Below are 56,364 nucleotides of genomic sequence, written 5' to 3'. Positions count from 1 at the left end.
GCCGCGATGGTTAGCGTGTTCGGCGGCGCGGGCTGAATGAGCCGCACGGCGAGGTAGAGCGCGGCGACCGCCACGACGAGAATCGGGCCGAACGTCAGCGCGAGGTCGCGCCAGGACACCGCGACGAAACGCGCGACGATTCTCGGTTGCGGCCTGCGTCGCGGGCGTTCCTTTTGGGGTTTGCCGTCTGATTGGATCATCTTGGTGCTGACTGTCGACTTCGTGCCCGAGAGCTTACCCGAACGCGCGACGCGAACGCCCCCGCGACCCGGCTGTCGTCGCGGCGGCGGCATGCGTGTGACAAGCGTGTGTCGCGTGCGGGCGCCTCGCGTCGTTAAATGCTTTGCGCTAATGGCCGCGCTGGGCTAAATTGACGTTCGCCGCCGCACGGCAAGGACTTCCGCCCGAAAACCCGTTATTTGGGTCAGGCGGGCGCGCGCCGCAGCATCGGGCGCCTGCAGCGCCGTGCGTCAGGACAACACATAGACGAGCCGACGGGCCATTCGCCCGAACAACGGCCGAGTTCGTTTCTTCGCCAGCCTCTCGCAGCATTGCATGACAGCATCCGCGGCACGTCGCCGCCGGTTCGCCGGTCCATCTGGACCGCCGGCCGCGCGGCCACGGGCATGCGCGGTGCCGTACGCCTTAGGCCGGTCCACGCTGTCCGGCTTGAAGTGCAAACGAGCGAAGCAGCAACTGTGCGAAGTCAACAAGCGAAACAAAAGGAGAAACCATGAAAGTTGTCGATATGTTGAAGGCGCTGGGCGTCGTGGTGTGCGTGGCGGTCGCGTCGAGCGCCTATGCCCAATCCAGCGATGCGGCGGCCACCACCGGCACCGAATCCGCCGCGCCGACCAAGGCGCAGAAGGCCGCGACCAAGAAGACGGATCGCAAACTCGGCTACGACGTGCGCCGCGCGTTGTCGAAGGCGCAGGGCTTCGATGTGTCGAACGTGTTCGTCCGCGCACGCGGCGGCGCGGTCACGCTGACCGGCACCGTGCCGGAAGGCGCGCAGATCTCTCAGGCCGAAGAAGTGGCGAAGGGCGTGACGGGCGTGCAGTCGGTCTCGAACAAGCTCACGCTGAGCCCGCAGAACGGCGGCAAATAAGCGGCGAGCCTCAGCCGTTCAGGGCGAGGCGCGCGAACGGGCTCCGGCTTCGGCCGGAGCCCGTTTTTGTTTTGGGCGACGGAAACGTCACGGACCGGCTCCGCTTGTTCGCGTGGCCGTGGGGTGCGCATCGGGACCCAGCGCATCGCGCGGGCGTGGGCCGCGACCGCGACTCTGCGGCTTGCGCACGATTGCGGGAGCAGTCCGCCGTCGTTACGCGCGAACCGGCAATCTTCAACGGGCCACTGCGGGCATCGCGGACGCCGCAACCGGCGCCGATGCCGTCACCGTACTGGCGGCAGCCTGCGCTTCCTGCTTGGTGACCGCCGCGGCCTCCGGCGTCTGGATCGCGGTCGCGGCTGCGGCGGGCGCCTGCACGACGATCGGCGTCGGCGTCAGCTCCGGCGAACTGACGATCAGCGAGGGCGCGAGCGGCTTGCTGTCGACTTCATCGGACGCAATGGGCGAACTGCGCGGCACCGTCGTCAGATAGTGGCCCATCAAGCCGAAGAAGCGGTCATAGAACTTGCCCGCCGGCACGGTTTCGCTGGAAATCTTGACCATTGCGTCGCTGTTCGAGCGGATCGGCAGCGAAAGCGAGCCGAGCACGCTCAAGCCGACGCTCGCGGACGTGTCGCTCTTCTTGAGCGCGTAGCCGTCCTGCACGGCGTTCACATAGGCAATGCTCTGATTTGTCGCGTTTTCGCCGGGCGTGCAGACGACATGGAACGACACGACGACGTGCGTCTCGGCGGACGGTTGGAAGTTCTTCGTGGCGTCGACGCTGTCGGCCTGCGCCATCGTCGTGAGAAAGCCTTGCGAGAGCAACGCGCGGCGCGCGGCCTCGCAGGTTTCCTTTACGGTGGCGTCGAAGTTATGCGCGTAGGGGCTCGCGCCGGTGTTGAACAACTCCTGCTGATAGCTGGGCGTGGTGGCGGTGCGGCCACCGCAAGCAGCGAGCGCGAGAAAACCGAGTGAAACGAAAGCGAGGCGCAACGACGACGGGATAGGCATGGCAGGCGGCAGAAACGAAACGTGTGACAAGCAGACACACATTTTAGTGCGGTCTGAGCCTCCGATGAAAAAACGGAATCCAAAAACGTCGAAAAATCCGAGGCTTACAGTGAGATGACCGTCGTAAGGCGCTTGTCCCGGCGCTTACGAAGTGCGGACACGAACGCGAAAAAGCCCGGCGCGGGGCCGGGCTTGCATCGGTCAATAGGTCAATGCGGCTTACGGACGATTGAAGTCGACCGCGTTGACGTCGCCAGCCGGGCGATTCGCGCGGCCGGACGCCGACGCGCCGTCCGCCGACCCGCCGAACGACGTCGCTGCGACGCCTTGCGCCGCCTGGATGCGGGCTTCCGCCGCCTGGATGGCGGCCGGGTAGGTCGTGCGGTCGCTGGAGGGGTTGTAGCCCGCGCGCTGCAGTTCGACCAGTTGCGCCTTCACTTCCGCGCGGGTCAGGGCGCCGTTTTCGCCTGCGTGCGCGAAAGCAGGAGCAGCCAGCGCGGACGCGATGACGATGGCGGGAACGATTGACTTGAACATGATGAACCTCCGTATCTCGTTGAGCGGGACCCCGCAGGAGCTCGGGGCTCGCACTGCGTTGTCGTTGAGAAGCAGTGTACGTCCGTCGCTCCTAGGTATAAACCCTAATTAAGCCAAGTCTGAATTGACGAAACGGCATTAATCCGCTCAATCGGTAGTGGATGAGCGATTGGCGGCCGCCGACGCGATGAAGGACTCGGCGGAGCCGGCCAAGCTGCGCTGGCTTACATCCGAGTACGCTGCGAGAGCCACCGAATGCGGCGCGGCGGCATGCCGGGCACTCACGACCCGGACAAGCAAGCGCGCTTCGCGTTCGCGCAGATTGCCATCTCGCGTGCAGACCCTCGGAGTGAAATCGCCGCGATCGACAAGCGACTATTCCCTCGGATGTTCGAAAAAGAAGCGCAGCATCTCGGCGCTGGCATCGGGTCCGCTCGGGTCGGTGTAGGTGCCGCGCGCGCTGCCGCCGGACCACGCGTGCGGCGCCCCGTGAAGCGTCCATAGCTCCGCGGGGACGCCATCGGGCGATACGAACTGCTGCACCGAATGCTCGCGAGTTCCCGGCGCGCCGGATACGCGGCGCTCCGGCCCGCTTGTGCGAAAGCCTTCGACGACTCTGCGCGCGTTGACGTGGTTCACGGTGGCGTCCGCATCGCCGTGAAAGACGATCAGCGGACAACGCACGGCGCTCGACGACGCGCTTTTACCTTCGCCGCCGCGCATGAGCGCGAGTGCCGACGGCAGATCGTGCGCGCGTCCGGCGGGCAGTCCCGAGTGAACGCCGGCCGCCGCGTACAGGTCGGGATAGCGTTGCGCCATGACCGCCGCCATCGCGCCGCCCGCCGATAGTCCGGCGACGTAGACGCGCTTCACGTCCACGTTGTGAGTGGCGATGATCTCGCGCGTGATGCCGGCTATGAGCGCCGGCTCGCCGGCGTCGCGCTGCTGATCCGACGGCTTGAACCAGTTCCAGCACTTGGATGCGTTCGCGGTCTGCGGCTGAATCGGGTATGCAACGATGCACGGCTGCCGTTCCGCGAGCGTGTTCATTTGCGTGCCGGCCGCGAAGTCGTCGGCGTTCTGGGTGCAGCCGTGCAGCATCACGACAAGCGGCAAGGGCTCGTCGCCATAAGCGCTCGGCACATACAGCTTGTACTCGCGCTGGCCGGCGGCATTGGCGTAGCGGCGCGTGCTGAAGTGCCCGCGATCTTCCACGTCCTGCTGCGGATCGGCGCGCGTGGGTGTCTTGAAGAGTTCGGCGAGGCGCGAGGGCCGCGATTCGTGCGCGGCGGGGTTGGCGTGTGCAGTGTCCCCGCGCATCGCGCGCTTGACGATGTCGGTGGCAGCGTCGCTGTTGCCATTCTGAAAGCGCTGAAAAGCCTCTTTCATCGAGTCGAGAAAACCTTCGTTCAGTTTCATGTCTTATCCGGTTTCGGATGCGCGGCGGTCGAGCCGCAATCAGCGGATCCGGTCTGCAAGCGCGGCCTTGACGGCGGGCGTTGCGTGGAGGGCGCCTCGAACCAGAATCGATTCGATGGTGGCGAGAGCAAGTTCGGGTGTAACGTCGGCGGCGATGCTCGCGAGGCCGAGCACCTGGATCTTCAGCCGCTCATTGGCTGCGCGCACCGCTTCCAGGTCCTGTCTGGAGAAATGTTGGAGCCCGAGCACGAGCGCGCGCCGGGTCGCCGTTTCCCTGACGACGGACGCGTGCACCGCGAGCTGATTGCGGATCGCCGTGCGGATCAGGTCCGTGCGGTTCGAGTAAAAGCCTTCTTCCACGAGCAGGTCGATCTGGCCGAGGTCGACGGGGCCGAGGTTGATCGTGATTTTTTCGGTGTCGCCGCCTTTGGAGCGGGCGAGGTCGGTGGGTTGCGTTGGCATGTGGTCTTATTCCTTTTCCATCCTCTTGCCATCTATTTGGATGGTGAGAGGCCGGTTTCAAGGGGTGGACCATCTTTTTTGTCGTGTGGACTCGCTGCACCCCCGGTGCGCACCACGGGCGCGCGGTCGCCGTGCGCCAACGAAGAGGAAGCACCATCAACCAACCGTGGATCGCTAATAGTCCAACGCTCGGAGTCACTTCAGATCAAAGCGATCCGAGCTTTCAAGCTCGGCGACGGTCCTGAGCGACTGTCGCGTGGCCGCGCGGGCAGGCCCGCATTGGGGCAGGCGCTTCTTTCCAGATGGAGTCACTGCGCGGTTGCGGAGCACGGCTGTAAAACAAGTCACGCGACCGCGAAAAAAGCCGAACGGCCGTTTAGCGTCTGGCCTTCGTCAGCTCGGCCACGCATCGTGCAAGACGCTCGTTGCTGGCGGCAATGGCGTATTCCTCGGCGCGCTCTAGCGCGCGTGCGCGCATGTCATGCCTCAACGCTTCGTCGGTAATCACGCGGCGCATGGCCTCGGCGAGTTCCTCGTCCGCTCCGACCGTGAACAGAATGCCGAAGCTGCCCTCGCCGAGAATTTCGCGCGGGCCGGTCGGGCAATCGCTCGCAATCACCGGCTTGCCCAGCGCGAGCGCCTCCAGCAGGACCATCGGCATACCTTCGTAGCGCGAACTCAGCACCTGAAAACGCGCGCCGGCGACCAGCGCATGCGGGTTGTTGCGATAGCCCGCGAAGTGCACGCGCGCAGCGATGCCGAGTTCTTCCCCGAGGGCTTCCAGTTCGCCGCGAAACGCGCCATCGCCGACAATCACGAGGTGTTCCGCCACGTCGCCGGCACTCACGAGCCGCGCGTAAGCCCGCAGCAATGTTCGATGGTCCTTCTGAATCTCATCGAGCCGCGCCACGGATACGATGTACGGGGCATCGCAAATTGGCGCTTCGGTCACCAGCGCGTCACGCCGAATGCGTTCGATGTCGATGGCGTTCGGCAGCACGAACAGTCGCTGCAAGCCGTCGCCGAACATGCGGCGCGCTTCATCGGCCATATGCTGATTGAGCGCGGCGACGCCGTCGTAACGTGCGAACTGCGCCGCGAGCCGGCGCTTCTTGCGCGGTCGCGCGCCAAGCCGGGCATCGAAGCTGAAGTGATTGACCCCGAGCCACGCCGTGCCGAACTGGCCGGCGAGGCGGCGCAGTGACATATCGAAATCTACGATCAGCGCGTGCCGGCGTGCGAGCGCTTCGACGCGTCGCTTCACATAGGGCCGGACGGCGAGCGTGTTGAAGACATCGCGCCCGACGCGCCCGAGCTTGCTCAGCTTTTGTGCGTAACGGCGGGTCTGGAAGTAATTGAGCCAATGCTTGTCAGCGAGGATCTCGATGCTGATATCCGGCGGCACGAGCGCCCGAAAGCGACTTTCGAACGCGGGCGAGGAATGCATCACCGAGAGGGTGACGCGGAAGCGTTCGCGATCGAAGACGCGCAGCCACTGAATGAGTGACGATTCGATCCCGCCGTCGTTGAAGTCGACGATATGGAAAAGCACCGACACGCGTTCGTTCGCCGGGGGCGTTGCGTAGGTTTCGGAGTCGGCTCGGCTTGCGATTGGGCTTGTGGAATGAGTGGCAGTCGGCACTGTGATGCTACCGCAGTCGTCGGGAGGGCAAAGACGGGAGCGAGCGTGCCGCGCAAACGCATGTCCACCTCCAGGCTCTTTCATCAGGCGGATGGGCTCTTCTATCGATATCGCGTGCTCAGAGTCGGGCGTTGATATCTCGCCGGCTTGATCCACATCAATGAGTGCGTTACCAACCAGGCCATGCCGACTCAGGGCACGTCAACAGCTTGGAGATTTATCTAGTTGTGCATATCATGAGAGCGCGGGCTAGCCGCTCAGAAGCCAGAGGGGACAATGTGGATAAACGCCCGTTGAAATGGCTGCTCGCCGCCTTTCTGCTGGGAGCTTCCGCAACAGTGGGAATTTCGCTTAGCTACGGCGAGAACGAACCAATCGCGCCACGCTCGCTAGGCGAGCGCGAGACACGCCACAGCGAACATCACTTCATCCCCAAGCTCTACGATGCGCGAGGAAATCTTGTCGGCGAGGTCGTCATCGGCCGCACATTCAACGACACTGGCGCGGTCGTTGTCGATGTCAACGGGGCATTGATCTACGTGAAGTTCAGTCGCGTGTCTCAAGGGATCGGCTTCCCGCGCTCGGCGACCCGGATGGTTTGGAATGACGATTCCTCGGGCCCCGTCTTCGATGGGCCCAATTGCACGGGCACCGCGTACGTTTTCGCCAACTCGGTTCTGCGGCCCGCCGCGCTCGTCAGGGAAGGCGCCAAGGCGACTCTTTTCGTCGGAGCGGAAGGGCGCGCCGAAGACCATACCATCCGGTCCAGCTTTATCGACGGACAGTGCGTCGGCCGCGATCCGTATGTTTTTGCGGTGTGGCGAGTGGAGACTACCCTCGACTTGACCGGTAAATATCCGGAACCATTGCGCGTCGGCTTCTAGTGAAAAACGTGAAGCGTTTCTTACGCAGTGAGGTGGCTACGTGACCCGTTCGACTCTACGCGTCTTCATAGGGGCGCTGCTTCTTGTTCTAGTTGCCCTGGACGCACCTGCGGACGATGGACGCCGCGGCGAGGGCCACCACCACGCTCAGCAAAGCGGCCGGGCGCGCCTCTACGATGCACGAGGTGACGTTGTCGGCGACGTGGTCTACATCTCAGGCTCCGATTACGCGGCCGGGGTCGTCCTCAACGTGAAGGGCGTGTTCGTATTCGCGGGCTTCTCTAGCAATGAAACGTCCCCAACGGGTGGACGCGCCGTTTCGAACGAGTGGATCTGGCAGTATCCACGCCTTGCCTACTCGGGCAAGAACTGCAGCGGAACGCCGTACGTTTTCTATGAACAGGGTGCCTTTCGCCCGAGCGCGATCGAGCGTAGAGGAACAACGGCAACGTTATATATTGCTCGGGACACGACTTCCGAAGCCGTGCCGGTCGGCTCCTATGAGAGCGGGGATGCCCCCCCGCGCTGTTTCGATGGCACGCCGCGGAGGTACGACGGGGCATGGCCCGTCGAGAGCACGATCGACTTGACTCAGCTTTATCCCGAACCACTGCGGATAGGCCGGTGACCGTGATGCCTGTGCCAGCGACGAGGTGAGTATGTTCAATTCTCGCAGTGCGATCGTCATCGCGATGTTTGCCGCGAGCGCCTCAGTGGCGCTTGCCGAGGGTCCGGGCTACGGAGGAAGGCACGACCATACCGCCAGGTTGTACGACGCACGAGGCAGGCTCGTGGGAACAGTCGTCGATGCTCCGATGCAATCCAGTTCTTCGGACTTCGTATCCGATGGCGGGGTCATCATGGATGTCAAGGGCGCGCCTGTTTTCGTCGGCTTCAGCCGCCTTCAGAAGGCGGACGGCGCTCGATCTGCAAACGCGTGGATCTGGAGCGCGAACCGGCCGGCTTATTCCGGCCCACGCTGCACAGGTACGCCATACATAGCCTTTACACTTGGCCCCTTGCGACCGGCGGCCATCGAACGCAAGGGCGGCAAGGCGGTGCTGTATGTCGCGAAGGATCAACCGGAGCAGTACGAGAACGTCGGCTCGCAAGCCCACCCGGATGGCTGCGAAGATTTCTTCGCCGGCCCCGCCCGCCCTGTGTGGCTCATTTGGGACTCTATCAACCTGTCCGACGAGTACCCCGAGCCGCTGACCATTGGGCCCTGAACGCTCCTTTTGCGCTGAACTGCGGATCAGCGCGCCTGCCGAGCCGGACGCCATTCGGTTCCATCGCCTCGCGCAGCGTCCGCCAATTAATTCGGACAACGAATTACCTATCGTTGACGGCGCGCGTAAGGACGCTTCATACGCCGCAGATGGCGAAAAAGTGTTCGTCGTTCATTGCCGGCGCCAGCTCGCGGCAATCCCGATTGATAACCACCGAACATCAATCGTTCAGAAGATTGCACTTATCGTTTTGATGACGACAGTCCATCATCCACGAAAGACAAAAGCGGAAAGACCGCAAAATCCAGGACTTCAGGAGACACATCGATGCATCCCTCACCTTCAGCCCTCTCTCCGGGACATTCAAAGGCTGCGGCGGTTTTCCGCGTCACGGCCGGCAATTTCCTGGAGCAGTTCGACTTCTTTCTGTTCGGCTTCTACGCGACCCAAATCGCCGGCGTGTTCTTTCCGGCATCGAGTGAATTCGCTTCGCTGATGATGACGTTCGCCGTCTTCGGCGCCGGCTTTCTGATGCGTCCGCTGGGCGCGATCGTGCTTGGCGCTTACATCGACGATGTCGGCCGACGCAAGGGCCTGATCGTCACACTTTCCATCATGGCAAGCGGCACCATCCTGATCGCATTCGTGCCGGGCTATGCGACGATCGGTCTCCTGGCACCCGCGCTCGTGCTCGTCGGACGTTTGCTGCAGGGGTTCTCCGCAGGCGCTGAACTGGGTGGCGTGTCGGTCTATCTCGCCGAGATGGCCACGCCTGGCCGCAAGGGCTTCTTCACGAGCTGGCAGTCGGCAAGCCAGCAGGTTGCGATCGTCGTTGCCGCGGCGCTTGGCTTCATGCTCAACCAGTCGCTCGACACCGCGGCCATCGCGAGTTGGGGTTGGCGCGTGCCGTTCTTCGTCGGGTGCATGATCGTGCCGTTCATCTTCATGCTGCGTCGCAATCTGGAAGAAACGCGGGAGTTCAAGGCACGCCAGCATCGCCCGAGCATGAAGGAAGTGTTTCGCACGCTGGCCCAGAACTGGGCCGTCGTGATCGCGGGCATGATGCTGGTGGCAATGACGACCTCGAGCTTCTATCTCATCACGGTCTATGCGCCGACTTTCGGCAAGACGGTCCTGCACCTGAGCACCGCGGATAGTCTGCTCGTGACCTTGTGCGTAGCCGTGTCGAACTTCGTGTGGCTGCCGATCGGCGGGGCGCTGTCGGACAAGATCGGCCGCAGGCCGCTGCTCGTCGGCATGACGGTTCTCGCTATCGCAACGGCATACCCGGCACTGTCGATACTCGCTCACGCCCCGAGCTTCATCAACATGCTGCTCGTGCTGCTTTGGCTCTCGTTCATGTACGGCATGTATAACGGCGCGATGGTCGTCGCGCTGACCGAGGTGATGCCGGTCGAAGTGCGCGTGGCGGGTTTCTCGCTCGCATACAGCCTTGCCACGGCGGTGTTCGGCGGCTTCACGCCCGCCATCTCGACGGCGCTCATTCATATGACCGGCGACAAGGCGGCACCCGGATACTGGATGAGCTTCGCCGCCGGCTGCGCGCTTCTCGCGACGTTCGCGCTCTATCGCCGGCGCGCAGCAACGCTGACTCCGGCGCACTGATGCGACGCTCGTTGCCACAAGCGCCTATCGAACCCTACACGACCTCATCATGAAGAATGTGCTTTCGAAACTCTACGCGGCGGCGCTCATCGCCACCTCGGCCGTGGCGTCCAGCGTACAGGCCGCCGACCTGCACGTCATGAGTTCGGGGGGCTTCACCGCAGCATACAAGGTGCTCGGTCCCAGGTTCGCGTCCGAGACGGGCAACACGCTCGACACCGCGCTGGGTCCGTCGATGGGCAAATCGCCCGAAGCCATTCCCAACCGCCTCGAACGGGGCGAGCCGGCCGACGCCGTCATCATGGTCGGTTATGCGCTCGACGAGCTGATCAGGCAAGGCAAGGTCGTGCCTGAGTCGCGCGTGGAACTGGCGGACTCGCGCATCGGCATGGTCGTGCGCGACGGCGCGGCGAAGCCCGACATCAGCACGGCGGAGGGCCTGCGGCAGACGCTGCTGCATGCCAAGTCGATTGCCTACTCCGACAGCGCGAGCGGTGTCTATATCGAGCGCGAGCTGTTCACGAAGCTCGGCATCGAGGATCAGGTCAAGCCCAAGGCGAAGATGATTCCGCGCATCCCGGTGGCCTCGGTCGTCGCGAACGGCGATTACGAGATCGGCTTTCAGCAGGTGAGCGAGTTGCTGCCGGTCAAGGGCGCGACGTTCGTCGGAAAGATTCCGGAGTCTTTGCAGTCGGTCACGCGTTTTGCCGCCGGCATTCCGGTGAGCGCGCAGCATCCGAAGGAAGCGAAGGCGCTTCTCGATTATCTGGCATCGCCCGGCGTGCAGGCCGATGTGAAATCGACCGGGCTCGATAGCGTCGCCGCGCATTGATACGGGCTTCGCCGTCAACTTCCCGAGGTACTGCTCGCGTGGTCCTTTGCGCGGTCGGCGTCGCCCGGCGCCGGCGCGCGCAGCAGTTGCGCAAGACGCGCGCGATCGCAGGCGCCATCCCACATCGAAACGAAGATCACCGCGCACGCGTTGCTGATCACGCTCGTGAGCGCCCGCGCTTCGGACATGAAGCGGTCTATACCCACCAGTAGCGCCACTCCCGCGAAAGGGAGATCCGGAATCACGGTCAGCGTCGCAACCAGCGCAACCAGTCCGCTCCCCGCCACGCCCGCCGCTCCTTTGGACGTCAGCAGCATGACCGCGAGCATCATCGCGATCTGCGACGCCGAGAGCGACACGTCGCATGCCTGCGCGATGAACATCGACGCAAGCGTCAGATAGATGGCGGTGCCGTCGAGATTGAACGAATAGCCTGCGGGCAACACGAGTCCGACGACGCCCTTGTCGCAGCCGAGCATCTCCAGCTTCGTGATGAGGCGCGGCAACACCGGTTCCGTCGATGAAGTCGCCAGGACGATGAGCAATTCCTCGCGCAGATAACGCAAGAGCCGCCACAGCGAGAAGCCGTGCAGGCGCGCAAGCGGAGCGAGGACGAGCGCGACGAACAGCACGCATGCCACGTAGAACGACACCATCAACATGCCGAGCGAGCCGACCGAGTGAATCCCGAAGCGGCCCACCGTGAAAGCCATCGCGCCGAATGCGCCGAGCGGCGCGAGCCGCATGATCATCGCGAGGATGCGAAACAGCGCCTGGGCGATGCCATCGATGAGCGCGAGCACAGGCCGGCCCGCACCCGGATGCAGATTCAGCGCGAAGCCGAATAGCAGCGAAAGCAGCAGCACCGGCAGCACCTCGCCCTTGTCGAACGCGCCAAGCATGGTTTCGGGAATGACGTTCAGCGCGAAGGCGACGAAGCCATCCGGATGCGCCTGCTTCACATACTGCGCGAGGATCGTCGTATCGAGACTTCGGGCGTCGATATGCATGCCCGCGCCGGGCCGCATCAGAAAGGCCGTGACGAGTCCCAGCGCGAGCGCCACGGCAGTCAGAAAATAAAAGAGTCCCAGCGCCCGGAAGATCACGCGACCGATGGCCTTTCCGCTCGCGACAGACGTGATCCCGGAGACGATCGTGCAGAAGACGATCGGCGAAATCATCATCCTGACGAGCCCGACGAAGCCGTCGCTGACAGGCTTGAGAAGCGAGCCGGCTTGCGGCCAGAAGTGCCCGAGCGCCACGCCGAGCACCATGCCCAGCACGACCTGCACATAGAGCAGACGGAGCGTTCTTGCCACCCTCACGACGCGGGCTTCCTGCTCGGGCGCGCTTTTCGGGCTGCGTCGTCGGTTGATGCGCCGCTGCTCCTGGCATCGCCTCTCATATCCAGAATCGTTTGATGAAACTCCTGCGCGGCCGGCGTGAGCGTACGTCCGCGGCGCCTCACGATGCCTACGCGTCGCTTCACGACAGGGTCCACCAGCGGCACACTGGTGAGGATGTGATGATTGCGTCCAGGCATGGCCATCGACGGTACGGCGGCCACGCCGAGGCCCGCTTCCACCAGACCCAGCATGGTCGTGACATGACGCGTTTCGCATATGCTGGGCGCGCGCGGCGACACGGCCGGAAGAGCCTGATCGAGCAACAGACGATTGCCCGACGTCTTGTCCACGGAAACATAGTCGTGCTCGTAGAGCTCGTTCCAGGTCACGTGCTTCTTGCGCGCGAGCGGGTGGTCACGACGGCACGCCGCGACGAACTGCTCCTCCAGCAGCACGTTGAAGTCGACCTCGGACTCCTGGCTTCCCATGAAGCTGACGCCGAAATCAGCCTCGCCGCTGATGACGGCGGAGAGCACCTCGTTCGCGCTCGCGTCCAGCAATTTGACCCTGATGCGCGGGAAACGGCGATGGAAGCTCGCAACAGCGCTCGGGAGAAAGTAGTAGGCCACGGATGGCACGCAGGCAATGGTGACATGACCCAATCGGCTCGATGAGACATCGCGGATGCCGAGCAGGGCGACGTCGAGATCGTCCAGCAACTGCTCGGCGCTCGGCGCAAATGCCCGGCCGACAGTCGTGAGCGTCACGCTGCGCGTGGTGCGTTCGAAAAGACGTACGCCGAGCGCTTCCTCGAGCTTGTCGATCCGCCGGCTCAGGGCTGGCTGGGAAATGTTCACCGCCTCGGCTGCTTTTCGAAAGCTGCCCAGTTCCACCACAGCTCTGAATGCCTGCAAGTCGTTGAGGTCGAAGTTGACGCCCACGGGCCATTCTCCGCGTTCTTAGGTGCCGATATTGTGCATGACGCAGACGGCGCGTCTATTTTGTATGGATAGGGCCGTGTTCCTGATCGGAAGGGGCGAGGGTGGCCCGGCCGTCCGCGCCGACACATCGGGGCATGTCGTTCGAAGCACCGATTCGCCGGCCGGAGCGCGGCGGACTCCTTCCTGCTCATCCTTTGCCGAGCGGCGGTCGAGTAGGGAATCCAGCCATATTGCTCAATTGCGCGAGTTCATTCGCCGCTTCGCGCAGCAGCACCGAATACTGATGAATTTTTTCGGCCGTCAGCCGCACGCGCGGACCCGCCAGGCTGATGACGCCGACGCAACGCGAGCCGCTCACGACAGGCGCCGCGACCGCCGACATCTTCGGCGCGAAGACTTCGTCGATCATCGCGTAACCGCGCACCCGCGCAGCGTGCAGAAACCCGAGCAGCGCCTTTAGCGTGGTCGGCGCATGAGGGCCGAATTCGTTCGGCTGACCGAAGCCCTGCTTGAGGACGAGCGCAGCCGCTTGTTCATCGGTCATCGTCATGAGCCATGCGTGACCGGTCGATGTGCACGAAAGCTGTGCCGTCTGTCCCATGTCGGGATCGTAACGAAAGCCGGACCGCTGACCGTCGGCCTTGCCGACCCAGATGATCGCATCGCCGTCCACGAGCGATAGCCGCGCGAGTTCGCCGGTTTGCGCCGCGACGCGTTCGATGATCGGCTGCGCGATATCCGCGATACCCGTCAGGCTCAGGAACTCCAGGCCATTCGACGTCATGCGCATAGTCAGGATGTAGCGGCTGTGCTCGGTCAGTTGCCGCACATAGCCGCTCTCGACGAGTTCGGTCAGCACGCGATGACACGAGCTGCGCGGCATGCCGAGCGCATCGGCGATCTCGACGAGTCCCGCACCCTCGCCTTGCGACGCGAGGAAATCCAGCACTCTCAGGCCGTTCTTCAGCGACATCGCTCGTCGGTTTTGTGATGTGAAATGCAGTTCCGGTGCGGAACGCCGGGCTTTCGCAGCGCAAACAATAACACCTGTTCGTCGCGAGAAGCGCACGGCATAGACACGAAAATATTCAGGAGACACCCATGGCAGTTACCGCTGACCCGAACTCGGCTGCGAGCGAGCGCTCGCCGCAGGCTCATCTGATGGCGCGTCGCGCAGTGGCGGGCGCCACTGTGGGCACGGCGCTGGAATGGTTCGACTTCGCGCTGTACGGCGTGGTCGCGGCCACGATCTTCCCGAAGCTCTTCTTCCCGTCGCTCGACCCGACCGCCTCGCTTCTGGCGTCGCTGGCGAGTTTCTGGGCCGGACTCGCCGCCCGTCCGCTCGGCGCGGTGCTCTGCGGCATGCTCGGCGACCGCTGGGGACGCCGTAATCTGATGCTGGTCACCGTTTCGGTGATGGGCGCCTCGTCGTTTCTGATGGGCTTGCTGCCCACGTATCAGCAAGTCGGCATTCTCGCGCCGACCTTGCTGGTTTCGCTGCGCATCGTTCAGGGTTTCGCGCTCGGCGGCGAATCGACCGGCGCGCAACTGATGGCGGTCGAACACGCATCCGCGAACAAGCGCGGGCTGTATTCGGGCCTGCTCGGCATCTGTTCGCCGCTCAGCCAGATCCTCGCGAATTTCGCGCTGTTCGCACTTTCCGCGCTGCTTTCGGCCGATGACTTCGAATCGTTCGGATGGAGGATTCCTTTCCTCGCCAGCTTCGTGCTCGTGCTGCTCGGCATCTATATCCGCATGAAGGTGAGCGAAACGCCGGCCTTCGAGGCGCTCAAAAAGAAGGGCGAAGGCGCGCGTTCGGCCAACCCGCTCGGCATCGTCTTCAGGTTCCACTGGCGGACCGCGCTTCGCCTGACGCTGTTCTTCTGCGGCCCGGCGGCGCTCTTCTATCTGATCGTGGTGTTCTCGCTCAGCTATCTCACGAAGAACCTCGGCGTGCCCAAGCAGACCGGCTTCATGCTGCTGATGGTGGCGAACGTCTGTGCCATCGCGGGCGCGCTGGCCGGTGGCTATCTGAGCGACCGGATCGGACGCAAGCGCGCGCTGATGATCGGCTCGTTCTGCACGCTGGTCTGCTGCCTCATCTACTTTCCGATCCTCAACCAGCACTCGGTCGCGTTGACGATGGCCGTGATGGGCGCCTTCCTGGGCTTCACGCAGTTTCAAAGCGGCATTCAGCCAGTGTGGTTCGCCGAATCGTTCCCGACCGAAGCGCGCTACACGGGCTCCGCTCTGTCTTACTCGGGGGCCAATCTGCTCACCGGCGGACCGATGCCGATCGTCGCCGTCGCGCTGCTCAATGCCTTCCATGGTTCGCCTTGGGCGATCGTGGCGGTCTGCGGCTCGTTGAATCTGCTCTCCTTCCTCATGATCGCGACGTCGCGGGAAACCAGAGACACCGCCTTCGAACGTAGCGCCACACACTGAAACCATGACTCGCAAACTCTACATTCTCAACGGCTCCAACCTGAACATGCTGGGCGCGCGCGAGCCGCACCTTTACGGACATACGACGCTGAAGGACATCGAAAAGAACTGTCTTGCGCTCGCTGAAGAACTGAAGCTGGATTGCGTGTTCCGTCAGACCAACAGCGAGAGCCAGTTGATCGACTGGACTCAGGAAGCCTTCCTGCACGACGCGGCGCTCGTCATCAACCCGGCCGGCTTCTCGTTCGGGCGGATTCCGGTGCTCGACGCGGTCAAGCTGATTAGCCGCCCGGTCGTGGAAGTGCACATAACGAACATTCACCGGCGCTCGGAGGAATACCGTCACTCGACAATCTCGGTGGCGGCTACTGCGGTGATCTGCGGGGCGGGCGCGAACGGCTACTTGCTGGCGATCCGCGCGGTCGACGATCTTTGGGGCAATCCGAGCTGAACGTGTCGCTCGGTCTGGCGAGCAAGCTGTCTCGGCGCGGACTTCGCTTCCCCCGGGATGCGCGGCAGGCAAGTGGACGGTGCTTATCAATACCCCGGGTTTACCCTCCCGTCGATCGTGACTCGACATTTGCGCGGACGGCAGCCGAAACCGCGGCATCGGCTCGTCCGTGCGTTCGCCGCACTGATCGCAAGTAACTCCTCAAAGCCACGGGAATCTCGACCCCGTTCCGCTCCCTCCTTGAAATTGTCAAATCCGGTCCATATAATTGGCACTCACTGCACGAGAGTGCTAACAAGATTTCCGTCCGGCGGGCGCTGCCCAAAGGACGGGCTTTCCCGCGTTTTCAGTCTCATTCAAGAGAGGAGTGTGTATGAACCTTCGTCCTTTGCACGATCGCGTCATCGTCAAACGTCTGGACCAGGAAACCAAGACCGCATCGGGCATCGTGATCCCGGAAGCAGCGGCAGAAAAGCCGGATCAAGGCGAAGTCCTGGCCGTCGGCCCGGGCAAGCGCGATGACAAGGGCACGCAAAACGCCCTCGACGTGAAGGTGGGCGACCGCGTGCTCTTCGGCAAATACGCCGGCCAGACCGTCAAGGTCGACGGGCAGGAACTGCTCGTCATGCGCGAAGAAGACATCATGGCCGTTCTGGTCAACAAGTAAGCATTCTTCCTGTAAGCCGGGCTTCGCGCCGAAAGGGCGGCGAGCCGGCACACTGAATCGAATCAAGGAGTCTGGATATGGCAGCTAAAGAAGTCACTTTCGGCGATTCCGCACGCGCCAAGATGGTCGAAGGCGTGAACATTCTGGCCAACGCGGTCAAGGTCACGCTGGGTCCGAAGGGCCGCAATGTCGTGCTCGAGCGTTCGTTCGGCGGCCCGACGGTCACCAAGGACGGCGTCTCGGTCGCGAAGGAAATCGAACTGAAGGACAAGCTCCAGAACATGGGCGCGCAAATGGTCAAGGAAGTCGCTTCCAAGACCAGCGACAACGCAGGTGACGGCACCACGACCGCTACCGTGCTCGCACAGTCCATCGTTCGCGAAGGCATGAAGTACGTCGCATCGGGCATGAACCCGATGGACCTGAAGCGCGGCATCGACAAGGCCGTCGCCGCAGCAATCGAAGAACTGCGCAAGATCAGCAAGCCCTGCACGACGAACAAGGAAATCGCGCAAGTCGGCTCGATCTCGGCGAACAGCGACACGTCCATCGGCGAGCGCATCGCTGAAGCCATGGACAAGGTCGGCAAGGAAGGCGTGATCACCGTCGAAGACGGCAAGTCGCTGCAAGACGAGCTGGACGTCGTGGAAGGCATGCAGTTCGACCGCGGCTACCTGTCGCCGTACTTCATCAACAACCCGGACAAGCAAGTCGCCGTTCTGGAAAACCCGTTCGTGCTGCTGCACGACAAGAAGGTTTCCAACATCCGCGATCTGCTGCCGGTGCTGGAACAAGTCGCGAAGGCTGGCCGTCCGCTCTTGATCATCGCTGAAGACGTCGAAGGCGAAGCTCTGGCAACGCTCGTCGTCAACAACATCCGCGGCATCCTGAAGACCGTTGCCGTGAAGGCTCCGGGCTTCGGCGACCGTCGCAAGGCCATGCTGGAAGACATCGCGATCCTGACCGGCGGTCAAGTCATCGCGGAAGAAACCGGCCTGACGCTGGAAAAGGCGACGCTGCAAGAGCTGGGTCAAGCCAAGCGCATCGAAGTGGGCAAGGAAAACACGACGATCATCGACGGCGCCGGCGAAGCCGTGAACATCGAAGCTCGCGTGAAGCAAGTGCGCAAGCAGATCGAAGAAGCGACGTCGGACTACGACCGTGAAAAGCTGCAAGAGCGCGTGGCCAAGCTGGCCGGCGGCGTGGCAGTCATCAAGGTCGGCGCTGCGACCGAAGTCGAAATGAAGGAAAAGAAGGCACGTGTCGAAGACGCTCTGCACGCAACGCGCGCAGCAGTGGAAGAAGGCATCGTGGCTGGCGGCGGCGTCGCGCTGATCCGTGCACGCCGTGCAATCGACGGCCTGAAGGGCGCTAACGCCGACCAGGACGCAGGTATCAAGATCGTCCTGCGTGCAATGGAAGAGCCGCTGCGCCAGATCGTCACGAACGGCGGCGAAGAAGCCTCGGTCGTGGTGGCGGCTGTTGCTCAAGGTTCGGGCAACTACGGCTACAACGCGGCAACCGGCGAGTACGGTGACCTGGTGGAAGCCGGTGTCGTCGACCCGACCAAGGTGACGCGCACGGCGCTGCAAAACGCGGCATCGGTGGCAGGCCTGCTGCTGACGACCGACGCAGCCGTCGCCGAACTGCCGAAGGAAGATGCTCCGATGCCTGGCGGCATGCCCGGCGGCATGGGCGGCATGGGCATGGACATGTAAGACGGCTTCGGCCCGATTACATCGGTGCGAGTCTCGCAAGGGGCTCGCGCCATGCCAGAAAAAAACCTGCAGCGATGCAGGTTTTTTTTCGCCCATCGAGAAGCTATTTGTTCATCTCGTCGCGCAGCTTTTGCGCGGCGGCCTTGTAGTCGTAGGTCGGGTAGAACTCCGTGTGATATCCGCCCCACGCGGTCGTCTCGATCGCGCGATTCACTTCCCGCAGCCTGTCCGCCGGCACGCGCAAGGTCACCACTTGCCCGATGCCCATCATCACGTACCACGACACCACTTCCACGCCCGGCGGCGGAAACGTCTTGAAGTAGCCTTGTTCCTTCAATTGCTGGTTGATCTTCGGCAGCGGCTTGGACTCGTCGTGCTTGAGGAAGATGGTCAGCAGGAACGTGCCATCGCCCGCAGGCGTGGCGGGCGGCGGCGATGCATCCTGCGCATGGACGGGCAGCGCCGCCGAGACAATCGTGGCGAGCATCGTGGCTCGAATGAGGCGAGCGAAGCGTCGTGCCGGCTTGTGCATCAGCGAATCTCCTTCGGAAGCAATGAGCAGAAGCGGAAGGGCGCTACGCCTTCCGATGATGAAGATGCAGACGCTCCATCACATGCAGCGCGTTAGGCTGCGCGTGGCCGAGCGTGGTGTTGTCGAAGATGCACCACACCTCGGGCGTCTTTTTCGCGCGGGTTTGCAGCGTGCGCGCGAGATCGTCGAGGTACGGGAAGTCGTACGAAGACTTGTAGAGATCCGGCGAGCCGTGCAGCCGCACGTAGACGAGCGACGCGTCCGCCCGATGCTTGATTTCGCAGTCGTCCGGAATCGGGTCGGCGTCCACATACGCGATGTGATGCGCTTTCAGAAGCGCCGCCGCCTCTTTGGTGAACCAGCTCGGATTACGCGCCTCGCACGCGACCGGCAGCTTGGTGCGCTCGCGCAGCGCCTTGAAGAAGGCATCGGCCAGATCGTGTTCGAAGGCGAGGCTCGGCGGCAGTTGCGCGAGCCAGCAGCCGAGCTTGTCGCCCAGTTTGCCGGCGGCAGCCAGAAATTCGTCGATGAGGGCGTTCGTGTCGGCGAGCCGCGCGTCGTGCGTGATCGCCTTGGGCAGCTTCACCGAAAAGCGAAACGAGTCGGGCACGCTTTGCGCCCACCTTTCGTACGTCTGCTCGCGATGCGGCTTATAGAAGCTCGAGTTGATTTCGACGCACGTCAGCACGCGTGCGTAGCGTTCGAGATGCGTGCCTTCGTCGGGAAAGCTGGACTGGACCGAACTCGAAAGCGCCCAGCCCGCGCAGCCGACGCGGATGGCGCCTTGCGGGCCGGGCTTGTGCAAATGGGGCAATCGATACGGCATGCGCTCGCAAAGCCTCCCTTCGTTGGTCTCCGAACTCCGTTCGTGTCGCTTCGTTCACTGCATCGTCGGCGCGCGATTTCGTCTAGTGCCGGGCTTCTCCGGGCAATCCGGCCGAATCGTCCGGCAAGGACGCGGCGTCGGTTTCGTCGTCCGCATCGTTCGAGCGCGCCCAGAAAAAGCGATCCGGCAGATACGCGCCCATGCCCGGACGAAACGCGGCGCGCGCCGCCTGAAACACGTACTCCTGCGCCTCGCGCGCGGCCTCGGCGGGCTCCTGGCCGTTCGCGAGCAGCGCGGCAACCGCGGCGCCGAGCGTGTCGGTGAGGCCCATCACGCGATGCAGCCCGCGATCCCACAAATCCTGCCGCACCTGTCCTTCCTCGCTGTACAGCGTGTTCACATGCCGATGCGTGCCCGTTTCCATCGCCAGCACGTACTCGCAGCCCTGCGCGAGAATGTGCGAAATCGCGGAATCGAGCGTCGGCGCTTCGGCGTCGCTGTCGGGCTGCGCAAGCTGCAGAAGCGTCGCGTGATCGGCAATCAGCATGGTCGTCTGCGGCACGAGCAGGTCGGCGAGCGATTCGCGCAGCTCGTCGGCGGACAGCACGTGCTCGTCGTCGAGCGTGAAGTCGGGCGCGAGAATCAGCGGAACGTCGTCGTAGTCGGACACCACTTCCGCGATCGCGGAGACTACTTCCGCCCGCGTGGCCGCGCCGATCTTGAACGCGGCGATCGGCATGTCTTCCAGCAACATGCGCGCCTGAGCGGCGACCGCGTCGGGGTCGAGGCCGTTGACTTCATCGCATGTTGCGGAATCGCGCACGGCGTAGCCGGTAAGAACCGTTGCGCTGTGGCAGCCCATGCTGGCGAGCGTGAGCAAATCGGCTTGCAAGCCGGAGCCGCCCGTGGGGTCCGAGAGCCCGAAAGTCAGAACGATCGGTGGAGAGTCGCCGGTCATGGCAAGAGCGGACATTTTTGGTTTGTATTGCACGAGTGAGACGATTCAGTTGCAGCGAACGCGAAAAAGACGCGCACGCCCGGACACGGTTCGATTATGCGTCCTATTGCCGCCCGTCTGCGGTCTTTGCGCACCTTTTTGCGTAGCGGGGCGCGCGCGTCCCGCTATGTGGGGATGCACGTCGGGCCAGCGCCTTGCTAGGCATCCACCCGGCAACACGGTACCATCATGGCCTAATTTCAATCGACCAATCGACGCGGCATAAGTATGGAATACAGAAGCTGGATGTGCCTGATCTGCGGCTGGATCTACGACGAAGAGGCGGGATTGCCGGAAGAGGGCATCGCGCCGGGTACCCGCTGGGAGGACGTTCCGATCAACTGGACCTGTCCCGAATGCGGAGCCCGCAAGGAAGATTTCGAGATGGTCCAGATCTGATCCGCATGCTCTACCGCGCCGCATGGCTCACGCCATGCGGCGCGTGTTTTTTGCGACCCGCGTTTCGTGCAGGCGTCGCAGGCGAGCCTTGGTGTGCGCCTGCGCGACGATCCGGCTGGAACATTCGTTTCCGCCTGCACTCGTAAAGGCATACGCTTGGAGCACGACAGGCTCGGCGGCGCTTCACGTCCGCGCCCGTCGATAATGCAGTTCAACCGCGCGTCGAGGCGGCGTCGCCACGCGCGTTTCTGGCTTGTGAGCGCCCGTTATGACATCTCGTCCCGACCTTCCCGTTCCGATCGAAGCCTTGCCGAACCCGCGCGGCGGCTCAGTCCGGCTCGCCGAAATGGCGCTCACGGATGCCATGCACGCGTTCCAGCGGCAGGGCGAGATCGCGCCTGCGCTCAAGCGCGCGATTGCTGCGCTGCATTCGGCCGGATGGCTGCCCGCGCAACGTTTCGCCGAGGCGCTGGCGCTGGTCGCGCCGCTCGGCGACGAATCGGAGGGCACGCACGACCGCATCGCGCTCGCCATGTCCGCGTTCCGCGCCGCCGTCGAGCGCCACAACCTGCGCGAACTGTCGTGTTCGACGGAACTCTTCGATCACTATCGCGGGCTGCACGCGCTTCTGGCCGTGCATACGCGCATTGCGCCGGTTTCCTACGATGACCTCGCGCTCGCCGGGCGCGCCATTGCGCCGTCGACGCTGCGGGGCGTCGCGCCGGAAAGGCTCGCGCGGGTCCGGGCGCACTACGAGGCGGCGCTGCTCGCGTTGCTGCGCGCGGGCGCCGACCAGCCGCAAGCCGACATCGACGAAACCTTCTCGCGGCTCGATGCCTGTCTCGCCGAGCTCACCGGGCCCGATCCGTACGACTTCTGGCGGCTCGCGTCGTCCACGGTGCGGGCGCTGCGCGAGCGGGCCGGCCGTCATGCGGATCTTTCCAGTTACGCGGACGCCAAGCGCCTCTACGCGCGCTTCAATCTCGTGCTCGCGGATCAGGCGCACGCGTCCACCTTCGCGCCGCGTTCGCTGGTGCGCGCGACGCTCGCGCTGCTGTGGCGCGACTTCGCGCTCTACGGCGCGACGCCCGAAGACGCCGAACACGTCGACGTTTTGCGCGACTACGGCCTGACCGTGGCCTGGCACGTGGCGGCGACGCCCGCGTCCGAAGCCGCGTGGGAGCAAGGCGCCGCGCAGGCAAGCGAAGAAAGCACGCGCGAGGCTGTCACGCGGGATCTCGGCGTGCTGCGCGTGAACGCAGCGGCCTACGAAGACTTTCTGCAAAGCGCGGAGGCGTCGATCGAAGGGCTCGTCGAGCGCGGCACGCAGGCGAGCGAAACCGGCACCGTCGATTCCGCCGCCGCGCTGCATGCGGCGAACGCGTCGCATCGGCTGGGCGCGGCGGCATGCGCGCTCGGGCTCGGGCACGTCTCGCTGCTCGCCGATACGCTCGGTCTCGCGTGGCGGCGCGTCGCGCATCAGGGCGAAGGCGCGGCCGAAAGCGATGCCCGCGGCCTCGACGCCTCCATCCCCGAGCGCGCCGCGCAAACCCTGCGCTCGATGCTGCATCAGGCGGCGGCGGGAATCGCGCCGTCGGAAGGACGCGCGTCGATTGCCGCGCTGACCGCAATGATCGAGCGCCCTCCGGCGGTTACGCGATAGCGTCGTCGTCGTCCTCGTCGGCGGGCGCGGCGCGTTTGGCCGGCCCGCGCACGACGTCGTAACGTAGCAGTGTCCGCTTGCGCGCGGCGTCGTGATCGACGATCGGCGGCGGATAATCCGCGCCCAACGCGATCTTCGCGGCCTTCAGCGCGTCCGGCTTCGCCAGCCACGGCGCATGAATGTCGCGGTCGGACAGCCCCGACAGCTCCGGCACATAGTGGCGGATGAACTTCCCGGCGGCGTCGAACTTCTGCGACTGCGTGACCGGATTGAAGATGCGGAAGTACGGCTGCGCGTCGCATCCGCTCGAAGCCGCCCACTGCCAGCCGCCGCTATTCGACGAAAGCTCGAAGTCGTTCAGCTGCGCCTCGAAATACGCCTCGCCGCGCCGCCAGTCGATGCCGAGGTCCTTCGTCAGGAAACTCGCCGTCACCATGCGCAGGCGGTTGTGCATGTAGCCCGAGGTGTTGAGCTGGCGCATGGCGGCATCCACGAGCGGATAGCCGGTTTGTCCAGCGCACCACGCGGCGAAATGCGCGTCGGCCGCCTCGCCCGTTTCCCATATGATGCGGTCGTATTCCGGCTTGAACGCGCGATGGTCGCCCGGCATGCCCACGCGCGGGAAATGGTGCAGCACCGCAAAGTAGAAGTCCCGCCAGATCAGCTCCGATAGCCACGTCTGCGCGCCGCGGTCGCCGTGGCGCTGCGCATCGTGCGCGACGCGGGCGAGTGCGCGGATCGACACCGTGCCGTGCCGCAAGTGCACGCCCATGTAGCTCGGGCCTTTGACCGCCGGGAAGTCGCGCGTGCGGTCGTAATCCGTCATGCGGTCGCGGAAGTCGTCGAAAAGCGCGTACGCGCCGACCGTGCCTGCCGGGAACGCGGGGCCTTCTGCATCGGCGAAACCGAGCGCGGCGAGCGACGGAATGCCCTGATCCGCCTGCGCGGGCGGCTTGCCGAGCGCGTGCAGATTGTCTTCCGACGCATAAGGCTGCAACGCGTCGGGCGTGAGCGTTTCGAGCCACTTGCGCTTGTACGGCGTGAACACGGTGTACGGCTTGGCGCTGCCCGTCAGCACCTCGTCGCGGTCGAAGATCGCCTGATCCTTGAACTCGAAAAACGCGATGCCCGCGCCCGCGAGCCTTTGCGCGACCGCTTCGTCGCGTGCCTTCGCGGACGGCTCGTAGTCGCGGTTCACGAACACGGCGTTCGCGCCGCACTCGCGGGCGAGCGCGGGAATCGCGTCGAACGGCATGGCGTGCCGCACCAGCAGCGCGCCGCCGGCCGCCCGCAGCGTGCGATCCAGCTCGACCACGCTTGCATGAATAAAGGGCACGCGACGGTCGTTTTTAGCGAGCGGAGCGAGGATTTCGCGGTCGAAAACGAACGCGCACAGCACGCGACGGCACCGTGTAAGCGCATGATAGAGTGCAGCATTGTCTGCCGCGCGCAGGTCCCGCCGAAACCAGACCAGCCCCACATCGAAGTCGGCCATCTCGCAGCGCCTTTGTTAAAATCCTGAATTATGTCCAAGACTTCCGATCGCATCAATTTGACGAACCAGTTCCTGATCGCCATGCCCTCCATGGTCGATCCGACGTTTTCCGGAACGGTGGTCTACCTTTGCGATCACACCGATCGCGGTGCGCTGGGTCTCGTCATCAACAGGCCGACCGACATCGACCTGCAATCGCTTTTCAACCGCATCGACCTCAAGCTCGAAATCGAGCCGCTCGTGCACTTGCCCGTGTATTACGGCGGTCCGGTGCAGACGGAGCGCGGCTTTGTCCTGCACGAAGCGGGCGAGGGCGAACCGTATAGCTCGTCCATGAGCGTGCCCGGCGGCCTTGCCATGACCACGTCGAAAGACGTGCTCGAAGCGGTCGCGAGCGGCAAAGGCCCCGAGCGTTTCCTGCTGACGCTCGGCCACGCGGGCTGGGGCGCGGGGCAACTCGAAGAAGAAATCTCGAAGAACGGCTGGCTCACCGTCGAAGCGGATTCGCGCATCATTTTCGACGTGCCCGCAGAGGACCGTCTCGAAGCGGCGCTGTCGCTGCTTGGCGTGTCCCGCTCCATGCTCTCCGGCGAAGCAGGGCACGCATGAGCCGCGAAGCCACGCTGCTGGCATTCGATTATGGCGAAAAGCGTATTGGTGTCGCCGTCGGCAATACGTTGACGCGCAACGCTCGCGCGCTCGCCGTGCTCGAAAACCGCGACCGTGACTATCGCTTTCAGGAAGTGGGCAAGCTCTTGCAAGAGTGGAAGCCGGACGCGGTGGTCGTCGGAATGCCGATGCATCCGGACGGCACGCCGCACGAAATGAGCGCGCTTGCGAAACGCTTCGGCAATCAGGTGAACGGCCGTTTCAACGTGCCGGTGCAGTGGGTGGACGAGCGATATTCGTCCGTCGATGCGAAAGCCGACTTGCGCGAGCGCGGCGTGCGCCCGAATGCGCGCGGCCGCTTCGACGGCATCGACGCCGAAGCCGCCCGCGTCATCCTCCAACAATATCTCGACGGACTTCCCGACGATCATGAGTTCCATTGACGCAGAGGCGCTTTATCGCGCGCTCGTCGAACAGATTCGCGCGGCTTACGGCGCGTCGCTCGCGGCGGCAGACGGCGTGGCGCTCGCGGGCATCTACAGCGGCGGCGCGTGGCTGGCCGAGCGGCTCGCGAAAGACCTGGGCGCGCCGCATTTCGGCGTGGTGAACGTGGCGCTGCATCGCGACGACTACGCGAAAAAGGGCCTGCACAGTCAGGCGAGCCCGACTTCGTTGCCGTTCTCAGTCGAAGGCCGCCGCATTCTGCTGATTGACGACGTGCTTTCCACCGGCCGCACCGTGCGCGCGGCGATCAACGAACTCTACGATTACGGCCGTCCCGCTTCCATCGATTTCGCCGTGCTCGCCGACCGCGGCGGACGCGAAATGCCGATCGCGGCGCGTTTCACCGGCGGTATGGTGGACGTCGCGGCGAACGAAGACCTCGTGCTCGCGCGCCGCGACGACGGCACCTTCGGCTTCACGACCGAGCCGCGCACGCACTGACGCTCAAGCGGCACGCGTCTCACGCCCAAGCAGCAAGCCTTTTTTCAAAGCAACGCCTGGATCACCATGAACACCGCCACGCAGAGCGCAGCCGAACCGGGCGCGCAGCAAGCTGACACAACCAGCGACACCTTCCGCTACGGCTTTCTCAAAGGCAACCCGCAGCTCACGAAAAACGGCGAGCTGAAGCACTTGCTGACCATCGAGGGCCTGCCGCGCAGCATCGTCACGCATATTCTTGATACCGCCGAGCAGTTCGTGAGCGTCACGGATCGCGAAGTCAAGAAGGTGCCGCTTCTGCGCGGCAAGTCGGTATTCAACCTGTTCTTCGAGAATTCGACGCGCACGCGCACCACGTTCGAGATCGCGGCGAAGCGCCTGTCGGCGGACGTGCTGAATCTGAACATCAACGCGTCGTCGACGAGCAAGGGCGAGTCGCTGCTCGACACCATCAACAATCTCTCCGCGATGCACGCCGACATGTTCGTCGTGCGTCATGCGTCGAGCGGGGCGCCGTATCTGATCGCCGAGCACTGCGCGCCGCACGTGCACGTGATCAACGCGGGCGATGGCCGTCACGCGCATCCGACGCAGGGCCTGCTCGACATGTACACCATTCGCCACTACAAGCGCGACTTCACGAAGTTGCGCGTGGCGATTGTCGGCGACATCCTGCATTCGCGCGTCGCACGCTCGGACATTCATGCGCTGACCACGCTCGGCGTGCCGGAAGTGCGCGCCATCGGTCCGCGCACGCTGTTGCCGAGCAACCTCGACCAGATGGGCGTGCACGTCTACCACAACCTGGACGAAGGTCTGAAGGGCGTGGACGTCATCATCATGCTGCGGCTGCAGAACGAGCGCATGAGCGGCGCGCTTCTGCCGTCCGCGCAGGAGTACTTCAAGAGCTGGGGACTCACGCCCGAGCGTCTCGCGCTCGCCGCGCCGGATGCCATCGTGATGCACCCCGGCCCGATGAACCGTGGCGTGGAAATCGATTCGCAAGTGGCCGACGGGCCGCAGTCGGTGATCCTGAATCAGGTGACCTTCGGCATCGCCGTGCGCATGGCGGTGATGGGCATTGTGGCCGGCAACAGCGACTAAACAGAACGACATGAAGATCCAGATTCAAGGCGGCACCATCATCGATCCGGCCGCAGGCACCGAAACGCGTAGCGACGTCTTCATCGCGGCAGGACGCATCGTCGCGATCGGCGAGGCGCCCGCCGATTTCAGCGCGGCCAAGATCATCGACGCTAACGGCTTGCACATCGCGCCGGGCTTCGTCGATTTGTCCGCGCGTCTGCGCGAGCCGGGCTTCGAACACAAGGCGACGCTCGAATCCGAAATGGCCGCCGCGATGGCGGGCGGCGTGACGAGCCTCGTCTGCCCGCCCGACACCGATCCGACGCTCGACGAGCCGGGCCTCGTCGAAATGCTCAAGTTTCGCGCGCAGAAGCTGCATCAGGCGCATGTGTATCCGCTCGGCGCGCTGACCGTCGGGCTGAAGGGCGAGAGCATCACCGAGATGGTGGAACTGACGGAGGCCGGCTGCATCGGCTTCTCGCAGGCGGACAACCCGATTGTCGATACCCGCACGCTGCTGCGCGCGCTGCAATACGCGACGACTTACGGCTATACCGTGTGGCTGCGCCCGCAGGACGCATTCATGGCGAAGGGCGGCGTGGCGGCAAGCGGCGCGGTGGCGTCGCGCCTCGGCCTGTCGGGCGTGCCGGTGTCGGCGGAAACCATCGCGCTGCATACCATTTTCGAGTTGATGCGCGTGACCGGCGCGCGTGTGCATCTGTCGCATGTGTCGTCGGCGGCGGGCGTGGCGCTCGTGCGCGCGGCCAAAGCCGAAGGGCTCGCCGTCACGTGTGACGTCACGATCAACCACGTGCATTTGACCGATGTGGACATCGGCTATTTCGATTCGCAATTCCGCCTCGATCCGCCGCTGCGCCAGCAACGCGACCGCGAAGCGATTCGCGCGGGTCTGGACGACGGCACGATCGACGCGATCTGCTCGGACCACACGCCGCTCGATGACGACGAGAAGCTCCTGCCTTTCGCCGAAGCGACGCCGGGCGCGACCGGTCTCGAACTGCTGCTCTCGCTGACGGTGAAGTGGGCGCGCGAAGCGAACATGCCGCTCGCGAAGGCGCTCGCGCGCATCACGTCCGCGCCGGCCGATGTGCTGAAGCTGCCGGCTGGGCGCATCGCCGCAGGCGCGCTCGCCGATCTCTGCGTCTTCGATGCGGGTGCTTCGTGGCGCGTCGATCCGCGCAAGTTAAAGAGCCAGGGCCGCAATTCGCCGTTCCTCGGCTACGAACTGCCGGCTCGCGTGCGCGCGACCATCGTCGGCGGCCATCTCGCTTACGAAAGCCGCTGATTCATGAAGTTGATGTTGCGCAAGCTGCGCCTCGCTGCTCATTTGCTGCACGGCGCATGGATCGTGGCGCGGCGCTTTCCCGGCGCCGCCGCAAGCGAGCGCATGGCGATGAACCGCGCGTGGTCGCTGAAGATGCTGCGGCTCGCGGGCATGAAGCTCGTCGTGCATAACGACGAAGCGCGGCTCGATGCGGGCGTGCTCGTCGTCGGCAACCATGTGTCGTGGATCGATATCTACGTGATCAACGCGTGGCGGCCGACGCCGTTCGTGTCGAAAGCCGAGATTCGCCAGTGGCCGGTGGTCGGCTGGCTCGCGCAACAGCTCGGCACGGTGTTCGTGCAGCGCGAGAAGCGCAGCGACGCGAAGCGCATCATGCATGAGCTGGCGGACCGGCTCGTCGCGGGCGAGATGATGTGCGTGTTCCCCGAAGGCACCACGAGCGACGGCGTTTCGCTGCTGCCGTTCCACGCGAACATGTTTCAGGCGGCGGTGTCGGCGTCGAGTCCCGTGCAGCCGATCTGCCTGATGTACGAGGATGCGCGCGGCATGCAGACGACCGCGCCCGCGTATATCGGCGATATGTCGCTCAGCGATTCGCTCGATGCGCTCTTGCGCGGCGGGCCGATAACCGCGCATCTCTACGTATGCGATGCGCTCGCGCCGGGCGCTGACCGGCGGCTGCTCGCGAGCGAAGCGCAAGCGGCGGTTCAGGCGGCGCTGGAGCGGATGCGCGGTGCGCCGGCCGTCGTCATGGAAGCGCCGCCGGCCCCGCCGATCACTTCTTCATCGCGCAACTCACCTGCGTGACGACGCGCTGTGCGGGGTCTTTCGTCAGCCGTACCGCCGAGAGCTTGTTGCCCCACACGCAGCCCGAATCGAGGCAGAGCACGTCGTCGCGGATCATGAGGCCGAGCGCGGCCCAGTGTCCGAAGACGATGGTCACGTCCTGCGTGCGGCGGCCTGGGACGTCGAACCAGGGCATGTAGCCGGGCGGCGCGGTGTCAGGACCTCCGTTGCCGGCGAATTCCATCGCGCCTTCGGCCGTGCAGAAGCGGATGCGCGTGAGCGCGTTGTAGATCACGCGTAGCCGGTCCATGCCCGTCAGGGAATCTTCCCAGCGATGCGGCTCGTTGCCGTACAACTGCGCCAGCGTCTCCTTCCAGTTGGGCGCGCGCAGTGCGGTTTCCAGCTCGTGCGCGAGTTCTAGCGTCATCGTGACGTCCCACTGCGGCAAGACGCCGGCGTGAACCATCAGCGCACCGTCCTCGAAATGCGCGACCGGCTTGTGCCGCACCCATTCGATGAGGTCGGCGCAATCCGGCGCGGCGAGAATGTCGTCGAGCGTGTCGCCTTTCTTCGGCTTGCGCAAGCCGGCGGCGACGGACAGCAGATTCAGATCGTGATTGCCGAGCACGACGGTCGCGCGCGAACCCAGCGCGATGACATCGCGCAACGTTTCGAGCGACTTCGGGCCGCGGTTGATGAGATCGCCCGCGAACCAGAGCGGCGCGTCAGGCTCGGGCGCGGCTTTCTTCAGCAGGCGCTGGAACGGGTCGCAGCAGCCTTGGAGGTCGCCGAAGACGAGGGGGGCGGAATACGGAAGGCGATGAGTCGCGGGCAGTGTCGGTGTATCGGTCATCAGTATGGTGGCATCGCAGGAACGACGCGCAAAGAACAGTCCGTGTACTTGTAGTCCTGGCATTATGAAGCGCGCGTTGAACCCTGTCGCCGCACCGCTGTTTTGACGCGTTCCAGAGGCGAATCCTAGCTGTATCAAGTTGTTAGCCATGTAGTTTTTGCATTCGCTGGCCTTATAATGGCGGCTTGCCAGACGTCTGCCTTGCCTTGTGAGTCGGTCACACATGCCGGTAAGGCGCGTCGCGTTTGCGCCTCATGCGCATTTTTTTCACATATTCGCGTGTGCTGTCAGTCAACAAACTGAAAGCAGCCAAAGGGTATTTATGATTCTTACGACGGGCGGCGCCGGTTTCATCGGCGCCAATTTTGTCCTGGATTGGCTCGAAGGCTCTGACGAACCGGTACTCAACGTCGACAAGTTGACGTACGCCGGGAATCTCGGCACGTTGAAATCGCTGAAAGACGACGCCCGTCACGTGTTCGTGCGTGCCGACATCTGCGACCGCACCGCAATGGACGAACTGCTCGCGAAGCACAAGCCGCGCGCCATCGTTCACTTCGCGGCCGAAAGTCATGTGGATCGTTCCATCCACGGGCCGGCAGACTTCGTGCAGACGAACGTCGTCGGCACTTTCACGCTGCTCGAAGCTGTGCGCATGTATTGGAACGCGCTCCCCGAATCGGAGAAAAAGGCGTTTCGTTTCCTGCACGTTTCGACGGACGAGGTCTTCGGTTCGCTGTCCGCAACGGATCCGCAGTTCTCCGAAACCACGCCTTACGCGCCGAACAGTCCGTATTCCGCGACCAAAGCGGGTTCCGACCATCTGGTGCGGGCGTATCACCACACGTACGGCTTGCCGGTTCTCACGACCAATTGCTCGAACAACTACGGCCCGTATCAGTTCCCTGAAAAGCTGATCCCGTTGATGATTGCAAATGCGCTCGCGGGCAAGCCGCTGCCGGTGTACGGCGACGGTCAGAACGTACGCGACTGGCTTTATGTCGGCGACCACTGCGCGGCCATCCGCGAGGTGTTGGCCAAAGGCAAGCCGGGCGAGACGTATAACGTCGGCGGCTGGAACGAGAAGAAGAATCTCGAAGTCGTGCACACCCTTTGCGATCTGCTCGACGAGAAGAAACCCAAGGCAAGCGGTTCGTATCGCGATCAGATCACGTATGTGACCGATCGCCCTGGACACGACCGACGTTACGCGATCGACGCGCGCAAGCTCGAACGCGAACTCGGCTGGAAGCCGGCAGAAACGTTCGAAACGGGTCTCGCGAAGACCGTTCAGTGGTATCTCGACAACCAGGCGTGGGCCGACGAAGTCGCTTCCGGCGAATACCGGAAGTGGGTCGAGACGAATTACGCGCAGCGGGCATAAGGAGCAGGGCATGGCGCGCAAAGGCATTATTCTCGCCGGCGGTTCCGGCACGCGGCTCTATCCGATCACGCATGCGGTATCGAAGCAACTGCTGCCCGTGTACGACAAGCCGATGATTTATTACCCGCTGTCGACGTTGATGATTGCGGGCATTCGGGACGTGCTCGTCATCTCGACGCCGCAGGATACGCCCCGCTTCGAGTCGATGCTCGGCGATGGCAGCCAGTGGGGCATGAATATCCAGTATGCCGTGCAGCCTTCGCCTGACGGGCTGGCGCAGGCGTTCATCATCGGCAAGGAATTCGTGGGCAACGATCCTTCCGCGCTCATTTTGGGCGACAACATCTTCTATGGTCACGATCTCGCCAAGCAGCTGGCGAGCGCCGATGCGCGGACAGACGGTGCAACGGTATTTGCATATCACGTGCATGATCCGGAACGCTACGGCGTCGTCGAATTCGACGAGCAGTTTCGCGCGCTTTCGATCGAAGAGAAGCCGGCGAAGCCGCGCTCGAATTACGCAGTAACGGGCTTGTATTTCTACGACAACAAGGTTTGCGACATTGCGTCGGATATCAAACCGTCGCCGCGAGGCGAACTCGAAATAACAGACGTCAATCTGCGCTATCTGGAAGAGCAGAAACTGGACGTCGAGATCATGGGACGCGGCTATGCGTGGCTCGATACGGGCACGCATGATTCACTGATCGAAGCGGCAACCTTCATCGCGACGCTGCAAAAGCGTCAGGGACTCGTCGTCGCGTGTCCAGAAGAAATTGCTTATCGATCCAACTGGATCACTACGGAGCAGTTACTTGCGCTGGCGGCCCCGCTGGCGAAGAACGCTTACGGTCAATACCTTCGAAACCTCTCTACCGACAAAGTCGCATGACCATCACAGTAAGCGCCACGTCGCTGCCGGATGTCAAAATCGTCGAACCGGCAGTGTTCGGCGACGCGCGCGGCTTCTTTTACGAGAGCTTCAATGCCCGCGAGTTCGCGGAGCATGTCCAGCCCGGCGTGACGTTCGTGCAAGACAATCACTCGCGGTCGGCGCGTGGAGTGTTGCGCGGCATGCACTTCCAGATAAAGCATCCCCAAGGCAAACTAGTCCGGGTAGTCGAAGGAGAGGTATTCGACGTTGCTGTCGACATTCGCCGCAGTTCCCCAAGCTTCGGGAAATGGACAGGAGTACGACTCAGCGCCGAGAATCATCGTCAATTGTGGGTTCCGCCTGGCTTCGCACATGGGTTCGTCGTACTCACGGAAGCCGCGGAATTTCTCTACAAGACAACGGATTTCTGGTATCCCGAGCACGAGCGCTGCATTCGCTGGGACGATCCGACTATCGGCATCGAGTGGCCCATCGACTTCGAGCCGATGCTCGCGGCCAAGGATGCAGCCGGCAAAGCGTTCCTGGATGCCGAAGTCTTCGACTGACCTGTTTGGCTGAGGCATTTACCATGCTCACCGACCGCGCACAGAAGCGGCATGCGGAGCCACCCGGCCGTCTTTCGACGGGGATCCTGGTCTTCGATGAGAACAGGGAGCAGTGAACTTTGACAGCGTGCCGACGCGGCAGACCATAAGGCGCGCAAACGGAACTTGAGATGAACGCACTCATTACGGGCGGATTCGGCTTCATCGGCTCTCATCTGGCTAACTATCTGGTCTCTGAGGGCTGGCACGTCAAGATCGTCGATATCGAGGGAGCGGTGCCCTGTATTCCGCTTCCACCCGAGAACGTCACGACGATCTACGGCAAGTATTTCGATCCCGTCGTGATGCAGAACTCCCTCGTCGATGTCGATGTCTGTTTCCATCTGGCATCGAGTGTCGGCCCGGCGAACTCGAACGACAAGGTGACGTTCGACATCGAGACGAACCTCATCGGGACCATCCAGTTGCTCGAAGCCATGCGCCAATCCGGCGTAGCGCGCATCGTGTACCTTTCCTCGGGCGGAACCGTCTACGGCGGCCCGCACTCCGTCCCGATCACCGAGGACATGCACGGCGCTCCCTCGTGCTCTTACGGTATCGTCAAAAAGACCGTCGAGCATTATCTGTCGCTGTATCAAAAGCTCCACGACCTCGAATACAACGTCATTCGCCTTGCGAATCCCTATGGCGTCGGGCAGCGCCTGCACGCCAATCAGGGCGTGATTGCGAATTTCATCGGCAAGATACTCTCGAACGCCCCGCTGGAGATTTGGGGCGACGGTTCCGTGGTGCGGGATTATGTGTATATCGCCGATGTGATCAGAGCGATCGGGATAGCCGCCACGAGCGAAGCGCGCAACGACGTCTTCAACATCGGTTCCGGTGTTGGTCTTAGCCTCGCGCAAATCGTTGATCTGCTCAAGAACGAGTGTGGCCTCGACTTCCAGGTCAACTACACGCCGTCGCGCAAGGTCGATCAGCCCATTAATGTCCTGGATATTTCGAAAGCGAAGCAGCGCCTGGGATGGTCTCCGAAGGTTTCCATCACGGAGGGCATTGGCCGCACGCTGGAATGGGCCAGAAAGCAGACGCAAGTCTTGCAGAGTCGCTGAACCTAATAACTAGATCCTGCGGTGCCGGCGGCACGGCAGTCAGTGCCGACGTTCTTCTGAAGCAACAATGAAAATCTCGATCTATATCAACTATTTCAATTCGGCACATCTGCTGGAGACCGAATCCCTGGTGCCCATTCAGACGGGGCGCGCCATAGCGAAGCACCGTCTGCCCATGCTGGGCGACGACGCGGGCGACAACATGTCGGCCAAGAATCCGGCATATTGCGAACTGACCGGGCAGTATTGGGTCTGGAAGAACGACAAGACATCCGACTACGTCGGATTCATGCACTACCGTCGTCTGTTCGATTTTTATCCCGAATTGAAGAATCGCGTCGTGGATGCAGCCGGCGTGGTGGTTGAAGAGCGATTCACGAAGGAGATGCTCGATCGCTATGGTCTGAATGACGATGCGATCCGCGAATGCGTCGAAGGTTACGACATGATCTTGCCGGAGCCTTGGAACGTTTCGCCGTCCGGCAGCAAGACCATTTACGAGCATTACAAGTCGGCGCCGGCACACCATATCGAGGATCTCGAGCGCGCGGGCGAGATCATTAACGCGACGTGTCCGGAGTTTTACCCGGACTTCAAGACGGTGATGAATTCAGAAGCCGGATTCTTCACCAATATGTTCGTCTTCAGACGGGAGATATTCGAAGAGTATTCGCAGTGGCTCTTCAAGATTCTCTCGGAACTGGAAGGGAAAATCGATACGACGGGCTACGACGCGTCAGAGTGCCGGGCAATAGGCTACATTGCGGAACGCATGATGGGCGTTTTCGCCACGCATGTTTTGCGCACCCGTCCGACGCTGAAGGTGCGGTACCTGCGTCGCGTATTTGTCCGAGACACGAAGCCGTATGCGCTTTGTCCGCCAGTACCGCAGTCCGATTTGCCGCTTGTGTCGATTGTCGCGGCGACTGATCACAATTACGTGTCGCATATGGCGGCACTCATCGCGTCCGTCTTTTCGAATGCGAGCCGTTCCCGGTTCATCGATTTTCTTATTCTTGACGGCGGTATCACTGACGATGACCGGCACGGCCTGCGCATGCTGGAGCGGCTGCACCCGCACGCGCGGATCTCGTTCATCGATATGTCGATGCAGTTTCTCGACATCGAAGCGCACATGTACTTCACGCGCGCCACGTTCTACCGCCTCGCGCTGCCGGACATCGTGCTCGACCGGCCGCGACTGCTGTTTCTCGATACCGATGTCGTCGTGCTCGACGACGTGAGCAAGGTGTTCGATACCGACCTCGGAGGGAAATCCATCGCGGCGGTGCGCGACCTCATCATGCGGGCGTTCGTGGTCCAGGGCGTCCCTTCCATCGCCACGCTCGGCGGCAAGCCGAGCATGAAGTACTTGTCGGACTATCTCGGGCTCGGCGATGATCACGGCAACTACTTCCAGGCAGGCGTCATCCTGTTCGACCTCGAAAAGCTGCGCGCTCTGAACATGAGTGAGAAGATGATCGCGGATCTTCGGAACAGGCGTTACTGGTTTCTGGACCAGGACGTGCTCAACAAACACCTTGCGCGTGACGTGAAGTACCTGAGTTCCAACTGGAATTGCGTCAGCCTGCCGGCCGAACTCGGCGGTGTATTGCCGGATGCCCTGAATCGCGAGTACGAACGCTCCATTCAGGCGCCCTCTATCATTCACTATGCGGGCGGACAGAAGCCGTGGGATAACTTCGACTCCTTCTTCGCGCATTACTACTGGTACTACCTTCGCCTGACGCCGTGGTATGAACGCGTATTGGCGCGCATGGTTAATGCTGGCCCGAAGACGGCGACTTCCGCAAGGAAGACCACGGCGACTCGCTGGATGGCATCGCGAATCTGGCGCTCCATGCCCGGATTCATGCGGCGCCGTCTGTGGAATACGGCCGTCGCGCTCGAGAAGCGTTTGTGATCGCAGGAGGCGAGAAATGACACGGAATATTCTAATTGTAGGTGCGGGCTTTTCGGGTGCCGTCATAGCGCGCGAGTTGGCGGAGCAGGGTTTCCGCGTGACCGTGCTCGAATCGCGCGATCACGTTGCGGGCAATTGCCACACTGAGCGAGACGAAGAGACTGGCGTCAACGTGCACGTGCATGGGCCGCACATTTTTCACACCGACAACGAGCGTGTGTGGGCGTACATCCAGCGGTACGACGAGATGATGCCGTACATCACGCGGGTGAAGGCGACGACGGGGGGCGCGGTGTATGGCCTGCCAATCAACCTTCACACAATCAACCAGTTCTTTTCGAAGACGCTGAGTCCTCGCGAAGCTGAAGCGTTTATCGCCGAGAAAGCGGACAAGTCAATCGACGTTGCGGTCAGCTTCGAGCAACAGGCGCTAAAATTTCTCGGCGAGGAACTCTATCACGCCTTCTTCCGCGGCTACCCTATCAAGCAATGGGGCCTGCCACCGAGCGAGCTGCCCGCATCGGTGCTGAAGCGGCTGCCTGTGCGCTTCAATTACGACGACAACTACTTCAATCACAAATACCAGGGCATTCCAAAGAACGGTTATACGCACATCGTCGAAGGCATTCTGAAGCACAACAACATAACCGTTCAATTGAACACCAAGTTCTCCCGCAGTGATGCGGCCGCCAGTGACCACGTTTTCTTCAGCGGCCCGCTGGATAGCTGGTTCGAACACAAGTTCGGGCGCTTGGGCTACCGCACGCTGAAGTTCGAACCGATTCGGGATGTAGGCGACTATCAAGGCTGTGCGGTGATGAGCTACCCGGAAGAGAGCGTTCCTTACACTCGAATCTCGGAGCACAAACATTTCGCGCCCTGGGAACAGCACGACAAGACTATCGCGTTCAAGGAGTACAGCAGCCTCTGCCAGCCGGACGAAACACCGTACTACCCGATCCGTCTCGTCGAAGAGCAGAAGATTCTGGGTCAATACGTCGAGCTGGCCGCTTCGGAGAGAAATGTCACTTTCATCGGGCGGCTGGGTACTTACCGTTACCTCGACATGGACGTAACTATCCGCGAGGCGCTGGAAACCGCTGACCTCTTCCTCAAGCTGGCGCGCGAAGGCGGAGAAATGCCGCCTTTCGTCGTGTCACCGCTCTGAGATCAAGAGGTCAAGGCGGCTGTAGCGTTCTGCTACCGCGTGTCCAGTGAATGCGAACTGTGAAAGACTAGATTGTGGGATCGAGAGAATGGCGTCTTCGGATAGGGTGATTCTGGTGACCGGCGTGCGCGGCCAGCTCGGCTTCGAGCTGCTGCGTTCGCTGCAAGGATTGGGGCGGATCGTCGCTGCCGACCGATCGGTAATGGATCTGTCCGACCCTGACAGCATTCGTCAAGTAGTGAGCGAGTTCCGCCCGGCGGTGATCGTCAATCCGGCAGCGTATACAGCCGTCGACAAAGCCGAACTGGAAACGGCGACGGCGGCCGACGTCAATGCACACGCGCCGGCGGTCATGGCCGAAGAGGCAAAAAAACTCGGCGCGCTGCTGGTTCAGTTTTCGACCGATTATGTGTTCGACGGCCGGAAGGCAGGCGCCTATACGGAAGAGGATGAGCCCAATCCGCAGAACGTCTACGGACGCACCAAGCTGGAAGGGGAGCAGGCAGTCGCGGCGAGCGGGTGTCGCCATCTGGTCTTCCGTACGAGCTGGGTGTACAGCAATCGCGGCCAGAACTTCCTCACAACGATGCTGCGCCTCGCGACCGAACGCGACGAGCTCTCGATCGTATCCGATCAGATTGGCGCGCCGACATGCGCGTCCACGATTGCTGCAATGACAAGTCAGGTGTTGGCTCAAGCACTCGCGCGTCCCGAATGGGGCGACGAACACGCCGGCTTATACCATTTCGCTGCGGCGGGCGAGACGTCGTGGTTCGGCTTCGCGCAGGCAATCTTCGAGTTGGCGAATCTCGATAAGGCGCGCCTGCGCCCCATCACAAGCGCGGAATATCCCGCTCGCGCGGTGCGTCCTGCTAACTCCCGGCTAGATACCTCGAAGCTGCGCGCGACCTTCGGCACGGTGCCACAGGATTGGCGAGAGGCGCTCGCGCTCTGCATAAGCCAGCGATGATCGCCCACTGCGGCGCGGTCGTCGTCTTCTATCACCCCGACTCCGAATGCATCGCACGCGCCAATGCTATCGCGCAATGGTGCGAGTGCGTCGTCGTCGACAATACGCCCTTGTCCGACCTGAACGGCGACGTTGCAGCCAAGCTGAACTCCGGCGTCGTCTATGTGGCCAACGGCGCAAACGTCGGCATTGCGACGGCGATCAATCAGGGCGTCGCGGAATTACGAAAGCGTGGTCACGACGCGGCGATTTTGTTTGACCAGGACAGTTCCGTCACCGAGTCACTGATCGACGAGTTGTACCGCGCGCTGGATGCATCGCGTGGTCTCGACGCCAAAGTGGCGCTTGTCGGCCCAGCTTACGAAGATCCACGCCTGCGCGGAGTTGCGCCGTTCGTTCGCTTCGGTTATTTCAGGCTCCAGCGCGTAGAGCCGACCGGTAATTCGCCAATCGATGTCGATTTCCTAATAAGCTCCGGATCGTGCATTAATTTGAGGCTGTGGGATGAGATCGGTCCAATGGACGACGGTCTCTTTATTGATTTCGTCGACACGGAATGGTGCATGCGCGCCCGTACGCGAGGGTACCGGTTATTGGGGCTGCCCTGGGTGAGAATGGTTCATGAATTGGGGGAGGCGCCGGTTCGTGTCCTCGGGCGAAACTATCCAATGCATTCTCCGCTTCGCCATTACTATTTGTTTCGTAACGCAATCTACCTCCTTCGTCGTCGAGACGTACCTTTGACATGGAAGACGACCGAAGCGGTCAAACTTCCTTTCAGATTGCTCATTTACGCATTTTTTATCCCGGACGGTTCTCGCCACGTGCGGATGTCCGCGCGCGGCATCCGCGACGGATGGGCCAAGCGAATGGGCCCTTTCGTAATATCTGATAAAGCAGGAAAGCCGCCGATTATGTAGACTCGCATTAGTAAAAACGCGAAGGCTATCGGCAATGACTATCCTCTACTTTCCCGAGCACAAGCTCAGGTTCATCCGCATCCCCAAAAACGCGTGTTCGACGGTTATGAACAGCCTCGGGCATTCCGTCATTAATGGGGCGCATCCGCATCAGTTCGGTGCCCGCTTCGAAGCCGCACAAGAAGGGGCGAAAGACTGGCCGTGCATCGCAGTGTTGCGCGATCCTTTCGAGCGCGCGGTTTCCGCGTATCTGAACAAACTGACGGACATACTCGCGGAAGAGTTGTTCGTTCACGAACTGCTCGATTACGTGTGGCGCGCGCAAAGAAAGCGCCAACGTCCGGATTGGCGCACTTCCATCACTTTCCGCGAATTCGTGGTGCACCTCGCGTCCTTTCCGGACGAACAACTGGATATGCACTGGCGCAGCCAGTCGTCGTTCCTTGGCGGTGAGCAACCCAGCGTCGTCCTCGAGATGCGCCGACTCGAAGACCAATGGAAGATGCATCCTCTGCTTCGATCCATCGAGTTGCGGAACTTCGCGCCGCATGCGACGCATTCACAACTCAATATCGGGGAAGACGTATTCGACGTGCCTGGGGAAGCCTTCGTCGGCTTCAAGATGGTGTGCGGTCAATATCCGTCGCCCGAGAGCTTCCGCGACCCTTACCTCGTGGATCTAATCCAGAAGCGATTCGCAGACGACTATCGATTGCTCGCGACGGCAAACTTCTACGGGACGACCGACGAAACGTCAGTCTCACAAGACGACGCCGCCGGTTTGCATGACGTCGTCGCGGATACGCAGGCAAAAGTCGAGGAGAACCGCCAAGCGGATCCGGTGAATCAGACCGCTTGATTCAGCGCTAGTTTTTGCGGGTGCGGCGAGCCAGGTGGTTCATGATCGCTTGAACGCACTGATCGGGGCTGGAGCCCTCAGTCGACAGATGTACGTCTGGGGATTCCGGCGCTTCGTAGGGGCTGCTGATTCCGGTGAATTCCTTGATGGCGCCCTTGCGCGCCTGCACGTACAGACCCTTCGGATCCCGTGCCTCACATAATGTCAACGGCGTGTCGACGAAAATTTCGATAAAGCGACTGTCGCCGACGATCTCCTTTGCGCGTGCGCGTTCGGACCGCAACGGCGAAATAAGCGCAACCACCGGAACGATCCCGGCATCGGCCGCGAGGCGCGCAATCTCTGCGGCGCGCCGTATGTTCTCGGCGCGATCCTGCACAGAAAAAGACAGGTCGCGGCTCAGCCCGTTACGCAATACGTCTCCATCGAGTAGAAGCGCCGCCTGGCCGCTTTCTCGCAAAACAGCGATCAGTCCATTAGCGATCGTGGACTTGCCGGCGCCCGAAAGGCCTGTGAGCCACACACACGGAAAATCTTTAGCTTGAAACATCGTTATTTCGTCACCGACTTCATGTTGACCAACCTGGATTTTTTCTGCCACGCGGTCGTTATACCCAGCAGCGACTGAGTACACCAATCATCGCATGCTGAAAATCGGGTGATTTAGCATTCGAATTGCCCGATCCGCGGCTCTCTTGCCAATTCGAACGGCTGCCCGGAAGTTTCCAGCGTGAGATTGGGGTTGTAGAACGGATCGCGCATTAGCAATTCTCCCCAACGGCTTTCCATCCACCCGATTTCGCTCATGAAACGCTTGGCTTTCTCGGGCGCCATGTCGGAGCCGCGCGTAGCGGACTCGTGATGGTACAGCGATGCATGCGGCGTCCATACGTTCCGATAGCCCGCTTCGCGTACTCGAATGCAAAAGTCTACATCGTTGAATGCGACCGCCAGTTCCTCGTCCAATCCACCCACGGCCTCGTATATGGATTTGCGGATGACAAGGCAGGCTGCGGTGACCGCTGAAAGATTTTGAGTCGACACGGCGCGGCCGAAATAGCCAAAGGCATGGCGCGGAGCTTTGTAATGCATATGCCCGGCGATTCCCCCGAGGCCGAGAATGATTCCGCCATGTTGCAATGTGTCGTTGGGATACCAGAGGCAAGCACCGACTGCACCGTTCCCCGGCTGAGCGGCGAGCGATACCATTTCTTCCATCCAGTCGGGCGAAAGAACTTCGATGTCGTTGTTCAGCAGGCAGATGAATTCGCCATTCGCCTGCGCGACCGCTCCGTTGTTCAATGCCGAAAAGTTGAAGGGCCGGTCGTCTCTGAGCACTCGCACGTTAGGCCGGACGCGGAGGCTATCGAAGTATTGAAAGGTCTCTGTCTTGACGCTGCCGTTGTCGACTACGATCACCTCGAAGCGCGGATAGGTGCTCTTGGCGAAGATGCTCTCGATGCATTGGCGAAGTAACTCTACCCCGTCCCGCGTAGGGATGATGATCGAAAGCAACGGTGCCGGCGTCGGCACGCCATAGCGAACACGAATCAGATCGATGTCCGGCCCTTGGCGCTCCGCCTTGCCGTCGATACCGATGCGCGCCAGGTGTTCATTGACCGCCCGAATCCCTGCCTCCAGCGCATACGGCTTGGCGCCTCCCTTGCTTGCTGTGCTTTCGGGCGTGACTCTCCAGTGATATAGCACGTGGGGAATGTGATGAACCGCCTCGCTTCCGGCGGCCTCGATACAACGCAACGCGAGGTCGTGATCCTGGCTACCCTCGAACCCTCGCCGGAATCCGCCGACTTGCCTGATCAGTGCCGCTTCATACACGCCGAGATGCGAGAAAAGGTTCTGCGCGAGGAAAAGCTCCTGGTTGAAGTCGCTTTTGAAGTAAGGCGCTTTCCGGGTGCCGTCGAGTTCGATCTTGTCTTCGTCGCTATAGAAGAGTCGCGCCTTGGGATGCTCGTTGATCGCCTTCACGACCATGAACAGGGCGTGCTCGGGCAGGATATCGTCATGGTCGAGCAGGGCGATGAAAGCTCCGGTCGCAATCCCGAGTGCGCTGTTGCTTGCCTCGGAGATATGACCATTGCGCTCGCGAAACACGACTTTGATGCGCGCATCCTCGGACGCGAGTCGCTCCAGATACGGGCGAATCTCCGGTTTCGTCGAAGCGTCGTCGGCAAGGCAAAGCTCCCAGTGCGGGTAGATCTGCGAGCGGACTGACTGAATCATCTCGGTCAGGAGTTGCAAGTCGCTGTTATAGACCGGCACGAGGACGGAGATGAGCGGCTGGGACTTCAACTGGCCGACGGCTGCCGTTAGTTCCGCTCGTTTCGCCGCATCGATGCTGTCATGGCGACGGATCCATGCCGCGTACGCCTCGGGAGACGTGTCCCCCGCAGTAGGTTGCAAGATGCGGACAGCCCGGCGGCGCACGCCGTCGAAGCCCTCTTTTCGAAGAATCGCGTGATAGTGTGTCAGCGCGGGCCCGACGCCTCCACGCATGCGCAGATGCTGTGAGACGGAGTCCAATGCCCTCTGCAAGCGCCGCATGCGAGTCACGCCGATCCTGAGCGGCGCCGTCACTCGCCACGACATTGAATCGCGCATGGCCTGTAGATCGGCCTGGAGCCGCGCGATGGTGCGCTCTTGGGCCGCAATCACATTCTGCGGGTCGTGACGACTCGCGGCCTTCTGTTCGCCAGCGATGTATTCGCCTTCGGCCGTGACTCGTTCCTGGCTGGCGACCTGCTCTGCCGATGTTGCTGCGATGTCGCCGCTAGGTTGCGACCGCGACGTGTTGTCATTGTCCTTCGGCATAAGGGACGCTCCGGGAAGAATTCGGCTCAAACCTTGTAGTATAGCTTCAGAGGTTTTGGCGGACGGCCGACCGGACGACTGAGGTAGAATTTTGGTTTCAGCAAACCTGCGCAACCATAGGACGGTCGCTCAGTCGCCTTGAGTTGGCGGCGTCGTTGGAAACCGCCATCCCCCACTTACAATGTGTGGCCTTATCCGCGAAACGTCGCTACTGGAGGCAGGTGACCCCGTGTTCACGCGCGGTTCGTCGCAGCTCGCGGACTTTTAAGCATTCAGGAGGAAACAGGCTCACATGCAAGACACTTCCAACATGCCGGTAGAGGGTCGAGCCTCACGCGCCCTGCGCGACCTCGTCGACGGCATCAAGGCCTTTCCCATCTGGTCGACCTTGGCTTGGCAGGACATCAGGCAACGCTATCGCCGCTCGGTCCTGGGACCATTGTGGATTACCTTGACGATGGCCGTGACGATTGCGGCAATGGGCCCGCTTTACGGTGCGCTGCTCAACTTCAGCACTGAAGATTTCGTGCCGTACCTCGCGCTCGGCATTATTACGTGGGGGCTCGTTTCCACGTTGATTCTGGAGGGATGCATCGTCTTCACGGGCGCGGACAGCATTGTGCGGTCGGTGCGTTTGCCGCTGACGTTGCATATCTTCCGCAGTGTCTACCGCAACTTTCTGTTCTTCGCTCATAACATATTGGCGTACATCCCGGTGATGCTGTATCTCAGCATCTCTCCGAAGGTCGAATGGCTGATGGCCATCCCCGGCCTGCTCCTTATTGCCATCGCCGCAGTTCCGCTTTCGCTCATTCTGGGAATCTTCTGCGCGCGTTTCAGGGATATGCAGCCGATCGTGGGGAGCGTGGTTCAACTGGCCTTCTTCCTCACGCCGATCTTCTGGAAGCCGAACGCGCTCGGGCACCGCGCCTATTTCGCCGAGTGGAACCCACTGTACATTTTTATCCAACTCGTGCGCGGACCGCTTTATGGCCCTGTGCCGGACGCGTCGTTGTACGAGGGGGCAGCGGCGTGCATCGCGGTGCTGTTCGCGATCGCCATCCCGCTGTTCATCCGTTTCCGCTCGCGCATCGCTTTCTGGATCTAAAGCATGGCCTTTCTTAGCTTAAGTAACTGCAGCCTTAACCTGCCGGTCTATGGAGCCAGCAACCGATCGCTGAAACAAATGGTTCTGTCCGCCGCCACTGGCGGACGCATCGCGGCGAATAGCCGGAAGCTCACAGTTGTCGAGGCGCTGCGGGATGTAACGCTGGAGATCAAGGCGGGCGATAGGGTCGGCCTCGTTGGCCATAATGGCGCGGGCAAGACGACGCTGTTGCGCATGCTGGCGGGCATCTACGAGCCGACGACGGGCCGGTTTTGCTCGAAGGGCCGAGTGACCAGCCTGCTCGACCTCACGCTGGGGCTGGATTACGAAGCTACCGGCTACGAGAACATCGTGCTTCGCGGTCTCATTCTGGGCGCGTCGAAGGCGGAGATGGTGCGACTGACGCCGCAAATCGCGGAGTTCTCGGAACTCGGAGATTATCTGCAGATGCCCGTTCGCACGTATTCGAGCGGGATGGTGCTGCGACTCGCGTTCGCGATCGTGACGAGCATGCATGCGGATGTGCTGCTCATGGACGAATGGCTGAGCGTCGGCGATGCATCGTTCGTCAAGAAGGCGGAAGCACATATGACCAAGTTCGTCGGTAATGCGGACATTCTGGTGCTTGCGTCCCATAACAAGGACATCATCGACGACCTCTGCAATATGATCGTCGAGATGGAGCATGGGCGGGTGAAGGACGTCCGCCGAATCTGATGTAGACGGACGCCGGGCGTCGTCCACTTTCGTGAGCGAGGCCCGGGCCGAACTGCTGCACCTGACCTTCGACGGCGGCCCAGCGAAGCGCAAAAGCCATGCGCTATTGGCGCGCCCACTCGCAATACGAAGCGTTCTAACTTTGCGAGCGGTCAACTACCGCGCACTCGCGACGCGGCACCACTGATACGGATACACGCCCGCTCCAATCCGGGCGTCGTACAGCTTGCAAGAACCGACGTCGAGCACGAAGCCATAGTCTGCGAGAGCAGTCTGCGAGTCCGCGAGCTCGCGCGAGTTTCGCGCGGAATCGTAGTCGCCTTTGTCCAGATAAGCCGGGCTCAGCGCATACACCGGTCCGCCGCGCGAACGCGCCATCGCGTGAAGCCGTTCGTCGTATGCAGGCCGCGCTTGGGGAAAAGCTGATCGGATGGTGGCGAATGCGACCGATTCGGGGAACAGGGGCACGAGCCAACCCAGCGGCGGGTCGCCGGCGGTCAGGATGACCGTCGTCCTTTCGGCAGCGGAGAGGGGAGGCAGATCGATGGAAAACATTCTGCCCGACCAACGTTCATGCCCCCACGAATGCGCGCCGCCAGCCACGACCAGCACGGAGCAGGCGATAAATGCTCGCTTGGCTAGCCTGCTCGCTCGCTCATAGGTCGTCGTCTGGCGAAGCATCAGATAGATAACGAGAGGCAGACAGAGCTCGATCGAGACAAGGTAGCGCTGAATGCTGAAGACCTTCATCCACACGACATAGCCGATTGCGACATACGCGATGACGTATCGGCCACGGGACGGCAACGGCGGACTCTCTTTGTGTCTGATCCGCCCAAGTGCGCGCGCGCCCACCCACCACCAGAAGCAAACGTAAGCCAAAGCCCATATCACTTGATGCAATCGGGCTTGTCCGACACGGCGCGGATCAAATGAAAATATGAATGGCCACGCGAGGGATTCCCACACGTTCTTAGGAAACCAGACGGTATCCACGATCGCCACCGAAGAGGTGAGCGGACTCGGAAAGATGGAACTGAACTGCGGGTAGAGCGGATTGCCGTACTGATGCCACATCTCCACGAACCAGAAGCCCCCAGTGAGCGCGAGTCCCGCCAGGACGCCCACGCCGAACAGGAACGCGGTCAACACTCGCCTTGGCAACGAGACGGGAGCGACGAGCAGTCCGACGCAGAGCGCGACTGAGAACACCGCCGTCGTCAGCTTGAGGCCGGCGCCTGCTCCGGAGACGAACCCTGCGATCACCACCATCGCCATGACGCGCATGCTGGACTGCGGCAGTCGCGGCCACGCCTTCAGCAGCATGTACAGCGCGCCGAGGCTGAAAAGCGCCGTCGTGTCGTCGCCCATGCTGTTGCCGATGCCAGACAGGAAGTTGGCCGTCAGACAGCCGGCGATCGCGAGCCAGAAGGGCGTTCGATACTTCGCAGTCTCGGGCAGATCGTCCAGCGTGAGACGGCAGATTCCGAGCAGCAGCACGAAGTTCAGACCATGCATGACCCCCATGATGAAGCCGACCAGCATCGCCGGCAGATGCATCGTCATCAGGTAATACGGCACGTCCAGCAGCGGATTGAAATAGCTCTGCATACCAGCAGGAGCCAGGTCGACCGACAGCCTTCCGTGAAGAAAGGCAAAAGCGTTGTACAGGTGATAGTTGCGCAAGTCCCAGTTGGCGTCCGCGCCTTGAGCCACGGAGAACAGGCCGAAAACCAGCGGAACGATCCAGGACGCGCGCATGAGCGATCGCGGGCTGTTCATGTCGATGCGTCGGAACCTATGCGTCCGATCGCTTGCCGTTGTCGTATCCATCGAGATGTGCAGTGCTTCTTAGGTTCTGAAGGCCCAGAACTTGGCTGCCGCGAAATTCACACACATGCCTGCAAGCGAACCGATGGCGACTGCCGTTCCCGGGCGATAAGCGCCGTCATGCAGAAAGTGCAGGGCGATCGCGTATGCGACGTAATTGACCGCGCCGCCCGCCGACATCGCGAGCAGATATTCGATCCATTCGCGCCAGGCCGAGCGTCCTGTGTCCGCCGTGAACGTAAAGCGCCGGTTGATTCGCCAGGTGACGAAGGCAGCGCAAAGGAACGAGATGACGCGTCCGAGGTGCGGCCCGGCGCCAAGGCCCAACGCCGCATAGAGCACGCCAGCGTCGACGAGAAAGCCAATGGCTCCCGCAACCCCGAAGCGAACGAACTGAGACTGCCAGTCAGTCATTGTCGATTTCACTCGGAAGCGGGGGGACGGACAGATAAGCGAGGTGCTTCATCTCATTGCGCCCCCGTGTGACGGTATCCAGCACGATGCCGCAAATAAGCAGGATGGCGCCCAGCAGCATGAGGCCGCTGCTCAGGATCACGGTAGGAATTCGCGGTACCAGCCCCGTCTCGACGAAGGTTTCGAACACCGGAATCGCGAAGCCGACCGACATCAGCGTGCAGACGACGAAGCCGGCCGTGAAGAAAGCCAGTGGCTTTTCCGACTTGAACAACCTGCCGATCATGAGCAAGATCCGCAGTCCGTCGCGATAGGTGTTGAGCTTGCTCGTCGAGCCTTCCGGGCGCGACTTGTAGTTCGTCACGATCTCTGCAACCGGCATGCGCAGGCCCAACGCATGGACCGTCAACTCGGTCTCGATCTCGAAACCCGCCGAGTGGGCAGGAAAGCTCCGGGCGAACCGCCGCGAGAAGACCCGGTAGCCCGACAGCATGTCCTTGAATGTCCGGCCGAAGATGGCAGCCGCGCATTGCGTCAGCAACACGTTGCCGAACCGGTGCCCGAGGCGATAGGCGGTTTGCTCGTCGGACAAGCGAGAGCCGACCACCATGTCGAGCCGGTTTCGAAGAAGCGTCTCGATCAGCGCGGGTGCCGCCGACGCATCGTAGGTTGCATCGCCGTCTACCATGACGTAAATGTCCGCATCGACGTCTGCGAACATCCTGCGCACGACGTTGCCCTTGCCCTGCAGCGAGACGGATATGACGCTTGCGCCCGCATTCCGTGCGACGCCGGCGGTGTCATCGCTCGAATTGTTGTCGAACACGACGATGTCCGCATGCGGCAGACTTGTTCGAAAGTCGCTCACGACGGTCGCAATCGCAGCGGCCTCGTTGTAGCAAGGAATGACGACAGCGGTGCGAAGCGATTTTGTGGATTGAAGCATAGACACTCGACATTGAGTACAAGGCTGCGGCTGGCGAACGAGGGCTGCGCCGGCGTGCGTATTGTAGTCGTTGTGGTCGGCCGCTCGACAAGGCGTGCCTGGGTATGCGGCTGACGACGCTGGCAATGCGCTGCGCTGGGCTCGACAATGCGCGCCGGCGAAGGACAGCAGCGCGCTAGAATGCCGGCCACCGGCCCTGATAGGCGGGCATGCGCGGACTCGAAGCCGCTGTGGATCCCGAACTCAATCGAACTCAACTCTCATGCCGACGGAATCCGCTTCAACGTTTCACCAGATCGCGCGGCTACCACTTGCCGTAAAGCTCTGCGCGCTATTGCTGGTCTATTCGCTGGCATCCGGGCTCTTTCTTCTGCTGGCTACTCCACCGTTTCAGACGCCGGACGCGCTCGCGCATTTCTTTCGCTCCGCGCAGATCGCAGAGGGTCATTGGTACGGACAGAGATACGACGACACATCGGGCGGGGACGTCGACGCTTCGGCTATTGCCTTTGCGAACGCGTATTCGAAGATTCCGTTTCACGCGGACGTCAAGGCGACGAATGCTCTGCGAAAGGCCACTGACGACCTCGTCTGGTCCGGGCGCATGGAAAGAGTCGGCTTTCCGAATACCGCGATCTATCCCGCGTTCGCCTACGTGCCGCAGGCTCTTGCTATCGCTGCGGGGCGCGTGGCCGGCATGCGCGTCCATAGCACATATGCGCTCGCCTGCACGGCGGGGCTCCTGTTCAGCATCGCATTGACGGCTCTGGCTGTCGCCATTTCGCGCCGCACTTCCATTCTCCTTTTCGCGACCGCGTCATTGCCGACCACGATGATGATCTATTCGTCGGTGAGCCAGGAGGTCACTGTGCTGCCGCTGTGTTTCCTCATCATCGCCGCGATGGACAGACTGATTCACGATCAGCGCCCGCTCGCCGGGAAGTATGCTGCGCTGGTTGTCGCGGCGCTCGTGGTCTGCATATCGGCGCGGCCGCCTCTTGCAGGTTTGCTCGTCATGCTGCTGCATCCGGGACTGAACATGTCCGGCCGGCCGGACAAGTATGAGTGGGGTCGCCGCCTCACCTTCATTGCGATGACGGTCGCGTTGTCGGCCTTGGCGGTGATTGCGTTCGGATACCACGCGTGGTCCGACTTCGGGCCTTCTCATTCGGTGTCGGGGCAACTCCTCTATCTTTTCCATTATCCCGGCCAAGTGTTTGCAATCGCCGCCACGACATTGAAGCTGAACGGAGTGTTCTATTTCCAGAGCTTCGTCGGCGCGCTCGGTTGGCTGGATACCTACTTTCACCGCGGTTATTACGTCGTCGCATTCGTGATGCTTTGTCTTGCGTTGGCCGCCAGTGGTCTGATTTACGATGACGCTCCGACCGGCAAGCGGGCGCTATCAGCGGTCCCGCTTCTGGCGGTGTTCGCAACGGTCTCGATGATCTTCGCTTCCCTCTACCTCGCGTGGACGGCGGTGGGGGCCCCAGTGGTGGACGGCGTGCAAGGCCGTTACTTCCTCGCGGTGTTCCCGCTGCTCGCGCTAGCCTTGCCATCGCTGCCTTCGCGGCCGACCGCGCAATCGCGGGGCCTTATGCGCTGCCGGTCGGTCATGGTGGTGTGTGTCGCGCTATTTCCGCTGTTCAGCTTCGCCTCGCTCATTCCGGTGGTCATCCAGCGCTTCTACCTTCTGTGAACTCGGTCCAACTTGGAAGGACCGTCGCCTGAGCAGGCCGGTCTCACATGACGGCGTCATTGCGTGGAAGGGGCCGATTTCTACGGTGGGCGCTTGCCGAACCCTTACCCAACAAGGTGATCGACAACGACTTCCTGCCGCACCCTCATCTGCGCGAGAATAGAACGCCGGCCGGTCCGTCGAGCGCCCGCGTGATCGGCAGGGGCAGGTTTTTGAATCTCATCAACGAAGGATGCAGTTGAACGCCGAATCCAATAAGGCCACGCCGCCCGAAGCAATAAGCGTCTCTCTCGTCGTCTATCGCCCGCACCGTCGGCTTCTCGAGCGCACGCTCCATACGCTCGGTACCGCTTTGACTCCGACGCGCGTTGCCGCGCAGGCCGGCTCTACGCCGCTCTACCTCATCAACAATGGGACAGATGAAGCGATAGACTGGTCCGCACTCGCCGGGGATGCGCGCCTCGAGATGAGCCTGATCCAAGGCCAAGGCAACGTCGGCTACGGCCGAGGCCACAACCTCGCGATCGAACGCGCATCGAGCCGTTACCACTTGATCCTGAACCCCGACATCGAACTGGACGCCGACGCGCTCACGCACGCGCTGACTTTCATGGACGCGCACCCGGAGGTCGGTCTGCTCTCGCCGCAGATCATCGAAGACGACGGCAGCCGGCAATACCTCTGCCGCCGCTACCCGACGGTTTTCGACCTCTTCATCCGCGGCTTCCTCCCACGGAGCATGCGAGCGCCATTCAAAGCGCGACTCGCGCGATACGAAATGCGCGACGTGATCGGAGACAAGGACATCGTCTGGGACCCGCCCATCGTCAGCGGCTGCTTCATGCTGTTTCGCACCGAAGTGCTGAAGAAACTCGGCGGTTTCGATCCGCGCTATTTCCTCTATTTCGAAGACTACGACCTGAGCCTGCGCACGCACGACGTCGCGCGCGTGGCCTACGTGCCGTCCGTGCGCGTGCTGCATCACGGCGGCGACGCGGCGGGCAAGGGCTGGACGCACATCAAGCTCTTCATCGCGTCGGCGTACAAGTTCTTTAGCCGCTTCGGCTGGAAATGGCTATGACCGGGCGCATCGCCGTCACGGGCGCCAACGGCTTCGTCGGCCGCGCGGTCACGCGGGCCTTGCTCGACGCGGGCAGAGAACCGCTCGGCATTGTTCGTCAGAGCGCGGGGCCGCATACCGTTCAAATAGAATCGCTCGATGCGATCACGCCCGCCGTCTTCGAAGGCTGCGATGCGGTAATTCACCTCGCCGCGCGCGTGCACGTCATGCGCGACGCCGCCGCCGATCCGCTCGCCGCGTTCCGCGCAGTCAATGTCGACGGGGCGCTCCAGACCGCCGACGCCGCCCGTCGCGCCGGCGCTACGCGCTTCGTCTTCGTGAGCAGCATCAAGGCGCTCGCGGAGTTCGACCACGGCGAGCCGCTGAAGGAAACCGACGAGCGCCGTCCGCCGGACGCGTATGGCGTCTCCAAAGCGGAAGCCGAAGTCAGGCTCCAGGAGTTCGGCGCGCGCACCGGGCTCGAAATCGTCATCGCGCGTCCGCCGCTCGTCTACGGGCCCGAGGTGCGCGCCAACTTTCTCGCGCTGATGCGGGCGATCGCGAGGGGCGTGCCGCTGCCCATCGGCGCGGTGATGGCGCAGCGAAGCCTCGTCTATGTCGATAACCTCGCGAGCGCGCTCGTCGAATGCGCGACGAATCCCCGCGCGGCCGGCCAGATTTTCCACGTGACCGACGGCGAAGATCCCGGCGTCGCCGAACTCGCGCGCCGGCTCGGGCATCATCTGAAGCGTCCGGCGCGTCTTCTGCCCGTGCCGGTCGGGCTGTTGCAGGCGGCGGGGCGGCTCACCGGCAAGACCGCGCAGGTCGAGCGGCTCACCGGCAGCTTGCGTGTCGATTCGGCGCATATCCGCGATGTGCTAGGCTGGCGCCCCTCGTACTCGCTGGAGGCGGGTCTCGCAGCCACCGCCGCGTGGTTTCTCCAGCAACGTGCGGCAGAAGGACGCTAATTCCCGCCGGGTCGCGGCGAGTTAACGTCCGGTAACAACCGATAAGTGGCGGTAACACGCGGGTCAGCGCGGAACCGGCATCATCGGCTTAGCTTAAAAAACGTACACAAGGCCAATCGGGAAATGAGTGCCTCGCTGTTTCCTTTCCTCGTGCATTCGCCGTGGACAGCAGCCGTATGGGTCGCGGCTGCGTCGCTCGGAGTCTGCGCGTCGATCCTGTTCGCGCTGCTGCGCACCGGTCTCGCGTGGCGGCTCGCCACCGATATCCCGAACGATCGTTCGCTGCACACTCGCCCGACGCCGCGTGTCGGCGGCTGGGGCATCGTGCCGGTCGCCGTCATCGCGATGCTGCTGCTCACGCCGTCGATGTGGCTCGCCGCAGTGCTCGCCGCCGCGCTCGCTGCCGTTTCGCAGATCGACGATCGCCGTGGCCTGCCTGCGCGCGTGCGTTTCGGGGCGCACGTCGCCGCCGTCGCATTGTTGATCTTGCTGAACCCGGCTCCGGTGCCGTGGTGGGCGTTGGTCGCGGTCGGTTTCCTGATGGTCTGGCTCGTCAATCTTTACAACTTCATGGACGGTTCGGATGGGCTCGCGGGCGGCATGGCGCTCATCGGCTTCGGCGGCTACGCGGTCGCGGCGCTGTCCGGCCCCGTGCCGCAGATCGATCTGGGCATCGCCAGCGCGGCCCTCGCGGGCGCGGCGGCGGGATTTCTGCTCTTCAACTTCCATCCGGCACGAATATTTCTAGGCGATTCAGGGTCGATTCCTCTAGGATTCTTCGCAGGAGCACTCGGTTATTGGGGCTGGCTGAAGGGCACGTGGCCGGTCTGGTTTCCGGCGCTCGTGTTTGCGCCGTTCATCGGCGATGCATCCGTCACGCTGCTGCGGCGCCTCGCGCGCGGGGAGCAGTTCTGGCAGGCGCATCGCGAGCATTACTATCAGCGCATGGTGCGGCTCGGCGTCGGCCACGCCCGCACCGCGCTCGCCTGGTACGCGCTGATGCTGGCGGGCGTCGTTCTGGCGAACCTGGCGCTCGCGTTTGCGCCGATGGGGCAGTGGGTCGCGGTCGCGGCCTGGGCTATCGTTCTGGTGGTGGCGGGACTCGCAGTCGATACATGCTGGCGGCGCCATGCGGCGCTGGCCTCCGAACACTCTCGAGGTAGTCGCGGATGATTCGATTCAAAGCTTCATGGCTTTCCGCAGGCGCCTTCACGTTCGACCTTTGCGCGGTCGCAGGCACCTGGCTCGCCGCTTACCTGATCCGCTTCAACGGCACGGTGCCGCATGACTTCCGGCACGGCGCGCTGGTTGCGCTGACGTGGGTGCTGCCCGTGTACGGCGTCATGTTCCGCGTCTTCGGGCTGTATCGCGGCATGTGGGTGTTCGCGAGCCTGCCTGATCTCATGCGCATTTCGAAGTCCGTGGTGGTCGGCGCGCTCGTCGTGATGATCGGCGCGGTGATGGCCCAGCCCACGCCCGTCATTCCGCGCTCGGTGCTGATCGTCGCGCCGCTGTTGTTGTTTCTGGCGATGGGCGGCGCGCGGGCGCTGTATCGCGCGGGCAAGGAGTTCTATCTGTACGGCGGGCTCGTCGGGCAGGGCAAGCCGGTGATCGTGCTGGGCGCGGGCACGGCCGGCGCGATGCTGGCGCGCGAACTTGCGCGGTCGTCGGAATGGCGTCTCGTCGGCCTGCTCGACGACGATCCCGCCAAGCAAGGCCGCGAAGTGCTCGGCCACAAGGTGCTCGGCTCGTTCAGCGACTTGTCGAAGGTCGCGGAGCAGTACAAGACCGACTACGCGATCATCGCGATTCCGTCTTCGTCCGTCGACGAGCAGCGGCGCGTCGCGACGCTCTGCGTGCGCGCGGGCGTCAAGGTGATGGTGCTGCCCGCGCTAAATCAGTTGACGCAAGGCGAGGGCGGTTTCCTCTCGCGCGTGCGGCAGATCGACCTCGAAGACCTGCTCGGCCGCGAGCCGGTGAAGATCGACATGCCGCACGTCGAGCAACTGCTGCACGGGCGCGTCGTGATGGTGACGGGCGCGGGCGGTTCGATCGGTTCGGAACTGTGCCGGCAGATTCTGCGTTTCTCGCCCGCCCAACTCGTCGCGTATGACTTGAGCGAATACGCGATGTACCGCCTGATCGAAGAGCTGCACGAGAAGTTTCCGGACTTCTCCGTGGTGCCGGTGGTCGGCGACGCGAAAGACTCACTGCTGCTCGATCAGACGATGGCGCGGTTCACGCCGCATATCGTCTTTCATGCGGCGGCCTACAAGCACGTCCCGTTGATGGAAGAGCAGAACGCATGGCAGGCCGTGCGCAACAACGTGCTCGGCACGCTGCGCGTCGCGCGCTCGGCGATCCGCCACGACGTGCGGCATTTCGTGCTCATTTCCACCGACAAGGCCGTCAACCCGACCAACGTGATGGGCGCGAGCAAGCGCCTCGCCGAGATGACGTGTCAGGCGTTGCAGCAAACCGCGCCGCGCACGCAGTTCGAGACCGTGCGCTTCGGCAACGTGCTCGGCAGCGCGGGCAGCGTGATCCCGAAGTTCCAGCAGCAGATTGCGAAGGGCGGGCCGGTGACGGTCACGCATCCGGAGATCACGCGCTTCTTCATGACGATTCCCGAAGCCGCGCAGCTCGTGTTGCAGGCGTCGAGCATGGGTCGCGGCGGCGAGATCTTCATTCTCGACATGGGGCAGCCGGTGCGCATCGTCGATCTGGCGCGCGATCTGATTCGCCTCTATGGCTATAGCGAAGAGCAGATTCGCATCGTGTTCACGGGCTTGCGCCCGGGCGAGAAGCTCTACGAAGAACTGCTCGCCGACGACGAAACCACCACGCGCACGCCGCATCCGAAGCTGCGCATCGCGCAGGCGCGGGGCGTGCCGGACGGGTTCATCGACGAACTGTTGCCGTGGCTCATGCAGCATCGCGTGCTGTCGGACGACGAAGTGCGCCGCGATCTGCGCAGATGGGTGCCGGAGTATCAGACGGCCGCCGCGCCGGTGCTGCAAAGCGTGCCGGTGACGAAGGCGAAGGCGGCGAAGTGATCGTTCGACGGCCAGGACCGCCAGGACCGCTAGGACCGCTAGGACCGTGTTTCGCTTTCCTGAAACGCCGGCAGGCGCGCGTACAGTTCCGCGACCCAGTCGATGAACACGCGCACGCGCCGCGGCTGATGCCGGTTCGCCGCATACAGCACCGACACGACGCGCGGTTGCGCCGGATAGTCCGCGAGCACGCGACGCAACGCGCCGCTTCTGAGATGCGGATCGAGCGTATAGCTCGAACTCTGGATCAGCCCGAGCCCCGACAGACCGCACGCGATATATGAATCGGCGTCGTTGACGGCGATCTTGTACTTGAGCGCGACCGCGCGCGTTTCGCCGTTCACGAGGAACTCCCAGTTCCGCACGCGCCCGGACTTGTTGAGCACATAGCCCACGGCCAGATGCCGGTCCAGGTCGTCGAGCGTCTGCGGCTCGCCGTATCGTTCGATATAACCGGGCGACGCGCACGTGATCTGCGTATAAGCGCCGATGCGCTTCGCCACGAGTCCCACATCGCCGATCGCGCCCACGCGCACGACGCAATCGACGGCTTCTTCCACCAGATCCACCTGCCGGTCCGTGAGCACGAGTTCGATGCCGATATCGGGATACGCCGCGAAGAACTCCGGCAGCGCGGGAATGATGGTGTTCTTCGCCATCACTTGCGGCAGGCTCACCTTGACGTTGCCCTTGGGACTCAGCTTCGAACGCGAGAGCGACGCCTCCATGTCGTCGACTTCGCCGAGCACGCGCACGCATCGCTCGTAATAGGCTTCGCCGTCTTCGGTGATGCTGATGCTGCGCGTCGTGCGATTGAGCAGGCGCGCGCCGAGATGCGCTTCGAGCGCCTGCAGCGTTCGCGACACGCTCGCGGGCGGCAGGCGAAGCGCGTCGGCGGCTTTCGAAAAGCTGCCCGCCTCGACCACGCGCGCGAAGACTTTCATTGCAAGGAAGCGGTCCATCCCGAGATCCCGAATCGTGAATATGAGCCTGTAATCAACAGAGGATCATACTTGGGGATCGCTCGCCGTGCGCCACGCACGGCGTGAGGCGCCGCGTCAGAGGCCGAGCCCCTTGCACAGCCACCACGAGTAATGCTCGATCAGCCGCTGAAACGGCGCGTGATGCCCGTAAGCAATGGACGACACCGCGAGCAGGCCGACGCCCGCCACGATGGCGCGCGGCATTTTGCGCGGCTGCTCGAACACGCGCACGAGCAGCATCGTCGCGATGGCCGCGCCGAGCACCCAGCCGACGACGACTTCGCTCGGCGTATGCGCGTCCTGAATGATGCGGCTCGCGCCGATCAGCGCCGCGAGGCCAAGACCGCCCGCCGCGCCCAGCCGATACCACCAGCCGCCGAGGCTGCCCGCGAGCAGTCCGCCCGCGACCGTGTAGATGGAGGCGGCGAGCATGGTGTGCCCGCTGATCATGCGGAAGTTGACCGCCGCCAGTTCCAGCCCGCAGCCCGCATACAGAATCTTCGAGAGTCCGACGAGGCCCATGCCGATGCCGAGCAGCACGGCCCAGCGCACCGCAAGGCGCATGTCCACCGAGCGCAGCCAGACCGCACAGACCAACGCGAGCGGCAGTAAAAGCGCCGCATCCCCGAGATTAGAAAAAATCCACAGTACCCGTTCTTGCATACGTATCCGTCTTAGGTATCCGTCGATGTGACGATGTTGTTATGAACTGTCCGCCTGCTTTCTGCGGCCGGCGAGCCGATATTCGGTCGGCGAAATCGAAAGGCGCTTGCGGAAAATCTTCGCGAGGCCGTCGCCGCTGCCCGCGCCGCAGCGCCGCGCGATCTTGTCCACCGGCAAGTCCGTCGCGGCGAGCAGCATGCAGCTTGCATCCAGACGCGCGCGCAGTAAGTATTCCGACGGCGTGAGCCCGATCTGCGCCTTGAAGCGCCGCAGGAAATTGCGTTCGCTCATCGCCGCGACGCGCGCCGCATCCGTGATGGAAATCGGCTTCACGTAGTTCTCGCGGATCCAGCGCGCGGCCGCGTCGATCTTCTGGCGCACGCCGACGCTGTCGCTGTCGTCGAGCACCATCGCGAGCTTCTGCCACGCGCCAGGAATGGACCGCTCCGATACTTCGCGCGCCACGGCCGCGCCGTAATCGCGCTTGACCATCGAG

Annotated in this window: 56 protein-coding genes (2 of these 56 cut by a window edge); 34 read left to right on the top strand and 22 right to left on the bottom strand. The window is 62.6% G+C overall.

Annotated elements, in window-relative coordinates; all coding sequences use genetic code 11:
* Positions 1-200, bottom strand: the start of a protein-coding gene (locus NCR35_RS12290) for a TAXI family TRAP transporter solute-binding subunit (protein WP_250534549.1). The gene continues 1,237 nt to the left of window position 1, outside the view; the window shows 200 of its 1,437 coding nt (coding positions 1-200); its start codon is at positions 198-200; its stop codon lies off the left edge, out of view.
* Between the two features lie 533 nt (positions 201-733).
* On the opposite strand from NCR35_RS12290, the gene NCR35_RS12285 reads away from it, so the two are divergent.
* A complete protein-coding gene (locus tag NCR35_RS12285) occupies positions 734-1,108 on the top strand; it encodes a BON domain-containing protein (RefSeq protein ID WP_244847136.1) in 375 nt (124 codons plus the stop codon).
* A gap of 234 nt (positions 1,109-1,342) precedes the next feature.
* Here the strand turns inward: NCR35_RS12285 and NCR35_RS12280 are convergent, their stop codons facing one another.
* From NCR35_RS12280 to NCR35_RS12260, 5 genes are all read right to left on the bottom strand, one after another.
* Positions 1,343-2,122, bottom strand: a complete 780-nt coding sequence (locus tag NCR35_RS12280; protein WP_250534548.1) for a DUF2242 domain-containing protein — start codon at positions 2,120-2,122, stop codon at positions 1,343-1,345.
* Between the two features lie 219 nt (positions 2,123-2,341).
* Positions 2,342-2,659 (bottom strand): DUF4148 domain-containing protein, encoded by a 318-nt coding sequence (locus tag NCR35_RS12275; RefSeq protein WP_250534547.1) that lies wholly within the window; start codon positions 2,657-2,659, stop codon positions 2,342-2,344.
* A 375-nt stretch (positions 2,660-3,034) separates the two neighbouring features.
* A complete protein-coding gene (locus NCR35_RS12270; protein ID WP_250534546.1) occupies positions 3,035-4,078 on the bottom strand; it encodes an extracellular catalytic domain type 1 short-chain-length polyhydroxyalkanoate depolymerase in 1,044 nt (347 codons plus the stop codon).
* A 39-nt stretch (positions 4,079-4,117) separates the two neighbouring features.
* Complete coding sequence (locus NCR35_RS12265) at positions 4,118-4,540, bottom strand: ribbon-helix-helix domain-containing protein (RefSeq protein ID WP_250534545.1); 423 nt, start codon at positions 4,538-4,540, stop codon at positions 4,118-4,120.
* Positions 4,541-4,916: 376 nt separating this feature from the next.
* Positions 4,917-6,098: a glycosyltransferase gene (locus NCR35_RS12260; RefSeq protein WP_502801669.1), complete on the bottom strand. Its 1,182-nt coding sequence runs from the start codon at positions 6,096-6,098 to the stop codon at positions 4,917-4,919.
* A 377-nt stretch (positions 6,099-6,475) separates the two neighbouring features.
* Here NCR35_RS12260 and NCR35_RS12255 point away from each other — a divergent pair, with 377 nt between their 5' ends.
* The 5 genes from NCR35_RS12255 to NCR35_RS12235 all read left to right on the top strand — a co-directional run bounded on the left by NCR35_RS12255 (position 6,476) and on the right by NCR35_RS12235 (position 10,753).
* On the top strand, positions 6,476-7,066 hold the full coding sequence (locus NCR35_RS12255; RefSeq protein ID WP_250534544.1) for a hypothetical protein: 591 nt from the start codon (positions 6,476-6,478) through the stop codon (positions 7,064-7,066).
* A 40-nt stretch (positions 7,067-7,106) separates the two neighbouring features.
* Entirely contained in the window at positions 7,107-7,694 is a 588-nt protein-coding gene (locus NCR35_RS12250) for a hypothetical protein (protein WP_250534543.1), read from the top strand.
* Between the two features lie 31 nt (positions 7,695-7,725).
* A complete protein-coding gene (locus tag NCR35_RS12245) occupies positions 7,726-8,295 on the top strand; it encodes a hypothetical protein (RefSeq protein ID WP_250534542.1) in 570 nt (189 codons plus the stop codon).
* Positions 8,296-8,622: 327 nt separating this feature from the next.
* A complete protein-coding gene (locus tag NCR35_RS12240; RefSeq protein ID WP_250534541.1) occupies positions 8,623-9,921 on the top strand; it encodes an MFS transporter in 1,299 nt (432 codons plus the stop codon).
* Positions 9,922-9,970: 49 nt separating this feature from the next.
* Positions 9,971-10,753: a substrate-binding domain-containing protein gene (locus NCR35_RS12235; protein ID WP_250534540.1), complete on the top strand. Its 783-nt coding sequence runs from the start codon at positions 9,971-9,973 to the stop codon at positions 10,751-10,753.
* Between the two features lie 14 nt (positions 10,754-10,767).
* Here the strand turns inward: NCR35_RS12235 and dctA are convergent, their stop codons facing one another.
* The 3 genes from dctA to NCR35_RS12220 all read right to left on the bottom strand — a co-directional run bounded on the left by dctA (position 10,768) and on the right by NCR35_RS12220 (position 14,013).
* On the bottom strand, positions 10,768-12,078 hold the full coding sequence (dctA, locus tag NCR35_RS12230) for a C4-dicarboxylate transporter DctA (protein ID WP_250534539.1): 1,311 nt from the start codon (positions 12,076-12,078) through the stop codon (positions 10,768-10,770).
* Positions 12,075-13,040 (bottom strand): LysR family transcriptional regulator, encoded by a 966-nt coding sequence (locus NCR35_RS12225; RefSeq protein WP_250534538.1) that lies wholly within the window; start codon positions 13,038-13,040, stop codon positions 12,075-12,077. The genes dctA and NCR35_RS12225 overlap by 4 nt, the downstream gene beginning before the upstream one ends.
* A gap of 187 nt (positions 13,041-13,227) precedes the next feature.
* The gene (locus NCR35_RS12220) at positions 13,228-14,013 is read right to left on the bottom strand and encodes an IclR family transcriptional regulator (RefSeq protein ID WP_250534537.1); all 786 of its coding nucleotides are present in this window, start codon (positions 14,011-14,013) and stop codon (positions 13,228-13,230) included.
* Positions 14,014-14,201: 188 nt separating this feature from the next.
* Here NCR35_RS12220 and NCR35_RS12215 point away from each other — a divergent pair, with 188 nt between their 5' ends.
* From NCR35_RS12215 to groL, 4 genes are all read left to right on the top strand, one after another.
* Positions 14,202-15,485: an MFS transporter gene (locus tag NCR35_RS12215; protein WP_250534723.1), complete on the top strand. Its 1,284-nt coding sequence runs from the start codon at positions 14,202-14,204 to the stop codon at positions 15,483-15,485.
* A 4-nt stretch (positions 15,486-15,489) separates the two neighbouring features.
* Positions 15,490-15,936, top strand: coding sequence for a type II 3-dehydroquinate dehydratase (locus NCR35_RS12210; protein WP_250534536.1), 447 nt, complete (start codon positions 15,490-15,492; stop codon positions 15,934-15,936).
* A 373-nt stretch (positions 15,937-16,309) separates the two neighbouring features.
* Positions 16,310-16,603, top strand: a complete 294-nt coding sequence (gene groES / locus NCR35_RS12205) for a co-chaperone GroES (RefSeq protein WP_159836846.1) — start codon at positions 16,310-16,312, stop codon at positions 16,601-16,603.
* A 77-nt stretch (positions 16,604-16,680) separates the two neighbouring features.
* On the top strand, positions 16,681-18,321 hold the full coding sequence (groL, locus tag NCR35_RS12200) for a chaperonin GroEL (protein WP_244847121.1): 1,641 nt from the start codon (positions 16,681-16,683) through the stop codon (positions 18,319-18,321).
* A gap of 103 nt (positions 18,322-18,424) precedes the next feature.
* Here groL and NCR35_RS12195 read toward each other — a convergent pair whose 3' ends face one another.
* The 3 genes from NCR35_RS12195 to NCR35_RS12185 all read right to left on the bottom strand — a co-directional run bounded on the left by NCR35_RS12195 (position 18,425) and on the right by NCR35_RS12185 (position 20,637).
* A complete protein-coding gene (locus tag NCR35_RS12195) occupies positions 18,425-18,853 on the bottom strand; it encodes a hypothetical protein (protein ID WP_371826377.1) in 429 nt (142 codons plus the stop codon).
* Between the two features lie 43 nt (positions 18,854-18,896).
* Entirely contained in the window at positions 18,897-19,679 is a 783-nt protein-coding gene (locus tag NCR35_RS12190) for a DUF72 domain-containing protein (protein ID WP_250534535.1), read from the bottom strand.
* An 82-nt stretch (positions 19,680-19,761) separates the two neighbouring features.
* A complete protein-coding gene (locus tag NCR35_RS12185; RefSeq protein ID WP_175945287.1) occupies positions 19,762-20,637 on the bottom strand; it encodes a hydroxymethylpyrimidine/phosphomethylpyrimidine kinase in 876 nt (291 codons plus the stop codon).
* A 267-nt stretch (positions 20,638-20,904) separates the two neighbouring features.
* Between NCR35_RS12185 and NCR35_RS12180 the strand changes: the two genes are divergently transcribed.
* Together NCR35_RS12180 and NCR35_RS12175 are read left to right on the top strand one after the other, a co-directional pair.
* On the top strand, positions 20,905-21,075 hold the full coding sequence (locus NCR35_RS12180; RefSeq protein WP_025527884.1) for a rubredoxin: 171 nt from the start codon (positions 20,905-20,907) through the stop codon (positions 21,073-21,075).
* A 268-nt stretch (positions 21,076-21,343) separates the two neighbouring features.
* Positions 21,344-22,738, top strand: coding sequence for a FimL-related protein (locus tag NCR35_RS12175; protein WP_248320413.1), 1,395 nt, complete (start codon positions 21,344-21,346; stop codon positions 22,736-22,738).
* Here NCR35_RS12175 and NCR35_RS12170 read toward each other — a convergent pair.
* Complete coding sequence (locus NCR35_RS12170; protein ID WP_250534534.1) at positions 22,728-24,233, bottom strand: cryptochrome/photolyase family protein; 1,506 nt, start codon at positions 24,231-24,233, stop codon at positions 22,728-22,730. The two genes, NCR35_RS12175 and NCR35_RS12170, sit on opposite strands and share 11 nt — an antisense overlap.
* Positions 24,234-24,263: 30 nt before the next feature.
* Here NCR35_RS12170 and NCR35_RS12165 point away from each other — a divergent pair, with 30 nt between their 5' ends.
* The 6 genes from NCR35_RS12165 (at position 24,264) to NCR35_RS12140 (ending at position 28,986) form a co-directional block, all read left to right on the top strand.
* The gene (locus NCR35_RS12165; protein ID WP_175944792.1) at positions 24,264-24,842 is read left to right on the top strand and encodes a YqgE/AlgH family protein; all 579 of its coding nucleotides are present in this window, start codon (positions 24,264-24,266) and stop codon (positions 24,840-24,842) included.
* A complete protein-coding gene (gene ruvX / locus NCR35_RS12160) occupies positions 24,839-25,285 on the top strand; it encodes a Holliday junction resolvase RuvX (protein WP_175944790.1) in 447 nt (148 codons plus the stop codon). The genes NCR35_RS12165 and ruvX overlap by 4 nt, the downstream gene beginning before the upstream one ends.
* Positions 25,272-25,787, top strand: coding sequence for a bifunctional pyr operon transcriptional regulator/uracil phosphoribosyltransferase PyrR (gene pyrR / locus NCR35_RS12155; protein ID WP_250534533.1), 516 nt, complete (start codon positions 25,272-25,274; stop codon positions 25,785-25,787). The genes ruvX and pyrR overlap by 14 nt, the downstream gene beginning before the upstream one ends.
* Positions 25,788-25,853: 66 nt before the next feature.
* On the top strand, positions 25,854-26,891 hold the full coding sequence (locus tag NCR35_RS12150; protein WP_248320410.1) for an aspartate carbamoyltransferase catalytic subunit: 1,038 nt from the start codon (positions 25,854-25,856) through the stop codon (positions 26,889-26,891).
* A gap of 10 nt (positions 26,892-26,901) precedes the next feature.
* Entirely contained in the window at positions 26,902-28,179 is a 1,278-nt protein-coding gene (locus NCR35_RS12145) for a dihydroorotase (RefSeq protein WP_250534532.1), read from the top strand.
* A gap of 3 nt (positions 28,180-28,182) precedes the next feature.
* The gene (locus NCR35_RS12140; protein ID WP_250534531.1) at positions 28,183-28,986 is read left to right on the top strand and encodes a lysophospholipid acyltransferase family protein; all 804 of its coding nucleotides are present in this window, start codon (positions 28,183-28,185) and stop codon (positions 28,984-28,986) included.
* Here NCR35_RS12140 and NCR35_RS12135 read toward each other — a convergent pair.
* Entirely contained in the window at positions 28,955-29,818 is an 864-nt protein-coding gene (locus NCR35_RS12135; protein WP_250534530.1) for a symmetrical bis(5'-nucleosyl)-tetraphosphatase, read from the bottom strand. The two genes, NCR35_RS12140 and NCR35_RS12135, sit on opposite strands and share 32 nt — an antisense overlap.
* Positions 29,819-30,140: 322 nt before the next feature.
* Between NCR35_RS12135 and rfbB the strand changes: the two genes are divergently transcribed.
* From rfbB to NCR35_RS12090, 9 genes are all read left to right on the top strand, one after another.
* Positions 30,141-31,202, top strand: a complete 1,062-nt coding sequence (gene rfbB / locus NCR35_RS12130) for a dTDP-glucose 4,6-dehydratase (RefSeq protein ID WP_250534529.1) — start codon at positions 30,141-30,143, stop codon at positions 31,200-31,202.
* 10 nt (positions 31,203-31,212) lie between these two features.
* On the top strand, positions 31,213-32,094 hold the full coding sequence (gene rfbA / locus NCR35_RS12125) for a glucose-1-phosphate thymidylyltransferase RfbA (RefSeq protein WP_244847110.1): 882 nt from the start codon (positions 31,213-31,215) through the stop codon (positions 32,092-32,094).
* Positions 32,091-32,642 (top strand): dTDP-4-dehydrorhamnose 3,5-epimerase, encoded by a 552-nt coding sequence (gene rfbC, locus NCR35_RS12120; RefSeq protein WP_244794191.1) that lies wholly within the window; start codon positions 32,091-32,093, stop codon positions 32,640-32,642. The genes rfbA and rfbC overlap by 4 nt, the downstream gene beginning before the upstream one ends.
* A 170-nt stretch (positions 32,643-32,812) precedes the next feature.
* On the top strand, positions 32,813-33,754 hold the full coding sequence (locus NCR35_RS12115; protein WP_250534528.1) for an NAD-dependent epimerase/dehydratase family protein: 942 nt from the start codon (positions 32,813-32,815) through the stop codon (positions 33,752-33,754).
* A 67-nt stretch (positions 33,755-33,821) separates the two neighbouring features.
* Positions 33,822-35,678 carry a DUF4422 domain-containing protein gene (locus NCR35_RS12110; protein ID WP_250534527.1) on the top strand — a complete coding sequence of 619 codons (1,857 nt, stop codon included), beginning with the start codon at positions 33,822-33,824 and terminating at the stop codon, positions 35,676-35,678.
* A 16-nt stretch (positions 35,679-35,694) separates the two neighbouring features.
* Positions 35,695-36,846, top strand: coding sequence for a UDP-galactopyranose mutase (glf, locus tag NCR35_RS12105; protein ID WP_250534526.1), 1,152 nt, complete (start codon positions 35,695-35,697; stop codon positions 36,844-36,846).
* A gap of 88 nt (positions 36,847-36,934) precedes the next feature.
* Positions 36,935-37,816 carry a dTDP-4-dehydrorhamnose reductase gene (gene rfbD / locus NCR35_RS12100; protein WP_250534525.1) on the top strand — a complete coding sequence of 294 codons (882 nt, stop codon included), beginning with the start codon at positions 36,935-36,937 and terminating at the stop codon, positions 37,814-37,816.
* Entirely contained in the window at positions 37,813-38,736 is a 924-nt protein-coding gene (locus NCR35_RS12095) for a glycosyltransferase family 2 protein (RefSeq protein WP_250534524.1), read from the top strand. The genes rfbD and NCR35_RS12095 overlap by 4 nt, the downstream gene beginning before the upstream one ends.
* A gap of 34 nt (positions 38,737-38,770) precedes the next feature.
* Positions 38,771-39,595: a sulfotransferase family 2 domain-containing protein gene (locus NCR35_RS12090; RefSeq protein ID WP_250534523.1), complete on the top strand. Its 825-nt coding sequence runs from the start codon at positions 38,771-38,773 to the stop codon at positions 39,593-39,595.
* A 7-nt stretch (positions 39,596-39,602) separates the two neighbouring features.
* On the opposite strand, the gene cysC is transcribed toward NCR35_RS12090, so the two are convergent.
* Together cysC and NCR35_RS12080 are read right to left on the bottom strand one after the other, a co-directional pair.
* On the bottom strand, positions 39,603-40,196 hold the full coding sequence (cysC, locus tag NCR35_RS12085) for an adenylyl-sulfate kinase (protein ID WP_250534522.1): 594 nt from the start codon (positions 40,194-40,196) through the stop codon (positions 39,603-39,605).
* 62 nt (positions 40,197-40,258) lie between these two features.
* Positions 40,259-42,424: a glycosyltransferase family 2 protein gene (locus NCR35_RS12080; protein WP_250534521.1), complete on the bottom strand. Its 2,166-nt coding sequence runs from the start codon at positions 42,422-42,424 to the stop codon at positions 40,259-40,261.
* A 292-nt stretch (positions 42,425-42,716) separates the two neighbouring features.
* Between NCR35_RS12080 and NCR35_RS12075 the strand changes: the two genes are divergently transcribed.
* Both NCR35_RS12075 and NCR35_RS12070 read left to right on the top strand, forming a co-directional pair.
* The gene (locus NCR35_RS12075; RefSeq protein WP_244847093.1) at positions 42,717-43,532 is read left to right on the top strand and encodes an ABC transporter permease; all 816 of its coding nucleotides are present in this window, start codon (positions 42,717-42,719) and stop codon (positions 43,530-43,532) included.
* Positions 43,533-43,535: 3 nt separating this feature from the next.
* Entirely contained in the window at positions 43,536-44,249 is a 714-nt protein-coding gene (locus tag NCR35_RS12070) for an ABC transporter ATP-binding protein (RefSeq protein ID WP_244847092.1), read from the top strand.
* Between the two features lie 156 nt (positions 44,250-44,405).
* Here the strand turns inward: NCR35_RS12070 and NCR35_RS12065 are convergent, their stop codons facing one another.
* The 3 genes from NCR35_RS12065 to NCR35_RS12055 all read right to left on the bottom strand — a co-directional run bounded on the left by NCR35_RS12065 (position 44,406) and on the right by NCR35_RS12055 (position 47,439).
* Positions 44,406-46,031 (bottom strand): hypothetical protein, encoded by a 1,626-nt coding sequence (locus NCR35_RS12065; protein WP_250534520.1) that lies wholly within the window; start codon positions 46,029-46,031, stop codon positions 44,406-44,408.
* A 69-nt stretch (positions 46,032-46,100) separates the two neighbouring features.
* Positions 46,101-46,493: a GtrA family protein gene (locus tag NCR35_RS12060; protein ID WP_244847090.1), complete on the bottom strand. Its 393-nt coding sequence runs from the start codon at positions 46,491-46,493 to the stop codon at positions 46,101-46,103.
* The gene (locus tag NCR35_RS12055; RefSeq protein ID WP_250534722.1) at positions 46,486-47,439 is read right to left on the bottom strand and encodes a glycosyltransferase family 2 protein; all 954 of its coding nucleotides are present in this window, start codon (positions 47,437-47,439) and stop codon (positions 46,486-46,488) included. Before NCR35_RS12055 ends, NCR35_RS12060 begins: the two co-directional genes overlap by 8 nt.
* A 70-nt stretch (positions 47,440-47,509) precedes the next feature.
* On the opposite strand from NCR35_RS12055, the gene NCR35_RS12050 reads away from it, so the two are divergent.
* The 5 genes from NCR35_RS12050 to NCR35_RS12030 all read left to right on the top strand — a co-directional run bounded on the left by NCR35_RS12050 (position 47,510) and on the right by NCR35_RS12030 (position 54,222).
* Entirely contained in the window at positions 47,510-49,138 is a 1,629-nt protein-coding gene (locus NCR35_RS12050; RefSeq protein ID WP_250534519.1) for a DUF2142 domain-containing protein, read from the top strand.
* A gap of 238 nt (positions 49,139-49,376) precedes the next feature.
* Entirely contained in the window at positions 49,377-50,219 is an 843-nt protein-coding gene (locus NCR35_RS12045) for a glycosyltransferase family 2 protein (protein WP_502801668.1), read from the top strand.
* Positions 50,216-51,166 (top strand): UDP-glucose 4-epimerase family protein, encoded by a 951-nt coding sequence (locus tag NCR35_RS12040; RefSeq protein ID WP_250534517.1) that lies wholly within the window; start codon positions 50,216-50,218, stop codon positions 51,164-51,166. The genes NCR35_RS12045 and NCR35_RS12040 overlap by 4 nt, the downstream gene beginning before the upstream one ends.
* Positions 51,167-51,289: 123 nt before the next feature.
* Positions 51,290-52,339 (top strand): MraY family glycosyltransferase, encoded by a 1,050-nt coding sequence (locus NCR35_RS12035; RefSeq protein WP_250534516.1) that lies wholly within the window; start codon positions 51,290-51,292, stop codon positions 52,337-52,339.
* Positions 52,336-54,222: a polysaccharide biosynthesis protein gene (locus NCR35_RS12030; protein ID WP_250534515.1), complete on the top strand. Its 1,887-nt coding sequence runs from the start codon at positions 52,336-52,338 to the stop codon at positions 54,220-54,222. Before NCR35_RS12035 ends, NCR35_RS12030 begins: the two co-directional genes overlap by 4 nt.
* 38 nt (positions 54,223-54,260) lie before the next feature.
* Here NCR35_RS12030 and NCR35_RS12025 read toward each other — a convergent pair whose 3' ends face one another.
* The 3 genes from NCR35_RS12025 to NCR35_RS12015 form a co-directional block, all read right to left on the bottom strand.
* Positions 54,261-55,184, bottom strand: a complete 924-nt coding sequence (locus NCR35_RS12025; protein WP_250534514.1) for a LysR family transcriptional regulator — start codon at positions 55,182-55,184, stop codon at positions 54,261-54,263.
* Positions 55,185-55,280: 96 nt separating this feature from the next.
* A complete protein-coding gene (locus NCR35_RS12020; RefSeq protein ID WP_250534513.1) occupies positions 55,281-55,868 on the bottom strand; it encodes a phosphatase PAP2 family protein in 588 nt (195 codons plus the stop codon).
* Between the two features lie 39 nt (positions 55,869-55,907).
* Positions 55,908-56,364, bottom strand: the final stretch of a protein-coding gene (locus tag NCR35_RS12015) for a GlxA family transcriptional regulator (RefSeq protein ID WP_250534512.1). The gene runs 626 nt beyond the window's last position; 457 of the gene's 1,083 nt are visible here — the last part of the coding sequence; its start codon lies beyond the right edge, outside the window; it ends in the stop codon at positions 55,908-55,910.

Origin of the sequence: Caballeronia sp. AZ10_KS36 (genome assembly GCF_023631105.1) — a bacterium.
In the GTDB taxonomy this organism is placed as follows: domain Bacteria; phylum Pseudomonadota; class Gammaproteobacteria; order Burkholderiales; family Burkholderiaceae; genus Caballeronia.
This window is presented reverse-complemented; position numbering and strand designations above follow the sequence as displayed.

Coding starts and splice junctions, on each gene's coding strand:
- groL (WP_244847121.1), top strand. CDS start 16,681: ATGGCAGCTAAAGAAGTCACTTTCGGCGATTCCGCACGCGCCAAGATG.
- NCR35_RS12280 (WP_250534548.1), bottom strand. CDS start 2,122: ATGCCTATCCCGTCGTCGTTGCGCCTCGCTTTCGTTTCACTCGGTTTT.
- NCR35_RS12270 (WP_250534546.1), bottom strand. CDS start 4,078: ATGAAACTGAACGAAGGTTTTCTCGACTCGATGAAAGAGGCTTTTCAG.
- NCR35_RS12065 (WP_250534520.1), bottom strand. CDS start 46,031: ATGAACAGCCCGCGATCGCTCATGCGCGCGTCCTGGATCGTTCCGCTG.
- NCR35_RS12095 (WP_250534524.1), top strand. CDS start 37,813: ATGATCGCCCACTGCGGCGCGGTCGTCGTCTTCTATCACCCCGACTCC.
- ruvX (WP_175944790.1), top strand. CDS start 24,839: ATGAGCCGCGAAGCCACGCTGCTGGCATTCGATTATGGCGAAAAGCGT.
- NCR35_RS12135 (WP_250534530.1), bottom strand. CDS start 29,818: ATGACCGATACACCGACACTGCCCGCGACTCATCGCCTTCCGTATTCC.
- NCR35_RS12070 (WP_244847092.1), top strand. CDS start 43,536: ATGGCCTTTCTTAGCTTAAGTAACTGCAGCCTTAACCTGCCGGTCTAT.
- NCR35_RS12165 (WP_175944792.1), top strand. CDS start 24,264: ATGTCCAAGACTTCCGATCGCATCAATTTGACGAACCAGTTCCTGATC.
- NCR35_RS12145 (WP_250534532.1), top strand. CDS start 26,902: ATGAAGATCCAGATTCAAGGCGGCACCATCATCGATCCGGCCGCAGGC.
- NCR35_RS12115 (WP_250534528.1), top strand. CDS start 32,813: ATGAACGCACTCATTACGGGCGGATTCGGCTTCATCGGCTCTCATCTG.
- NCR35_RS12170 (WP_250534534.1), bottom strand. CDS start 24,233: ATGGCCGACTTCGATGTGGGGCTGGTCTGGTTTCGGCGGGACCTGCGC.
- rfbA (WP_244847110.1), top strand. CDS start 31,213: ATGGCGCGCAAAGGCATTATTCTCGCCGGCGGTTCCGGCACGCGGCTC.
- NCR35_RS12020 (WP_250534513.1), bottom strand. CDS start 55,868: ATGCAAGAACGGGTACTGTGGATTTTTTCTAATCTCGGGGATGCGGCG.
- NCR35_RS12080 (WP_250534521.1), bottom strand. CDS start 42,424: ATGCCGAAGGACAATGACAACACGTCGCGGTCGCAACCTAGCGGCGAC.
- NCR35_RS12215 (WP_250534723.1), top strand. CDS start 14,202: ATGGCGCGTCGCGCAGTGGCGGGCGCCACTGTGGGCACGGCGCTGGAA.
- NCR35_RS12220 (WP_250534537.1), bottom strand. CDS start 14,013: ATGTCGCTGAAGAACGGCCTGAGAGTGCTGGATTTCCTCGCGTCGCAA.
- NCR35_RS12190 (WP_250534535.1), bottom strand. CDS start 19,679: ATGCCGTATCGATTGCCCCATTTGCACAAGCCCGGCCCGCAAGGCGCC.
- NCR35_RS12055 (WP_250534722.1), bottom strand. CDS start 47,439: ATGCTTCAATCCACAAAATCGCTTCGCACCGCTGTCGTCATTCCTTGC.
- NCR35_RS12030 (WP_250534515.1), top strand. CDS start 52,336: ATGATTCGATTCAAAGCTTCATGGCTTTCCGCAGGCGCCTTCACGTTC.
- NCR35_RS12035 (WP_250534516.1), top strand. CDS start 51,290: ATGAGTGCCTCGCTGTTTCCTTTCCTCGTGCATTCGCCGTGGACAGCA.
- NCR35_RS12150 (WP_248320410.1), top strand. CDS start 25,854: ATGAACACCGCCACGCAGAGCGCAGCCGAACCGGGCGCGCAGCAAGCT.
- NCR35_RS12140 (WP_250534531.1), top strand. CDS start 28,183: ATGAAGTTGATGTTGCGCAAGCTGCGCCTCGCTGCTCATTTGCTGCAC.
- NCR35_RS12110 (WP_250534527.1), top strand. CDS start 33,822: ATGAAAATCTCGATCTATATCAACTATTTCAATTCGGCACATCTGCTG.
- rfbD (WP_250534525.1), top strand. CDS start 36,935: ATGGCGTCTTCGGATAGGGTGATTCTGGTGACCGGCGTGCGCGGCCAG.
- NCR35_RS12285 (WP_244847136.1), top strand. CDS start 734: ATGAAAGTTGTCGATATGTTGAAGGCGCTGGGCGTCGTGGTGTGCGTG.
- NCR35_RS12235 (WP_250534540.1), top strand. CDS start 9,971: ATGAAGAATGTGCTTTCGAAACTCTACGCGGCGGCGCTCATCGCCACC.
- NCR35_RS12075 (WP_244847093.1), top strand. CDS start 42,717: ATGCAAGACACTTCCAACATGCCGGTAGAGGGTCGAGCCTCACGCGCC.
- rfbC (WP_244794191.1), top strand. CDS start 32,091: ATGACCATCACAGTAAGCGCCACGTCGCTGCCGGATGTCAAAATCGTC.
- glf (WP_250534526.1), top strand. CDS start 35,695: ATGACACGGAATATTCTAATTGTAGGTGCGGGCTTTTCGGGTGCCGTC.
- NCR35_RS12240 (WP_250534541.1), top strand. CDS start 8,623: ATGCATCCCTCACCTTCAGCCCTCTCTCCGGGACATTCAAAGGCTGCG.
- groES (WP_159836846.1), top strand. CDS start 16,310: ATGAACCTTCGTCCTTTGCACGATCGCGTCATCGTCAAACGTCTGGAC.
- NCR35_RS12040 (WP_250534517.1), top strand. CDS start 50,216: ATGACCGGGCGCATCGCCGTCACGGGCGCCAACGGCTTCGTCGGCCGC.
- NCR35_RS12175 (WP_248320413.1), top strand. CDS start 21,344: ATGACATCTCGTCCCGACCTTCCCGTTCCGATCGAAGCCTTGCCGAAC.
- NCR35_RS12245 (WP_250534542.1), top strand. CDS start 7,726: ATGTTCAATTCTCGCAGTGCGATCGTCATCGCGATGTTTGCCGCGAGC.
- NCR35_RS12180 (WP_025527884.1), top strand. CDS start 20,905: ATGGAATACAGAAGCTGGATGTGCCTGATCTGCGGCTGGATCTACGAC.
- NCR35_RS12265 (WP_250534545.1), bottom strand. CDS start 4,540: ATGCCAACGCAACCCACCGACCTCGCCCGCTCCAAAGGCGGCGACACC.
- NCR35_RS12275 (WP_250534547.1), bottom strand. CDS start 2,659: ATGTTCAAGTCAATCGTTCCCGCCATCGTCATCGCGTCCGCGCTGGCT.
- NCR35_RS12090 (WP_250534523.1), top strand. CDS start 38,771: ATGACTATCCTCTACTTTCCCGAGCACAAGCTCAGGTTCATCCGCATC.
- NCR35_RS12185 (WP_175945287.1), bottom strand. CDS start 20,637: ATGACCGGCGACTCTCCACCGATCGTTCTGACTTTCGGGCTCTCGGAC.
- NCR35_RS12025 (WP_250534514.1), bottom strand. CDS start 55,184: ATGGACCGCTTCCTTGCAATGAAAGTCTTCGCGCGCGTGGTCGAGGCG.
- NCR35_RS12195 (WP_371826377.1), bottom strand. CDS start 18,853: ATGCACAAGCCGGCACGACGCTTCGCTCGCCTCATTCGAGCCACGATG.
- pyrR (WP_250534533.1), top strand. CDS start 25,272: ATGAGTTCCATTGACGCAGAGGCGCTTTATCGCGCGCTCGTCGAACAG.
- NCR35_RS12060 (WP_244847090.1), bottom strand. CDS start 46,493: ATGACTGACTGGCAGTCTCAGTTCGTTCGCTTCGGGGTTGCGGGAGCC.
- rfbB (WP_250534529.1), top strand. CDS start 30,141: ATGATTCTTACGACGGGCGGCGCCGGTTTCATCGGCGCCAATTTTGTC.
- NCR35_RS12210 (WP_250534536.1), top strand. CDS start 15,490: ATGACTCGCAAACTCTACATTCTCAACGGCTCCAACCTGAACATGCTG.